The sequence below is a fragment of the Thermoactinomyces sp. CICC 10521 genome, assembly GCF_016055135.1.
Lineage (GTDB): Bacteria > Bacillota > Bacilli > Thermoactinomycetales > Thermoactinomycetaceae > Thermoactinomyces_A > Thermoactinomyces_A daqus.
In genome coordinates, this window is the sequence record NZ_JAECVZ010000016.1 from 1 (window position 1) to 57,671 (window position 57,671).

The following is a 57,671-nucleotide window of genomic DNA, read 5'->3' on the forward strand; positions in this document are numbered from 1 at the left end:
GATGAATTCGTCCTGAACATAGAAACCTTCCTTCGGAATGTTTTTTTATACCTTTTCAACAAAAAAGGCTGTTGACCTTCTTTGTCAACAACCTCAGCATCCCCTTAAGGAGGATGCCGGAAGAAAGTTTCTTCCATGTTTGGTCTTCTTACATGCCAGATTTATATATTCTCAAAACAGCATTGCGGGCATCTCCTGTTTCAGCTCGAAATCTCCCGAATACTCTTGCCAGTCTCCATCAATTCGTGTAATTTAATCACAGCAGTCCCACTCCCTGACTAACCCCATTTCAAAAAATTCAGACGAGCGATGATTTGAAGGGAATCGGGCTTATCTATTGACCACTGCTTCTTCCAATGTAAATGCAACAACTCGCACAATGATTCGCTTGACATAAAGATAGCGAACCAAGGCTTATTGTCCATTTCATGAGAGGGGACGGAGCAATGGAAAAATCAAGCAAACAGATAGACGAATGCCCAGGTTGCGGGCTCAAGCTGCCCAATCAACATTTTGAACTGACCCACAGTTACAATGCAACAAGTGAATGCTATCAAAAATACACTGAACTTACCTATTATACACTTAGCAAGCAAGACATCAATTTCATTCATCAACATGCTGTCGATGCATACGCTGCTCAGCATTCCGGAAATGAAATGAAAAATATCACCACTGCTTTTGCGTTAATTGGATTGTATTATGCCATTGAACATGGTTACAGCGGAAAACTAGTACAGCTTTGCAACCTCCGGATAAATCATCCTTTTCGCTAACTGTTTGTGATGTTTTGAAAGAAAAACCGGGAGAAATTCGAGATGTAATGCTTCGAAAATGGATGCATGATGTCTGGGAAAGTTGGAAATATCAACAGAATTGGGTAAAAGACATCTGCCGTACTCTCTTGAAATAAAGGTTTCTGTTCATAAAAACTGTTTTTTAAAGCATTGATGGATTGCGATCAGACTTTCATTTGAAGTATAGCGAAAACAGTCATAAATTGCAGGAGGCAGAAATGATATCGAGCTATTGCGAGCGCTTGCGAAATACTTGCCGTTGAAACCGGTCTTGAGTCTTCCCAAGCAAAGCAAGCTACGCTTCGTCGTATTCCAACCGCCCATCATGCCAAGAATAAAGAGGAACATACAATCATTTATATAAATCCAAAAATCAATATTGAAGGGAAAACAAAATAAAATTCAATACTTATCAAGATTGATTTTGAAATATAAAATAGACTATGCATTTTCATAGAGAGATCTGGAGCTTCACCTAAATAAATCCAAAAGGGGGCATGTATTTTGTCGCAGGAAAATCCGGCAATAACGGAAATGGATTCGGAACAAAAAAAGAAGAAAGTTCCCGCCGACTCCTCACAACCTTTGTGGAAGACGCTTGTGATCTTCTTAATCCCGTTAGTATTCAGTAATGTTTTACAATCTTTGGGCGGCACGGTCAGTTCGGTTCTCATCGGCCAAAAAATCGGGGAGGATGCTTTGGCAGCGGCCAGCGCAGTATTTCCGCTCACTTTTTTTCTCATCTCTTTTGTGATCGGATTGGGGAGTGCAAGCTCGGTTCTCATCGGTCAGGCCTTCGGCAGCAAAAATATCGAGAGGATGAAGGCAACAGTAGGAACCTCTCTTTCGTTCAGCTTCTTGCTGGGGATCTTATCTTTGACAATCGGGCTTGTTTTTTCAGACCAATTGCTGAACCTGATCGGTATTCCCGAAGAGATCAAATCAGATTCGGAAAAATATATGCAGATGCTGTTTGCAGGATTGCCCATGCTGTTTCTCTATGTGATTTACACCACCTTGTTGCGCGGTACGGGCGATTCCAAAACGCCTTTCTACTTTCTCGTCATCAGCACAGGGGTGACGATTTTGCTCACCCCCTTATTCCTGTTCGGGTGGGGTGTGCCGGAGATGGGATTGGAAGGAGCAGCTCTAGCGCAAATCTTGGCCAGTTTCATTACATTCATCATTTTGATCCTCTACCTGCTTAAAACCCGCCATCCACTCGCACTGGATAAAACCACGCTGAAGAAGCTGAAACTTGATCCGCAGATTTTACGCCTGATGATCAAGATCGGTTTGCCGACGAGTATCCAGATGATTGTCATTTCGTTATCAGAGATCGCCATTGTCACTTTTGTGAACCATTTCGGTGCACAAGCAACAGCCGCTTACGGCGCTATTAATCAGGTGATCAACTATGTGCAGATCCCGGCCATGAGCCTGGCAATTGCCATCGGTATTTTCGGGGCCCAGATGATCGGTGCCAATCAACAAGATCGCCTGGGAGAATTGGTGAAAACGACTGTCCGTCTCAACTATTTGATCGGGATTGTTTTGTCGGGATTGATCTATATATTCAGCCGGCAGATTTTTTCTTTGTTTTTAACCGACCCGTCTACCATCACTGTAGCGCAAAAGTCATTGTACCTCACTTTATGGGCCTTTATCCTCCTCGGGCATGTGATCATTTTGTCCGGTTTGATGCGTTCGAGCGGAACGGTTTTCTGGCCCACATCGCTGATTATTTTATCTGTCATTCTTGCGGAAATCCCTGCAGCCTACATTTTTTCGCGGACAGTGGGATTGTATGGGGTCTGGCTCGCCTATCCCGTTTCATTCACCGTTGCTCTGATCGGACAATATGTGTACTATCACAGGTTCTGGAAACGCAAAACACACCAGCGTTTCTTTGACAGACCTGAGGAATCGGGAACGTAACCCGACAGCAGCCCGTCCAACCGGATGGGCTGCTTTTTTCATGGTAAGATCGCCGGATTTTTTAAAATAATCAGGACAATTTCTTTCTTTTATCGTTTATAATGATGTTGTAAGCGTTTTATGCAACCGCTTGCACAAAATCTCTACTGCATCTGAGGTGTTTACACATGCGTTTTACCCGTTTCCTCACCTGTTCCCTGCTCTTGCTGTTGATTTTGCCTCTTTCTTTTTCACCTCCGGTTGCCAAGGCTGCGTCCAACGACAACAATGTCGAATGGGACGGATTGTTTCATGACCAGGGCCCTCTTTTCGACCTTGCGCCCGAGCCCACCTCCACCCAGAGTGTCACGCTGAAGCTGCGTACCTTCAAAGGCGATATCACCAGCGCCAATATCAAATATTGGGATACAGCGGACAATGCATTTCACTGGATCCCGATGGTCTGGGATTCCAATGATCCGACCGGAACTTTCGATTACTGGAGAGGAACGATCCCTGCCAGCTCTTCCATCAAGTATTACCGTTTTCAGATCAATGATGGTTCCAGCACTGTATGGTACAATGCCTACGGCCCTTCTTCCAGCGAACCCAGTTCCGGTGACTTTTTCATTATCCCCGACTTCAAGACACCGGATTGGCTGAAAAACGGGGTTATGTACCAGATCTTCCCCGATCGTTTCTACAATGGAAATCCTTCCAATGATGTGCAAACCGGTGAATACACCTACAATGGCACCCCCACCGAAAAAAAGGCTTGGGGAAACAGTGTTTACGCAGATCCCGGCTATAATAACAGCCTGGTCTTCTTCGGCGGGGACCTCGAGGGAATCGACCAAAAACTGGGATATATCAAGAATACAGTGGGAGCGAATATCCTTTATCTCAATCCCATCTTCAAGGCTCCGACCAACCACAAATACGACACGCAAGATTATATGACGGTCGATCCGGCATTCGGCACCAATTCCACTTTGCAAACGCTGGCCAGCCACATCCACAGCTCGGCAAACGGGCCAAAAGGCTATTTGATTCTTGATGGCGTTTTCAATCATACGGGAGACAGCCATCCCTGGTTTGACAAATACAACAACTTCAGCACGCAAGGCGCATACGAGTCCAAATCAAGTCCGTGGTTTAATTATTACACATTTACCGCCTGGCCCAATTCCTACGCTTCTTTCCTGGGTTTCAGCAGTTTGCCCAAGTTGAATTACGGCCAAAGCGGTTCGGCGGTTCGGGGGATCATCTACAACAACACCGATTCAATCGCCAAAAGTTATCTGAACTCTCCTTACTCCATTGACGGCTGGCGTTTGGATGCCGCTCAATATGTGGATGCCAACGGAAATAACGGAAGCGATGCAACCAATCACCAGATTTGGAGCGAATTCCGCAATGCCGTGAAAGGAGTAAACAGAAACGCAGCCATCATTGGAGAATATTGGGGAAACGCCAATCCCTGGACAGCGCAGGGAAACCAATGGGATGCAGCCACCAATTTTGATGGTTTCACTCAACCCGTTTCCGAATGGATCACCGGAAAAGATTATCAAAATAATCCCGCTTCGCTCAGCACTTCGCAGTTTGACAGTTGGTTAAGAGGAACGCGGGCTAACTATCCGACAAATGTCCAGCAATCGATGATGAATTTCCTTTCCAACCATGATATTCCCCGTTTTGGCACGCGGGCAGAAGGCGACATATGGAAAACCTACCTGGCCCTGTTCTTCCAAATGACATATGTCGGCACTCCGACGATTTATTATGGCGATGAATACGGGATGCAAGGCGGGGCCGACCCGGACAACCGGCGTACCTTTGACTGGTCCCAGGGCACGTCCTCCAACAGCGCCGTCGCCCTTACGCGGAAGCTCATTTCCATCCGCAATGAGTATCCTGCGCTCCGTACCGGTTCCTTTATGACCTTGCTGACAGATGATCCAAATAAAATTTACGCATATGGCCGTTTTGATGCCAAGAACCGAATTGCAGTCGTCCTCAATAACGATACCGTCAGCCACACGGTTACAGTCCCCGTCTGGCAGCTCAGCATGACCAACGGCAGCACGGTCACGGACAAAATCAGCGGCAAAACTTATACAGTGCAAAATGGTACCGTCACCATCACGATAAATGGACACTACGGCGCGATTTTAGCCCAGTGAGCGTGGTTTGCAGAAATGGGAGAGCACCGATTTCCGAAACAAAAGGATCGGTGCTCTTTTTTGATCAGGGGCAACATTAACATTTCATATACATAATATTCAATCCCATTTACCATGATAAACAAACTTGGCAACGAGAAAGATGTGCGAAACCTTTCCGGCCGGTTTTTTCAATCACTTTTTCTATAGATATTGTGCTGATCACAACTAACAACCACCCATACCATAGTTTCAATTTCTTAATATATTACAAAATCCAAAGAAAGGATTATAGCGATGAGAATACTACTCGCTACGTTCTGGGCGGTTCCGCATTTGGGTGGAGTATGGAACTATATGACTCAACTTAAAAACAAGCTTGATTCTCTGGGCCATCAGGTAGATTTACTCGGATATGGGCATGACAATAACTATATTCACATGGTTACCCAAGACCGCAAACTGGCAAAAGAGATGCTTCTGCCTTTGGTTTATTCCAAACTCAACCAACAAAATTCGCTCATTCACAGTCAAAATGAAGTTGTGAGATACACCGAACTTCAACGTTACTGTTATCAGATCGCCGCCTTTCACTTTGGTTTGCAAAACTATGATGTCATCCATACGCAAGATGTGATTTCAACCGGATGCATCAACGGGGCGAAACCAAAAGAAGTCCCTCTTGTAGCCACTCTGCATGGTTCTGTCGCTCATGAGATGAGGTACCAGTTAAAGACCATTCATAAATCTCCCACTTCCCACCTGGCCCGAGAGTACTTTGACAAACTCGAATATATCGGAGCGACGTCCGCCGAATACACGATTGTGTCAAACAATTGGTTAAAACGAATTCTGACCAATGAATTTCTGGTTCCAGAAGGACAGGTAAAAGTGTTTCCCTATGGATACAACACAGAGGATTTCATCAGGCGAATCGGGGAGCCATGCTCGCTTCAGACTCCGGCCAACAAAAAAGTGATTCTTTATACGGGCCGGCTGGTCGAACTGAAAGGAATTCACCATCTGATTTCCGCTCTGGGCCAATTGAAACAGCTGCGGGATGATTGGGTTTGCTGGATTGTCGGGGACGGTGAAAAGAAGGCGGAGTTGCAGGTACAAAGCATGACATCGGGATTGGACAAAGACATTCTCTTTCTCGGGAAACGGGATGACGTCCCCAGTTTGTTGGCTCGTGCAGATCTCTTCGTGTTCCCCTCTCTCTTTGATAACCAGCCGTTGTCCGTGATTGAAGCACAACTCGCCGGAAAGCCCGTGATTGTAACGGATGCAGGCGGATTGCCCGAAATGGTTGAGCATGGAGTTACGAGGATCATAGTTCCGGCGGGAGATACAAATGCTTTGTGCGCGCAAATGAATTTATTGCTGGAAGACGAAGCATACCGAAAGCGACTCGGAACAAACGCAAGAAACTGAGGATTGATTCATTGGGATCAGGATAAAGCGGTTAACAGAGTCTTGACAGTTTACAACAGCGCCATTTCCAATAAGCGTAAACGATGGTGATTCCTGAATTTCAGGAAAATTAGATTTTGGCTTAAGGGGTTGGGAGAATGAAATTGAAAGATTTATATGGGAAGTATGACGCAATTTTTAGTTTGGGCGATCTTTGCCTGGCGGCCCTGCAGCTCAGAAAAAACAATTTACGGCCGTATTCGGGCGTGTTGGATTGGATGGCTTCCCCTTCTTTATCTGATCAACCGCCTTTTGCGGAATCGCTTTATCGGTTTTATGGAGTTGCCCAATTTGAGAATTATCGGGTATTCCACGGGAGTGGATTCGAAAGAACCGCATATCTGCATATCAGATGATGCCTATAACATCGTTTCTTCTCATGATTTTAAAGCAGACAGAAATACGCTCACCCAATTAAACACCTATCCCGAAGTGAAAGAGAAATTGAACCGGCGGATTCAACGATTTTTGGAGAAGACCGCTACCTGTAAGCGAATTCTCTTTGTAAGGACTGAAGGTACATTGCAACAAGCTCAAGAACTTCAAACTGTTTTGTCGGGAATGGTCACCCATGATTTTCGCATTCTCCTGATCAATCATACTGATGTAAACGGCATTGTCGAGAAAAACTGGTCACTGGAAAAAGTTTGTGCATTGGAATTACCCAATAAGGAGATATGGGAAGGAAATGACCATCACTGGCGAACGATTTTATCCGGAATTCAACTTGTCTGAAAAGGAAAGGGGGGGGAAACCAATGTTTCAGGATGCAGTTATTTTGGTGGCAGGCGGGACCGGTTCATGCGGAACTGAACTGGTACGCAAACTGTTGGAACTGAAGCCAAGAAAATCATCGTTTTTTCCAGAAATGAAACGAGCCATGTACAAATGAAAAGAATGATGGAAGATCCCCGACTCAGCTTTTGCATCGGCGACATCCGGGATCGGGAAGCATTGATCAAATCCTGCAAAGGGGTCGATTATGTATTTCATCTGGCAGCACTGAAGCATGTCCCCGTTTGTGAAGAGCAACCGCTCGAGGCCCTGAAAACCAATGTCATCGGTACTCAAAACGTGATTGAGGCAGCGATCATAAACAAAGTGAAAAAGGTAATCAATATTTCGACCGACAAAGCTGCAAATCCGGTCAACTTTTACGGGATGACGAAGGCCATCGCGGAAAAACTGACCGTTTACGCCAATAAAATTTGTTTGCAAACCAAATCCATCAATGTAAGAAGTGGCAATATCCTGGGAACCAACGGGAGTGTCCTTCAGTTATTTAAAGATTAAAATTACTGATAAAAGAATGACCCGATTCTTTTTGCCTCCAAAAGATACCCCTGCTCAAAGCAGCCATCGACGGAAGAGGGGGAGAGATTTTTATTATGAACTCACCCGCATGCAGGATTCTCGACTTGGCCGAAGTCTTGATCGAAGCATCCGGAAAAAAGAATGTCCGGATTGTTGAAATCGGCGCCAGAGCAGGAGAAAAGCTCCATGAAGTTCTGATTTCCGATTATGAAAAAGAGCATACCGTAATCGATCATGAAAACTATATCATCGTTCTTCCGACAATTGATCTTCCGGGGCTGAAGCAGTTTTATTCCCATGCCAAGCCGGCAAAGATGGAAAATTTCAGTTCTACCGATTTTTTGATGACCAAAGAAGAAATTAAGCAAATGCTGGTAGAGAGCGGATTTCTCAAGTGAAGAAGGTGAATGGACGAAAACACTTGTGGCTGCCCGGTCATTTAAATCCGAGCAGCTTTTTTAATTTGGTCAAAAAAGCATGTTACAAAGGGGAAAAACCGTTTTTCATCCGTCTCGGGGTGGTTATTGAGGTGTTAAACCGGTCGATATCCCCAGTCTGTTCCAGGCATTAATCGTGTTGATGGCCATGATCAGAGCGACAAATTCTTTTTCATCAAAATATTTTCGTACTTCTTGATATAGATCATCCGGAACCCCTTGTTCAGAGATCAGAGTAACTGCCTCGGTCAGGGCCAAGGCTGCGCGTTCTTTTTCTGTATAACAGGGGGATTCACGCCAGGCATTCAACATATAAATCCTTTGTTCAGATTCTCCCATTTTTCGAGCGTCTTGCGTGTGCATATTCAAACAGAAAGCGCAGCCATTGATTTGCGAGGCACGGATTTTGATTAGTTCGTAAAGTTTGGGGTCCAATCCACTTTGCTTGACGAATTTCTCCAGTCCATACATGGCAGTGTAAGCTTCAGGACTTACCTCCTGGGCCTTTATTCGCATGGTCATTCTCCTTTCAAAGGATATCGGGGATAGATATTATCTATAATTATATTGAAAAAAATGACATGTTACTGGCCGATTTGAACCACTCCATCGTTTTCTTCTTACTTCTTTCGGGATCTCCGCTTCCAACATGACCAAATTGATCCGGCAGGGGGCTGAATTCAAGCAGGAAGGAATCCCATTTTCCCGACACAAAATACACTCGCTGGTGATATTTCTGCACTGGAAAATGGGTTTTGATCCTTCGATTGCAACAACGACATCCCAAAAAGAGATGGATTTCGCACTTTTGCCAGCTCAAAACCGCCTTTTGCTCCCGGGATGGAACGGATGATCTCCTCTTTGGCCAGCTTCGTGAAGATTTTGGATCAATAGGATTCAGATACACCTTGATATTTGGCTGATTCCTTGATCCCTTGATCCCGACCGGTTGGTTCGCTGGTGGATTCACAAGACGAACCAAACCATGCAAGGCATATTCTACCCCAACACTGCAATGCATCTCGGGACAACTCCAGTTGCTATTATAGATAACATCTATCTATAATATATCCTTTCATGCCATGACAAACAACATTAATTTGCAATAAAACCTAACTGGCCCTCCCGTTTTGCAATTCCCACTTAAACTGTTGTTCCACCAGCTTTCGGTAAAGCGGATGATCTCTGAGCAGCTGTTCGTGGTTGCCCATCCCTGTCACCCTTCCTTTTTCCAGAACCAAAATCTGGTCGGCATCAACCACAGTGGATAAACGGTGCGCGATGACGAGCGTGGTCCGCCCCTTCATCAGATTTTGCAGTGCTTCCTGAACCACTTTCTCCGAAGTGGAATCCAAAGCCGATGTCGCTTCGTCCAGCATCAGGATTTTGGGATCATGCAGAATCGCCCGGGCAATGGCAATCCGCTGTCGCTGCCCTCCGGATAACATGATCCCCCGTTCGCCTACTTCTGTATCAAACCCGTTGGGCAACTGCCTGATGAACTCATCCGCATAAGCAAGTTCGGCCGCTCTCTCCAGCTCTTCATCCGAAACTTCGCGATCCATCCCATAACAGATATTTTCCCGTATCGTTCCTGCCAAAAGCGGACTTTCCTGGGATACATAACTGATCTCACTGCGCCATTGCCGGAGCCCGAATTCGGAAAGCGGCGTATCGCCGAGGCGGATTGCTCCTTCTGTCGGCTGATAGAACCGCTCCAACAGCGCAAAGAGCGTTGTTTTCCCACTTCCGCTCGGACCGACAATCGCCGTGATCTTGCCGGGATGAATGGTAAAACTCACACCGTGAATAACCGTTTCATGGTCTGGATAAGCAAATTTGACCTGATCAAAATGGATCGGCTGGGACAGATCAATCTTTTTGTTCCCGGAGTTCACTTCTTCCTGCTCATGATCCAAAATTTGCATCAACCGTTCGGTGGCCCCCATCGCTTTTTGCACACTGGTAACAAAGCGGGTCATCATGGTGAGCGGCATGATGATTTGGAACAAATACAGAATAAAGGCGACCAGGTCTCCCGCACTCAAAGCACCAGATGCAACGCGATATCCCCCATAACCGATGATCACGACGAGCATGAACATCATCACAAAGGACATCATCGGCTGCAGGACCGCCGTCCATTTTGCCTCTTTCAGGCTGACTTGAAACAGATGATCAATTTTTTGTTCTCCGTTTTTCTTTTCCACCTGCTCAGCCACATACGCTTTAACCAGGCGAATTTCCGAAACAACCTGTGTGAGCAGGCTGGTGAAACTGGCCATCTCCCCTTGCAAACTCTTGGAAATCGAATACATTTTCCTCCCGATCGGCCGCATAATGAAAAAAATGATCGGGACAGAAGTAAGCATGACCAGCGTCATTGACCAATCCAGATAGAGCAAAACCACTAATGAGCCGATCAGAGAGATGACTCCGGTAAAAATCGAAACCAACTCCACACTGATTAAATTTTTGATCACGGCTGTGTCGTTATTGATGCGGCTCACTGTTTCCCCGGACTGATGATGATCAAAATAGGAAACAGGAAGTACCAAAGTTTTATTCCACAGGCGTTTACGCAGATTGGCGACCACTTTTTCCCCGAGGAAAGCCAGAAAATAGGTGGAAAAACCGGCTGAAGCCGCCTGAATGATAAAAGATCCGAGCAGAAGCAGGATCGTTTTCAGATCCAATGATTTGACTGTCATCACATCAATGATATTTTTGGTGAACCATGGCACGACCAGGCTGGCAATGGTTGAAACCAGACTCAATCCCAAGATAAGAACGACTAAAAATTTGGGTAATGCGCGTAGATCGACCAAATCGATAAACTGCTTTAATGTTACTTTCACAGCGGGTCTTGTTTGTTCCATCCATAAACCTCCAAACTAGATTTCATAACCGCAAGGAATCGTGACGATCATTTTTGTTCCCTCACCGAGTCTGCTCTCGACCTCGATTTTTCCGCCGTGCATATCGATGATTTTTTTCACAATGGCCAGACCGAGACCGCTGCCCCCGACGGAACGATTCCGGGATTTGTCAGCTTTATAAAACCGATCAAATATATGCGCCTGGTCTTCCTCGGCAATGCCGATTCCCGTGTCAGCGAGGATCACCTCGGCAAATTTTCCTTTTTGCCGCAATTGAATCTTGATACAACCACCTTCCGGAGTAAATTTAATACTGTTGCTGATCAGATTCACCCACAGTTGATTCATCAAATCTTCATCCGCCACGATGCGGAGCTCATCAAGGGATATATCCATCTCCATTGACTTTTCTTCCCATTGCGGTTCCAATGAGAGAATGACCTGCCTCAGTTGCTTGTCCAAACGATATGGTTTGGGATCAAACGGATGATTTGCTGACTCCAGCGAGGTCAGTTTGAGCAAGTTCTCGCTTAATTTGGATAACCGGGTGCTTTCCTTTTCAATAATTTTGAGATAACGCCAGCGTGCTTCCGGACTGAGCTGATCGTTTTGCAGGGCATTGGCAAAGCCGCGGATTGAAGTGAGCGGGGATTGAATTTCGTGCGAGACATTGGAAATGAACTCTTGCCTCATCTGTTCCATCCGGTTGAGTTCCTCTGCCATATGGTTAATGCTGTCAAAGATCTTCCCAAACGGATGATTTTGTTCCGTCAGTTTTTGTGCATTCAGTTTGACTCGGAAGTTGCCTTTGGCGATCTGCCGCAAAGCGTCGGTCATCGTGTTTAATACGTCAGATCGCTTCGAATTTTTAGTCCTGCCAATCAAAAATACGGTCAATCCGAAAATCAAAAAGGCAAGCGTTTCACTCAGAATGTATCGGATGAAGTCACCGGGCTGCGGGATAAAACCAAAGAGACCGAAAGTGATTGCATAAGCGACGGATGAACATAAGAGGATCAGCATCCATACTTTCGCGATATTAGAGACGATTCGCCACCTGCTCATGAATCATCCTCCAACCGATAGCCCAATCCCCGAACCGTCCGGATTCTGAACAAAGATTCTTCTTCGGGAAACCGTTCCCGCAGCCGCTTGATATGAACATCAACGGTTCGCTCATCGCCCATGAAATCGTATCCCCAGATTTCTTCGATCAGCTGATCTCTGGAAAACGTTTTTCCCGGATAACTGGCCAGCTTAAAAAGGAGTTCGAATTCTTTCAAGGGAAGAACCATACTGCGGCCATCCATAACCACTTCATAAGTTTTGCGATTAAGAAGCATTTTCCCAACCTGGACGGTTTGTGAGATATTAATTTGATACCGTCTGAGGAGCGCCTTTACTCTTACCACCAATTCAAGCGGTTCAAACGGCTTTACCAGATAATCATCCGTTCCCAACTCAAACCCTTTTACCTTTTGCGATGTTTCCCCTTTAGCGGTAAGCATCAGCAAAGGAATATCATAATGCTCTCTCAGTTCCCTGCACAATTCCCATCCATCCATGTTTGGCATCATGACATCCAGAATCACCAAGTCTACTTTTACGGATTCCAGCAGTTTGAGCGCTTCGCACCCGTCCGCTGCTTCATAAAGGGAAAAACCCTCATTACTTAAAAAAAGTTTAATCAGTTCCCGAATGTGAGGATCATCATCCACGATTAAAATTTTGATCATCCTTAATCCATCACCTTCTTGGTTTTGCTGGACACTAAGAGGATATATCAAGTTTATGAACTCAATATGAATGGACTTGAGGAGAAGTTTTCTGATATTGCTTTGATTCGATTTGTGAAGCAAACAAATTTGCGGTTATTTTCATGTTTGGCAAATTGACTTAATCAAGGCGAGAACCCTTGCTTGCTCAAATAGATTTGGTCGTTTGAGAATACTTTTTTCAGCCTGTCATATACGATGCGATATGCTGAAGGATCATACCATTCTTCCAAACCCAATTCTTTGTACACTGAAAAAATCCCCAATTTCCCGGTTCGCTTCCCTCCGCTGCCGTCTCCCATGAAATAATCATCCACACAGACACGATCGACCAATCGCAACTTTTCCGGAAACTCCTCGCTGCTGGGCAACACCGGAGCAATTGTCGCCTGGGTCGGTACGCCTGCATCGGATAAAAGACGCAGCGTCTTTAACCTGGCGCTGATCGGCGGGGCATCGGGCGTAAAATGTTTACGCATATCTTCCCTGTCTGTTTCAATGGTCATGCTGATTCGGACTCTGTCTTTTAAAAGAAGAAATAAATCAATATCTCTGCGTACCAAAGGGCTCCTGGTCTGCACAAACAAAAAATCCGGTTTATTTTCCACCATTACTTCCAACAAGGATCTCGTTACTCTCTCCTTGTACTCGATCGGCTGATAAGGGTCTGTGCTGGATGACATAAAAATGGTCACTTTTCCTTGTTTCTTGGCCCTCTTAAGCTCTTTGTGCAGTAAGTCTGCAGCATTTTTCTTGATGTCCACCCAGCTTCCCCATTCCTCTTTACGGAACAACGAAACAGGCATTTGACGCACATAACAGTAGGAACAGCCAAATGCACAACCAGTATACGGATTGAGAGAATAACTATAATCCGAAAGAAACCCTGTTCCTTTATTCAAAAGCCTTTTTGGGTATTTGTAAAAAAAATCACTCTTCATACCGAATCCTCCATATAACGGAAACAGCGTTTATTTGTATACACTCACACTCATGCGTTCCCGCGGATTGATGATCACCTCTACACAGTATAACCCGGATCACGGCCGAAAGGGTCCGATCTTTACTTCTGAAGCTATATCAGGACAGCTTCGATGCGACCTTATTCTTCGCCCTTTCGGACTTCACTCCCCATTGCGCTTCGGGCCAATTCCTCATTCACAAAAAGCATGATTCCTTTTTTGGTATGTAGACAGCCTGATTTATCACCTTCAAGAATAGGTTCCGATAATGTAAGATTATCGGAACTTATTTTATGTAAGGTGCTGCACAGGACAGAAGGGAAAATTCATCCGCCGTCTTCGAAATCAGAAAATACACTCTTAAAGCAAACCAAATGATCTGAACTGGAGAACATTGCGCTCAATCGAAAACAAATATCACGATCCAATAAAAAAACCGCCCGAGCAGGCGGTATTGTTATCCAAAAGCCTCAATGTAGCGAAAAAGCATCTGAAAGGAACCACCGCTACAGAGTATTCCCCTGTCCGCTTCAACCAATAAGAGCTTTGACGGAATCGGGACAATTCTCACGGTCGGGCTGTTGAACAGTCCATTCCTCATCCAAATTAAAAATACTCCATGTCAGGCATTTAAAAGATAACGGATGAATAACCCGCAGATTACTCCGACCACAACAGAAGGAAGAAACATTTTAAACATCTTCATTGCCACGAAAGTAATAAAACAGGCGACCAGAACCGGAAGAGAAATGACGATCCGCCCATCCGTCGGCACGAAGATTTGTTTGATGATCAGCGCCGAAATAATTCCGACAGGAACATAATGAAAATATAAACGCAAAGCAGGGCTCATCTTTCGCCCGGCCATCAATTCGAGCCCGATGATGCGCGAAAGATAAGTGGAAGCCGCCAGCAAACCGATTAAAAGCCAGTTTCTAATCATGCCGGAACCTCCTCTTTACATAAAGACCGACAAGTGGTGATAAAACACCTGTCAGGATGAGTGTAAAATTGTTACCGGGAAAAAAATATTCAAGCACAACGGCAATGACAGCCGCGGAGAGTGCCGTTGCAATGACCGGATTTTCCTTGAGACCGGGGATGAGAAGAGCCGTAAAGGTGACCGGAAATGCCAGATCCAATCCCCATTGCTGCGGATCCATCCGGTTTCCGATCAAAGCCCCGCTGAGCGAAGAAATGATCCAAGCCAAATACAAAGTGCCTGTCACAATCGCATAATACAACGGGTCAGGTCCGTATCTTTTAAACCTGGCGCTCCCTAAAACAAACGGTTCATCTGTAACTCCAAATGATAATAACCATCTCCACTTCCCGGCAGGCGCAATTCCCTGGGCCAAGGCGGCACCATAGAGCAAATTGCGCAGATTTAACAAAACGGTGGTAAAAAGAATATTGGTCAGATTTGCATCCGCCGCCAACATTGCCACGGTAACCATTTGGACAGACCCGGAAAAAACCAGCAGGGACATTCCCACGGTCTCCGCCAAACCGAATTTGGCTTGTGAAGCGAGTACACCATAAGATAAACCGTAGGCGGCAATGGCGATTGCTAATGGCAAAGCTTCAATCAAACCGGATCTTACGCTCTTTTTTTCATCCACTTTGCACACATCCCTTTCTCTTTTTTAAGGATGTAAACGAAAAACCAAAAGTATATTATAATTAACTTATAGTTTATTATAATATATAAAAGGATAAAATACCTTGTTTTTTAATCAAAGGAGGAAAAAATGGACATCGAAAGTCCGTGGGAAGAAGGATCCGTGGGAAAGCGCATCGGCGCAAATCTGCGGCAATTACGAATCAACAGGGGGATCAGCCTGGAAGCTTTGGCCAAGCAAATCAATGTCAGCAAATTAACATTGATCAAAATCGAACGCGGCGAAGGGAACCCTACCCTGTCCGTCATCTGGAAAATCGCAAACGGCCTGAATATCCCGATTACCGCGCTGTTGTCGATTGAAGCGGATGTCTCCATCGCCCGCAAAAAGGACGGACTGAAGCTGAGCAGCTCAAACGAGGTGTTTGTCGCTGAACCATTGTTTTCTTCTTATGGCTCGTTTGAACTTTATCGGGGTTACTTGCAGCCGGGAGGGGAATATCTGTCGGAAGCACACCGGCCAGGGGTGATGGAATTTGTAACCGTTATGTCCGGCCGGTTAACGGTCGAAGTGGACCGGGAAACTTACTGCTTGGATGAGTACGATTCCATTCGTTTTAAAGGAGATCGTCCCCATAAATATATCAATCCATCCTCTGCGTTGACGATCCTTCACTTTGTCATTTCCTATACTCATCCCTAGAGGAACGAAGAGGCTTTCGCTCTTTGCCAACAGCCTCCATCCCTTCATTCGGGAGATCTGAAACGGTTTTTCCCTCGTCTATTTCTTGGCGGACAGAGGGAAACCATCATCTCCCTTCCTTTTTGCTCATCAACAGGAACGGTTTATGCATTGTTTTGCGTATACGTAGTTGGTTTGTATAACAAACCAATTTGTATAAAAAATCAATTTCCTTCTCTTGAATAATCACCTATGACATTGTGATCCATCTCCCCCTCCTTGCGAAAGGATATATTTCTCATACTTACTCATTTTGCTTCTTTTCTATCTTTGCTCGTATAAAATTCGCTATAATGATTTTGTAGGTGATTCATGTGAAAACAATCGAATACTTTTTGGAATTACGTCTACAACTCAAAGATATTAAAGAATATCAATCGTTCTATATGAGCATCAGCGAACTGGCAGATTTGCTTTATTGCACCCCGCGCAATGCAAAGCGATTGTTAAAAAGCATGGGGAATGAAGGACTCATCTATTGGAAACCGGGCGGAGGACGGGGAAATCGGTCCAAACTGCAATTCAGGCGATCCTTAAACGATATTTTGCCTTTCTATGTTCAATGTTTGGTTGGACAGGGAAAATTCAAAGAGGCGATCCGCTGGATCAAAAGCGAAGGGGTTCCCCGCGAAGCCCGCGAGCAATGTTATCGGTTGTTGTTGAAGGAGTTAAGTTTTCCTCATATTCAGGTCAATGAATTAAACCAACTGAAAAAAAATCCGTCTCAATCATTCACCCCGACCATGATTGCCACCACAACCGGCAGATGGCTGCTGATCGATCGTGAACATTCACATAAGGGAAAATCGCAGAAAATGAAATTGAAATAGCTTCATAACAGATCCCCTCCTTCCGGGATGAACCGTACAGGAGGGGATCTGGTTATTTTGCCACGTCTTTTTTTCCTTTAACAAGAGGAGCGATCCGGTCGATGCGATTAGTCCAAATCCATCCATTATAGTCCGGCGGGATTCGCTTTAAATCCCCTGCCGTATCAAATCCTCGGGAGAAATCTCCGCTCCCCGCGACAAGGATCACCCGGGTTCCGGCCTGATCCATCCGGTCGAGAAAACGGGTGGGCCATCCCCACAACAACGGGGCAAACTTCTCCGGGATATGCAATTCCGTCTTTTCGCACGCTTCCGGTACCACCCCTGTCCAGCCGATCGCCAAATAGCGCAAAAGGCATCCCTTTTCCGTCGCCTTGGACATAACCCGCATATCGGGCAGCTTTTTCTTGAGCGCTGCGATCGGTTCGTCACCACCATATACCGCCAACTGCTCACGTCTTTCAACCGGCAGTTTGGCCAGGTGGTCGGCCAGCTGAATCCCCTCTGTCGGGTCATTGCTTTTCACATCGATCAAAAACATCCGGTTCGGAAATGCCTCCAACACTTCCTCGAGCGATGGCATAAGACCAACGCCTTTGCCCCGGAATGGGTAGGTTTTGCCACCGTCAGCCGTGTAGCCGTATCCGATATCCAGGGACTTCAACTCTTTCATCGTATGGTCGCGGGTCACCCCGGTTCCGTTGGTGCGACAGTCAAGGGTCCAGTCGTGAAAGATGGCAAACTGACCATCCTTCGTCGGTTGCACGTCAAATTCAACCATATCGGCTCCCTTGTTAAAAGCGGCCCGCATCGAAGCTATCGTGTTTTCCAGATAGGGATGTTCCGGCGGGTAAATGCGCTGTGCGGTACAAGTGTCATTTGTCAGTCCGGTCATGTTAAAAGTTTGGGCCAACCCCCGGTGCGCAAGAAGATGCGGCTGCCCGGCGGGCGCTTTTGCAAACAGCGAGCTGTTGTTAACATAAATGAAAATGAGAATCGCGAAGCAGATCCAAAAACTTTTTCGTTTCAGCACTTTTTTAGCAAATTTCCCTAACCTGTTAGATCCTCTCATATTCCCCTCCACTATCCGATAAGAGCGATTCAACATCGATTGTATCAGGGAATCACGTTTAAAAAAGGTTCCTTTTCCTTCGTGTTTGTCCCCGTTTTGGCAAAAATTAAAAAAGAATGTTCATCCCTGCTTAAGGAGCCGGTCTATATCGTGAAGGGATCATTTTATCTCAATATTATTTTTTGGATAAAATAGTGTATTGCTCGATATCTTTAACAATTCGATTGATGGATTGATGCCAAAAGTCCGGCCGGGAAAGCTTTATATGAAAGTGATCGTCAGCTAATTCTTCTATGGGTTTTGTTCCTGATTCTTTTAGAAAATACGTAAACTTTTGGGCAAATTGCTTTCCTTCTTTCTTTGCTGTTTCCAGAAGACCTACACTGAACAAATAACCAAAAGTATAAGGATAGTTGTAGAAAGGTACATCTGTTCTGTAAAACTGTATTGCTTTTATCCATTGAAAAGGCTGATATTGACTGAGACTGCCTCCAAAAGCTTCCTTCTGAGCTTCCATCGACAATTCCTCAATTTGACTGGCACTCAAGGGCCCAGATTTCCTTTTTTCATAGAAACGGGTTTCAAACAAATAAGCTCCCCTGACGGCCATCAGGTAATTGATACTCCTTTGCATTTTCCAATTGAGCAAGGATTTTTTCGTTTTTCGATCTTTTGACTCCCGGATCACGGTATCCACCAAAGCCAATTCAAAGAAAATGGAAGAGGTTTCGGCAATCGTCATTGGAAATTGGTCTTCCAGCAAGAATAAGGAGAGGCGGTCTTCCAGTTGACGATAATGCCAAGCGTGTCCCAGTTCATGAGCCAGAATCCGAACGCTCTCCATATTATTGTCATAGCGAAGGGAAATACGGGATTCCTTATCACTGATAAATGGAGCACAGAATCCATTTGAGGGCTTGTGCTTAAACGGTACGGCGTCCACCCACCCGTTGGCAAGGGCATATTGGGCAAAGTCACCCATATCCGGGCTCAGATCGTTTAACGCTTGAATGATCCATTCTACCCCACTGGGGAAAGGAATGGATTCCTGATGATCGTCGGGGGATAGCGTCATCAGTTGGTGCCATGAGAGTTGACTTTCTCCGGATTCGGATGCTTTCAAACCGAGATATGGAATAAGCTGAGGAAGATATCCATCAATTGCTTTCCACATTGCATCCAGCGTGGACCGGGCAATGCGATTTGATTTTAATGATTCTTCCAACAAATCTTTTTTGGCGGAACCGCAGAGTGTCAATCGAAAGCCGGCAATATGATTCAACACGGACGCAAATAACCCGGAATCCCGTTCCAAGGTTTGCGTAAGCGATTTGAACAGTCGTTCGCGCTGATATGGATCTGGATCGTTTAAGGCAATTCGATTCGCCTCACCGAAAGAGAGTTTTTTTTGATTTGCCTCGTCATGGACTGTGACTTCCAGTTTGTTCCGAAGCTGGATATACAAATCCTCCCATGCTTTCAACCCATCCACGGCAAGCTCCGCTGCAAAATCCTCCAAGACTCGGTAAGGGGAATTTCTTGTCTCGCGAAGTGCGGAAATTTCTGAAATAAAAGGGCGAATGGCAGGTTGATGAATCAGTTGTTCGAACTGATCATCGCTCATGGAGGCGAGACGGTGCCCCAAATCAGACAATAGGGTACGTATTCTGACTTTCAGAGAGGAGACACGGCTTTGTAATGAGGTAAGAATGGGATGTCCAGGGGTTTCAGCAGAAAGGCAATAATAAAATGAGTCTGCTTTTTCAATCTGTCTGACTGATTGAGATAAAAACAGAAGTTGGTCTTCATTGATCAAGTCAAAATCAGCGGATGATGTTTGAAAACGGTCGCTTAAACAAGTCAATGCAACCTCTAATTCCTTCAATTCTTTGGAAAGTGTGACTTCGATTTCTCCAGGATACAGGGAGTGGAGATCCCAGCGTGTTGGTCCGTCTGCCATCGGTTTCAATATGCAAATCCCTCCTTAAGTCTTGACTTTAAAGGCTACCTGTTTTAATATTCAGACATCCTCCCTTCAAATCTTATTTTTATATGAATTCATCACATTCATCAATCTTTCAGCTGCATGATCGCCAAAACATAACTCCAAATTTGCTTTTGATTCAGCAGCTGCTTCAGATGAATAAGCAAACATTTTTTCCTCATATATTTCGATTGCTTTTGAAACATTGTTTTGATTATCCATAATCGCTAACGCTAAATGATAAGCATCAAACATCGCCAGATTGACGCCTTCACCGGCAAACGGAGACATTAAGTGTGCAGCATCTCCAATCAGCGTGATCCTTGGATGGCGTTGCCATTTAAATCCGACTGGTAACATATAAATTCGCCGGGGAATTATTGTATCTTCTGCATAACGAATATAATTTTTCAATTGTTCATCCCAGTCGCCAAATAAGTCCAAAATGGCCTCTTTTGCTTTTTTCGGTTTGTTAAAAGGAATACCGCAACGGTCCAACCAATCCCGATTCACTTTCAGGCCAACATACACCTTAATCGTACCATTTCCGTTTAACTGACCAATAATGCCTTTTCCTTCATCAAGAGCAAATACTGTACCACGTTTATGAAATGACGCCAAATCAGGATGGTTCACAGCTGCGTTTACCACATTCATTTCCAACATCGTAAGACCTGAATAAGAAATATCCTCAGAAGCCAGTATTGGCCGCACCCGGGAAAATGCACCGTCTGCACCGATCACCAAATCTGCAATCTCAATCTGTCCGTTTTCAAAATGCAATTCGGTTTTGCCATTTTCCAATGGGATGCATTTATCAAGTTTATATCCATATTGAATGCACTCTTTATCTAACGCATTTAATAGTAATGCACATAATTCCCCCCGATCTATTTCCGGCCTGGCCCCATATTCTTCATCTGCATCCTCATCCAAATAAATCTTTCCTGTTTTATCAAACAAACGAAAGTCTTCACCCTCAAAACGGGCTTTGCTCAGAAATTGTTCATATACACCTGCTTCTTTTAAAGCTAACTGCCCAGTATCTTCGTGAATATCCAAAGATCCACCTCTCTCCATATTTTTATCATCGGGTTCACGTTCATAAATCGTCGCTTTTATTCCGTTACGCTGTAAAATCAGGGCTAACATCAAGCCGCCCGGACCGCCACCGATGATCGCAATTGACTTTTCTTGCAATGTCATGATCCAAAACTCCTTTCCAAAAAAATTAGTTAACCTTATAAAATAATAAGAGCACCTAATTTGTTTTGTCAATGAATAAATTCCTATTATTCAGGATACTGGATAAACAGATGGGTATAAACTTTCTGGTCAATGTTTTTTAAAATCCCCTGATAAATTCTCCGCTGAAACGATTTTTCCCCATACCATTCCTAACTTCAGGTCAAATCTTTTAACTGCAAAACTTGATAAAGTGATCCCAATCATTGTCACTCATATAAAAACCATCTGCTCTTTTCTCATATTTAATGCCCTTTTCATCCATACATTTTACCATTCGGCGAAAGATCACCATGATTTTTTCGTGGTTCTGTCGATGAACAGCCAACCATAACAAGCATTAAGAGAGATAAAGTGGAGATGGACATGAAAAGGTTTCTCATCCTAATTCCTCCCTTCAAGGATATCTTATACTAATACAAACAATAAAACTAATCAAAATTTTATTATACATAATAATTATCTGAACGAGAAGTGAATGATTCTTTTTTCGGTACGGTGACCCCTGTTTTTATATTCGGATCACCCCGACATCGAATATAATATATAAACGCTGATAGAGAAAGGAGCGGTCCCATGCTGGCGACTTTAAAAACCGTTCTGGTTGGAAAGACAAAAACCTTTCTTTTTCCTCCTGAGGGAAAACCGTGGCACAGCGCAATTAACAAAACAGAAACAGAAGGTGCCGTCTGGCTTGGAAGGACCAAACTTGAGGGGGATGATCAAGCGGATTTGAAGCATCATGGCGGACCGGAAAAGGCAGTACTGGGTTATGCTGACTCCCATTATCCCCTTTGGCGGCAGGAATTGAACCTCAGCGATTTTACCTACGGCGCATTTGGCGAAAATTTTGTCATCACTGATCAAACGGAAGAAACCGTATGCATCGGAGATATCTATCAAATCGGAAAGGCCATCTTGCAGATTTCCCAACCGCGTATTCCATGTTGGAAACCTGCCCGCCTTTGGGGGATCGATGACCTGACCAAGCGGATGGAAACAACCGGGCGGACCGGCTGGTATTTTCGCGTTCTGCAGGAAGGGGAGGTTCAAGCCGGGGAACAAGTGAGATTGCTTGATCGCCCCCACTCCGAATGGACAGTCTCCAAATGCAATGATCTTCTCCACCATAAGAAAGGTGATCAGAAAGCGTTCCTGGAGCTGGCTGCTTGTCCCGCATTGGCTGAAAGTTGGAGGAACATGTTAACCAAGCTGGCCGCGCGCATGTGACTTCTGCCTTTACCGGAGACGGGCCTTTTTTCACGGTCCGTTATTCATGAACCAGATGTTGGTTTATATTCATCTGAATCAAAATCAGTTCGTGATCAGGGGATAATTCAAAAATGTTCATTCCGGTATTATCCTGGCTGAGACGGCGATAGTTGCTCAGCGGCATCCCCAACATACCGGCGAGATAAATACGGTTAAACGAACTGTGAGCAACCACCAAAACCGTATCATCCGGATGCTTTTGCGCAAGTTCGGCAAAAAAGGACCTGCCCCGCTCCAATACCTCACAGGCTGTTTCCCCGGTACGACCTGCCCTGAATACTGCCGGGTTCAGGCACCACATTTCCCAGGATTCAGGGTCGGTCTTTGTAAACTCCGGCCGCGTTTTCCCTTCCCACTCTCCGAAATCCACCTCAACGATTCGCTCATCGCTCCGAACCGGAAGATCATGGTGCCGGGCGATGATTTCGGCAGTCGCACGCGCGCGTTTTAAAGTGGAGGCATAAGCGGCCGTAAAAGGAACCCCTTGCAAATACTCACTCACCCATTCGGCTTGTCTTTTTCCTGTCGCGGATAAATTGAGATCCGTCCGCCCGCAGTACCGGTTACCGTCATGATTCCATTCTGTCTCTCCATGCCTCAGCAAATAGACTCTGGTCAATCCGTTCCCTCCCACCGAAACATCCTTTTGATCGATAAAAGCATGGTAAGTAACGTATTTGAAGCAACATGGCTCGCGCCGCGGCAGTATAATTTGCAGCAACCTCTTCCCCCGATAAATTCTCGATATCCCGCAGGCATAACGTTCAATAAACGCGACTCCTTCCAGCTTAGCAGCAAAAGACACGGAAGCAGAAAGGGGGTCAATCCGAAAAGGAAACATATCCGCTGTTTACCTTGCCCCCGGCATCCAACAGCCTCCCGGATGCCGATGATTATAAAGGTGACCGTGCCAAACGTCAATCTTTTGGCCGGTCACCCTTTTTACGACCAAGGTTGCGACAGTCATCGCATTTCCTTCTCCGGGATGGATCGCACCACGAGGTATTCGGGCAGCTTAGGGGATACTGCTCCAATCCGTGATATGACGCACTACCGTTTGGATCTGTGCTTGTATTTGACAACCGGCCACTTCTCCTTCCGCAGCGCGTTCATCAACTCCGGCCCTGCATGCAAGTTGTCCTCTACCAGATCCCATGGAGTCAGCGCCATCCACTGGTTCAGCGACACATCAGCAAAACGGTCACTTTTGAACATCTCCAAAAACCACAGGCTTTGATCACCGGTGTTCTGGATGTAGTGCCCGAATGCAAACGGTACGTATCCGACATCACCAGCCCGGTAATCGAAAGTGCGGGCCGTGCCATTGGCCGCGAATACCGTCATGCGTGCTGTTCCTGCGATGTAATACTGCCATTCGTCGTTATTCGGATGCCAATGCATTTCCCGCATTCCTCCCGGCTTGACTTCCACCAGAGCAGCCGCGATCCGGAGTGAAATGAGGAAGTTGGTGGAATCAGCTATGCGCACGGTTCCTCCCGGCGTTACGATTGGCTTCTGCGCGAGCAGCCGGTGTGTGAAGCTTATCGGAACTGTCCCATATGGACTTGATACCTTCTCCCTTTCCAATGGGCCGGGCACTTTTGACTGGAATATGTAACGCTGCTTCTTCGGAATATGGGCAAATGCCCTTTTCGGCACACCGAAATTTGCCGCCAGCACGTCCTTCGGTGTGTGCGCAAACCAATCGGAGATGGTGAACGTATCGAGGTCTGAGAAGTTGCCGTCATCAAAGACGAGCAGAAACTCGCATCCTTCCTCCAGCCCTTGAATCGAGTGTGGAATTCCGGGGGGGGAAAGTACCACAAATCACCCATACCGACATCGGCTATGAAATTCCGACCGTTCTGATCAACCGCAGTGATCCGCGCACGACCCCAAAGCACGAAAGCCCACTCCGCTTGTTTATGCCAATGCAACTCCCGTACCCCGCCCGGCGTCAGATACATGTTCACCCCTGCGAGCGTCGTTGCGACCGGCAACTCTCTGGCTGTTATTTGCCGGGACCAGCCGCCATGATCCAACACCATATTGGTGTCGGAAAAAGAAAACTTCAAGTTAGGGATCGTCCCGGCATCCGTGGACGGTGGAACGAGCATGTCAGGATTCTCAAGGTCGCGCATCACATCTCGCGAGCCTAAATCAACCCCACCGGCGCCATCTTTTCGGATAGGCTGTGGAGCATAAATATATGGGTAATTCTCAGGTTGTCTCACCATGAAAACTCCCCCCTTTATTTATTTAATAATTCTTATAAATTAATCTATTATGTAAATTCGCAAATATGTGGAACAGGGGTTTGATTGGATACGCATTCGGCCAAAAAGTTCAGGGGGGATCATAATCTAGCAAAACACTTTCGCTGCATGGAAATAATACGGGCCCAGACTGGCTCCATTTGGGCTTTCATCACATATGTTGGTACAAAAAATGAGGAGCAAGGAGGATCTCCATATTTTTTCATATTAAGGAACTACAGTATGAAGCGAAGCCGGAACGTCCCGATCCGGTCTACGCCAAAAAATTACAGGAAATTCTGGGCGGACAATTTGGTGAGATTACTGTCGCCATGCAATATTTGTTTCAGGGATGGAACTGTCGCTGCAAAACCAAATCGAAATACCGGGACCTGCTCTTGGATACAGGAACAGAAGAACTGGCGCATGTGGAAATGATCGCCACGATGATTGCGCGCTTGTTGGATAAAGCTCCGGTCAAAGAACAGGAAGAAGCCGCCAAAAATCCGGTGATCGAAGCAGCTATGGGGGGAATGAACCCGCAACATGTCATCGTCTCCGGTTTGGGCGCCTCCCCCACCGACAGCGTCGGTTATCCGTGAAACGCCCGCTACACCATCGCCAGCGGGAATCTGCTCGCCGATTTCCGGGCCAATCTCAACGCGGAATCTCAAGGCCGGTGTTTTATTCTTCAAAATAAAAAATCAAAACGAAATTCAGGATTTGTCGGGATCTCTTTTGCTTTGGTGAATATATCGTTTCCAGTCTCCGCTTTTTACATATAATTCCTCCGAGACTCCCCGATTCCAAAGATAAACCCAGGCGATCGCTTTTTCTCCGTTTTGCAAATTCACTTCCCTTAATCGCCGTAAATAGAGACTGCCTTCTTCATCATCCTCCTGATAATCCTCCAGCCAATCCAAATCTTTCAATACATCCCAATAGTACTCTTCTTTAATCACCATCAATTCCCCCTGAATCGTATCCTCTCCCTCAATCACGCACGGATAACTTAATTCCGTATTTACACTGTACATCTTTCCTTTCATCGCAGCCGGTATTTCGCTTGCCGTTTTATTTTGCAGAATCCGTTTATAATTTTCCAAGCCGGAACGTAATGTTCCGTAAACAAAAACAGGGATCTTTGTCATCTCATCTTTGCTCTTCATCTCATCATCTCCTTCATCACCATTACTCTACCAGACCGGCAAAAAAGAAAAAACCGGCTCCCCGATCCGAGGGTTGACGCCGGTTAAGATTCCAAACCAAGTGAGACTGAACCTATATTTTTTTTGCCTCTGTTACCTTTGCCCCATTTTCTCCGCTATAGTTTTGCTTGTATTCAACCAAGCCGATTTCGCATCCTTCCCCAATGATGACATTATTTCCCCGCACCACATCGGCCTTGATATTTTCGAGATCGAGATCATCCCCTTCAATCACTTCCGCTTTCAGGGTGTCATCAGCCAAAAGGAACAGCGACTTGATCAAGCGGTTAAAACGGGAACCGCCTTTCCTCACGCTGATCTTTTCTCCACCGATCTCCTTCGCACGGCAGGTCCCGTACAGCTTCACATCAATTGTGCCGGCGTTTAATAATCTGCCGATCGTAAAAATTCCGGAGGCCTCAAAAACTTCAGCTTCACAATCTTTCTCCACATCGATCGACCCTTTCAGCTTCAATTCCTCCACACTCAGGCAACCGTTCACTTTGGCAGCACCGGATATTTTCAAGGTTTTGCATTTCAGGTCATCGCTGCTGGATGTACCCTGGATATGAATTTCCTCAGAGTCCAACCTTCCCGAGAATTCTGCTGTTCCATTAATCGTTACTTTCTTTGCCTTTACATTCCCATCCACTTTCAGTGCACCGTTAACTTTTAAATGGCTGCACTCCAAATCTCCTGCAATCTTGCCCGTCCCACTGATTTTCACGTGATCAAACGTTCCTCCGGAAGCACTCCCGCTCCCGGAGATCACCAGGTCTCTCATCTTATCCCGTTCCACTCTGCATCCCCCGTTCTATTCCATCCTTAATCTCAATTCTTCCAAGAGATCAGCCAAACTCAAGCGCAGCAGAACATTCACTTCGGGATCAAAAAAGATCTCCGTTGCCCCCGCCAAAATAAACGCCGAAACCCCCATTTTGCGAATAAAAACGAGTTCTCCGTTTTTCCCTTTCAAGCCGCCGGCATGCAGAACCAAAGTTTTAAGCAGCAATTTCCCTTCTTCCAAGCTTATTTGCCCGCTTTGCAACGCCTTTTCCAGCACAAACAACTGAAAGATTTGATCAAAAGTGAAAACATTCTTCTCCCCGTTCTGCTCCGTAAAAATCCGGACAACCAACTCCGAAACAATGTTTCGTTTCAAACATTCTTCTTTTGACAGCGTAACTTGTTTAAGATCAGGCATAAAATGGCGGGCGATTTCATCCAGCGAAAGGTCATCCTTCATGCTTTTGATTTTGTTGATCCGCCCCAGGATCTTTTCACGTGGAAAAAATGTTTCCTGTCCGGTATAAGTAGATTTGCGGATAAACCAATCTTCCGGAATCAGATTTTTTCGTTTCCAACGGTATAGCTGGCCGTACGAAATCCCGGTCATCTCGAGCAGTTCCTTTTTGGAAATCAACTCTTGCTCCATCGCGAACACCCCCTCCGCTTTTATTGTAACATAACACTGTTACGTTGGAGAAGAGGTTTTTCATCTTTAAAAAACCTGATGCGGACGACGATAACCCTCTCGACAGGGGCTGCTCCACGATCCAGGCCCTTCATGAATCTGAAAAAAGTGAATCAGGAACAAAGCGTGACCGCCCTCGCAAGTGCAACCATTTTTTGCTATTCTGGAAGAAACCACGCTTGATTTACTAATCCGGACGGGGCTTTCCTTGGCGCCCGATTCTGATGGGGGATGCGAATGGACAAAATCATTTTCCTGGTAAATCCAAACGCCGGAAACAAAGAACTGATCACAAATGTCGATGCAGTATCCCGGCGCTTTCAAGAGATCGCCGATAAAATCGAGATTTGTCATACTTCCAGGCCGGGGGACAGTGCGAGAATTATCGGTGAACAGGGGGCATGTGCGGATCTCGTAATTGCTGTTGGCGGGGACGGAACCGTTCATGAATGCGTCAATGCGCTGGCAAAGTTAAGGAATCCGCCTTTATTCGCCATGCTGCCCGGCGGCACTTGCAACGACTTCGCCAGAACACTGGGCATCTCCCAGGACTACCGGGAAGCGGTTGAACAGATCATCCATTTAAAAGAGCGGAAAGTCGATATCGGAAAACACGGAGACCGCTATTTTCTCAACTTTTGGGGAATCGGACTCATCACGCAGGTCTCCGAAGAGATCCGTGGTGATTTAAAAGAGAAGTTTGGGCGCCTTTCCTACTATCTCAGCGCCGTGCAAACACTGAATCATCAGGAAGCGTTTGAACTGGATATCGAAGCGGATACTGCCGCTTTTAAAGGAAAAGCAACGATGGTGCTGGTTGGAAACGGCTCTTTTATCGGAGGGGTAAATGCTTACTTCCCGCAGAGCAGCGTCACCGACGGCTGGCTCGATGTCCTGATTTTCAAGGAGGTTTCCTTCAGTTCTTTCTGGTCGATGCTCACATCTTACCTGACTTCGGAAGAGCCGGAAGGAAAAGATCTGGTTTATTTTCACGCCAAAAAAGTCCGTGTAAAAACGACTCCCCCATTGAAAGTGGACTGTGACGGCGAAAAAAACAGTTATACCCCTGTAACCCTCTCCATCTTGCCCGGCCATCTGCGGATGGTGGTCGGGGATGACAAGGCCCTGAATGAGCGAAAAGGGTACCAGGATCCGTAAACCGTTAAAAAGACACGTCACTTTTGCTTTGCAACCGGCCACCATTTATTGATCATAATCGGGATAATGGTTCCACCCAACCCAAGCCCGAACGCGATCGCTCCCGAGATCAAAAAGGTTTGCGACGCCGATTGAATCGCGGCAATGTAATTGCTTTCCACCAGTTGTCTCATGGTGTGATAGGCGATCCCCCCGGGCACAAGAGGAATAATCCCGGAAACATTAAAGGCGAGAACCGGCATCCGGTAAATCCGGGCGAGACATTGGCTGATCGCTGTTACCGCAAACGAGGCCACTACCGTGGCAAAAACCTGGGCCAAATGGTTCCGGCTCGATAATCCCATATAAAGCACCCAACCGATCGCCCCGATCAGCCCGCCGGGAACCAACGCTTTTTTAGGAGCATTGAAAAGGATGCCAAAGCCTGCTGAAGCCATGAAACTGACTAAGAACGCAACGATCATTCAACATATCCCTTCCTTTTTTACGCTTACCAGACGGCAATCACCACTGCAATGCCGGTTCCGATCGCAAACGCGGTTAAAAAAGCTTCAGCTCCCCTCAGCATTCCCGAAGACAAATGGCCTTTCATGAGATCACTGACGGCATCGGTGATCAGCACACCCGGAACAAAGGGCATGACCGAGCCGATGATAATGCGGTCAACCTCTTTTCCCAATCCGAACAAAACCGCCAGTTTCGCAACCACCCCAATGAGGCAGGACGCCAGAAGTTCGGAGAAAAATCGAACAGAAACAAATCGCTTTGAAAACAAAAAAAGAAAATAACCGAGTCCCCCATCGATAAAAGCCGGCAAAAAATCCTTCCAGCTCCCCTGAAACATCAGGGTAAAACAACCGCTCACCAACGCGGCTGCCGTGATTCTCATACCGGGCGGGTAGGGCGACGAATCCCGTTCCATCTGTTTCAATTTCTCTTTCGCTTCTTCCAATGTACAAAATTCCCGGCTCACTTTTCGTGACAGATCGTTAACGAGGGTAACCCTGTGCAAATCGGTCGACCGTTTCGTTATCCGAACCAATTTGGTGTAATCCTCCGCTTGTCCCGGTTTCCTCATCGAAAGGATAATCACCGTTGGAGCCACAAAAACCTCAATCGATTCAATCCCGCCGCTCGATGCCAATCTTGCGATCGTATCTTCCACCCGATAGGTTTCCGCTCCGCTTTCCAGCAGCAACTTTCCCGCCAGCAAACAGATCTCCATCATTTCGCTTATGGAATGAGCGTGTTTCATTCGTAATCCCGCTTTCTCCCCTTTTGGTAGGATCGTTTTTCCGTTTATTGGAATCAAGTAAAGGCTCTTGCCTTGAAAGCAGGAGCCTTTCGCTCTTTTCCCGCATCCGGATCCGTTCCATCACCAACTGGCCTTTTTGACACCGGGAATTTGCCCTTTATAAGCCAATTCACGGAAGCAGATGCGGCAGAGCCCGAACTTGCGCAATACCGAATGCGGTCGTCCGCAACGTTTGCAACGCGTATAGGCGCGAACTTTGAATTTCGGTTGACGCTCGGACTTCACAATCATTGATTTTTTCGCCAACAGATTCCCTCCTTTTTTACGGAAATCAACGTGGTGATCCATCCGTATTTTGGAAAAGCCTTGTTTTATTATGTGATACAACCAAAAAATTAAAAGGAACCCTCTGTAAAAAGGCTCCTTTTAAAATATCCTCGCAGTTCAGCACTTCATCCCGTGCGCTGGGGATGGGCGCTTTCATCGATCACCTGCCATGAACCAGACTCAAAGCATAGCGCTTTTCCCGTTCCAGCAGCCCTTGTTTCACTTTTTCCCATTCCTGATTGGTAATTGAATACAACACGGCGTTTCGGATATATCCATTGTGTAGGATACGTTCATTGCGCAAAATGCCCTCTTTAACGGCACCCAGACGCTCGATCGCCGCTTGAGACCGCAGATTGCGCTCATCGGTCTTCAGCTGAACCCGGATCAATCCCAGTTCTTCAAAGCAAAATTGCAACAGCAAAAACTTGGCTTCGGAATTGACAAACGTTCTCTGATACTCCACTCCGTACCAAGTCGATCCCAGTTCGCAGCATCGTTGCTTTCCGTTCATGTTAAAAAGCCTGGTCGCTCCGGCCAGCTGGTTTGTATCCTTGATGATGACGACAAACGGTAAGGCCGTCTTTTCCAGGCGCAGTCGGATCGCTTCTGCCACCCAGTCTTCCATCTCTTTTTCCGTCCTTATCTCGGTCAGCGTATAGGTCCAGATCGACGGGTCGTTGATTTTGAAAAGCGGCTTTACATGCTCGAATTCCATCGGGACAAGCCGGATTCTTTTCCCTTCCAAAACAGGCGGATTTTCAAAGAGTGTGTCATTCATATTGTACGGCCCCTTCTATTCTTTCAGATAGGTGAATCGAACAATGTCCGAGGATCTCCCCGTCCCACTTCAGTTGCAACTCATCCCCGTTTTTAACTGCTCCCACGCCGGCCGGGGTTCCCGTATAGATGAGATCGCCGGGCCCGATGCCGAAATGGTCGGCGCAAAATGAAATGATTGTATCCAGGTCGAAAATCATGTCGCTGAGGCTGCCGCGCTGAACTTCTTCGCCATTTTTAATCAGGGAGAAAGAGCGGGCTTTGCACACTTCCGTCCCGGGAAATTCCCGAAACTCCGTGATGACGGCAGAGTTGGGAAATCCTTTGGCCAGAAGCCAGGGATGGCCTTTCTTTTTCAATTCGCTCTGTACATCGCGCAAGGTAAAATCGATGCCGAGGGCAAAACGATCCACCACATCCTCCGCTTTCATTCCCGTTTCGTACGGTTTGGCGATCTGAATGACAAACTCTGTTTCATAATGAATTTCCCCGCGGTCACCGGGCAAATCGATCACCTGCCCCCGGGCTTGGATAAGCGCATGAGTCGGTTTGGAAAAAATCATCGGAGATTTGGGAACCTCATTGCCCAGTTCCGCTGCATGCAAAACATAATTGCGGCCAACACAGTAAATATTGCGAATCGATTCCATTACCGGGACCTCTTTTCTTCTGTCATCTTTATTAAAAAAAGCAGGACTTCCCGCTTCATCTATTTTGATCAAGCGGGAAGAGTTTTCACTCAGTGTTGCTTAAAGCGCTTTGACCATTCCGCCGTCAACGAGCAGAGCCTGACCGGTAATATAGGTATTGGCGAAGGAACCGAGGAAAGCTACGGCCCTGCCGAATTCTTCAGGCAGTCCATACCGGCCGAGCGGGATTTGTCCGCTCATTTCCGCTTTCACTTCGTCAACGGATTTCCCGCTTGCTTCGGCTTTGGCCTGATCCAATTCGGCTACGCGGTCTGTGGCGATCCGTCCGGGAGCAACTGTATTGACCAAAATTTGATCCTTGGCCAGTTCCACCGACAAACTCTTCGTCAGGGCATTTACCCCGGCACGGATCGTATTGGACAAAATCAGCCCCTGGATCGGCTGTTTGATGGAGGTCGAAGTGATCGTAACAATCCTTCCGCCTCCCTTGGCCCGCATATAAGGCAAGCTGGTCCGAATGAGCCGGATCGCGCTGAGCAAATTGAGTTCAAATGCCCCCATCCATGCCTCATCGGCAAAGTCGTCAAACGTCCCTCCCGGAGGACCACCGGCATTGGTCACAAGCACATCCAGACCGTTTCCGGCCTCCGCTGCCGTCTTCACCGCCCGCTCGATATCTTCTTCCCGCGTCACATCCATTTGTACTACAGTCACTTTTTGCCCTGTCGCCAATTCAATTTCCCCCGCCGCCCGCTTCAGTTCTTCCAGGTTGCGGCTCGCGATGGTCACCTTGGCACCTTCCCGCGCAAACTCAAGTGCACTTGCCTTCCCCAGTCCTTTGCTTGCTGCTGTAACCAGAACTGATTTTCCCTTTAATCCCAAATCCATTGCTTCATTCCTCCTTCTCTTTCTAATCATAGAATGAAAAGTTATCTTCCTGCCACTCACTTATTCCCCCGTGCAGGCTTCATGGAGCAAGTCGGCGAGATGGACTGCTTTCATCCGGTTTTCCAAACCGGCCCTCCTGATCCCCAGACGCATCTGCAGCAAACAACCCGGATTGGAAGTGACCAAAATCTCCGCATCGGTTTCTCTGACCGCCTCCATTTTCCGGTCGAGCACCTTCATGGAAGTCTCATATTGGATCAAATTGTAAATACCGGCTGAACCGCAACATTCCCCGGCTCCGCATAGTTCAACCACTTCGGCCCCCGGAAGGGAGTGAAGTAACTTTCGGGGAGCGGAAATAACATTTTGTACATTTCTGAGATGGCAGGAGTCCTGATAGGTAATACGACAGGAAATCTTCTTCTTAAAGGGGAGCGGCCCGCATTCCTCCAACAGCGTACTGAGATCCCGGCACTTTGCGGCAAAGGCCTGCGCTCTTTTCGCCCATTCCGGCTCATCCGACAGCAAGTGGTGATACTCGGCCAGCATTGCTCCGCATCCTCCCGCATTGGTAACCACCCAATCGGCACCGGACCTTTCAAACGCTTCGATGTTGCGTTTGGCCAGCTTCTTGGCCTGACTGATTTTACCTGCATGAGCATGAAGCGCCCCGCAACAGGTTTGCCCTTTGGGCAGAATGGTTTCGCATCCGACTGCGGCTAACAATTCGATACTCTTTCGGTTCGTCTCAAAAAAGAGCGAGTCCATGATACAACCCGTAAAAAAAGCAACACGGGCTTTTTTCCCCTTGCGTGGAGCGAGCCTCTCTTTCCTTCCAAAAAAAGAGAGAGGAAAGGGGGCCGCAGGCAACGCCGCAGCAAACTCCCCCAAATGGTATGGCAAGAACCGGCTGAACCCCAAGACTTCAACCAATCTGGCAAACCCCGTCTTTTGGTAAAACCACAGTATCCCGCTCAGTGCTTTTAAACGGCCGGGATATGGAAACAACCACTGAAAAATGAGTTTCTCCAACCAGCGGAACAGCGGCGTTTCCGCTTTTTTCTCCTGTTTGGCCCCGTGAATCGCCTGTTTGGCGCCTTCCAAAATTACGCCGTACTTCACTTCCGCCGGACAGGCCACTTCGCAGGCACGACAGCCCAGACACAGGTCAATCGGCCCGGCCAGATGCTGCAACACATCGATTTTCCCCTCCGCCGCCGCTTTTACCAAGGCGATCCTGCCGCGGGGTGAGGCTGATTCTTTTTCCAACACCTTGTATGTCGGGCAAACCGGAAGGCAATACCCGCACTTGACACACTTGAATGTCTCATCATGAGGAAGGAGCTTTTGCCATTCATTCACTCGGTCAACACCACCCGCGTTTGACCCGGCTGCGGAAAGATTTTAAACGGATTCAAAATATTGTTCGGATCCCATGCCTGTTTGATGCGGCGCATCATATCCAGACCGGCGGGACCGAGCTCCATCTCCATAAAGGCAGGCTTCATGGTTCCGATGCCGTGCTCTCCCGACAAGGTTCCGCCCAATTCCACCGCGGCTTTGAAAATCTCTGCAACAGCTTCTTCAACCCGCTTCATCTCATCCCGATCCCTGTTGTCGGCAATAATATTGGGATGCAAATTTCCATCTCCCGCATGCCCGAACACGACCAGATGGAGCTGGTACTTTTCCCTGATTTGCCTGAGCCGCTCCAGCATCTCCGGAATTTTGCTGCGCGGCACCGTCGCATCCTCGGAGATTTTCGTCGGTTTTACCTGACTGATTGCCGGAGATACCAGCTTTCTCGCTTTCCAAAGTTCCGCCCGTTCCGCTTCATCCGCGGCCAGCCGCACCTCCCTGGCTGCATATTGCCGGCAAATTTGCGCTGCTTTTCGGATTTCCTCGTCAACCGCCGCCGGGTGCCCGTCCACTTCCAGCAGAAGAATTGCTGCTGCATCAAGCGGCAACCCCGACGGTTGATAGTTTTCCACGGCCCGGATCGAGGCTTGATCCATCATCTCCAGCTTTGCCGGAAGGATGCCGTTTTTCAGGATACCGCTGATGGCCCGCCCGGAATCGACAATCTCATCAAAAATGGCCATCAGCGCTTTACGGGCCGGAGGTTTGGGAATAAGGCGGAGAACCGCTTTGGTAATGATGCCGAGCGTTCCTTCCGAACCGACGATCAAGGAGGTGAGATCATATCCGGTTACATTTTTGACCGTCATCCCTCCGGTGCGGATGATCTCTCCCTGCGGGGTAACCACTTCCAGCCCGATAACATAATGCTTGGTCACCCCGTATTTGAGCCCGTGGGGGCCCCCGGAATTTTCGGCCAGGTTCCCACCGATTGTCGAAACGTTGGAACTGCTGGGGTCGGGCGGGTAGAAGAGCCCTGCTTTCTCCGCTTCCCTTTGCAGTTCTGCCGTCGTAATCCCCGGCTCGACGAAGGCGATTAAATTGTCCCGGTCAATCCTGAGCAATTTATTCATCCGCGTCATCGCCAGGACGATCCCGCCGGCCACGGGAAGAGGGCCGCCGCTGAGGGAAGTCCCTCCTCCCCTCGGCGTCACGGGAATTTGTTCCCGGTTGGCCAGCTTCATAATTTCCGCGATTTCCGTCGCGCTTTGTGGAAAGACGACAACATCCGGAAGATAGGTTCCAAAAGACGCATCAAACGCATAGGTGTAACGCTCATCGAGCGAAAGCAAAACTCGCTCCTCATCCGTGATGCGAATCAGCTCCTTTACAATACTTGGATCCAACCCCATCTCCTCTCCCCTCCTTCCTGCTTCCACCAAACGAAGAACCTGCCGCTTCACCCAGGCCAAAATCCTTCCACACTTGTCATATAATCAGATGTCTATTTAGTAATTTTCTATTAATAAAGCGATAATCCTATCTGTTTTTAATATTTTTTGTCCTCCGCTCAATTAAAATAGAAGTAATTTCCCCATTCGTTACGAATATATATTTGAACAGCATTAAAAGGAGGAAGTTGCATGAACAGGCTGATAAAGCTGATTTTACTCTCCGTTTTTGTAACCGGAACCATTTTCATGACCTCCATTGCCGGCGCTCATGCTGCAACAGGGGCACAAATGAAAGCCTTGTCGGAAAGCCCGAAACAGGTTGTCGCCAAAACGGTTAAGCTGGCTTCTCACGGAAAAACCATCAACAGTGAAAGATTTGGCATCGGTTCAAAAGGAACTTGCATTCAAAAGGTTTGGGGACAGCCTGATCAAGGCTCAGATGAAGCATATCTTTACTACAATGATCGAAAAATATCTTTTCAACTCGAAAACAACCGGGTCACCTGGATTACTTCTTTTGATCAAAGACTGGAGAACATCACGGTCACCGACGTAGAAGAAACAGCCGGAAAACCTGAGCAGGTCGTTTACGGGGAGGACGGGATTTACTTTCAATACAAAGAAGGAAAATATCAACTTGAATTCGTATTTTATTATGATGAAAACAATAAACCCGGAACATTCAAAGAAATTTACGTTCATAAAAAATAAATGATGTTGGCCAAACCGCCCCATTGGAAAACCGGGCGGTTTTTGTCTACGAGAGCCATACTCCGCTTCCGATTTCGATTGCCGTTAACGGAAAAGCCCATTCCCGCAAAATCGGGAACAGGCTTTTGTTTTACGTCCAAATGCGACGGCGAATGTCGAGAAAAGAATAAATGACGCTGCTTGCCAATCGCTCCGGTTCAACATCGAGGGCAATCACTTTCTTATGATTCCATCGTGTGAGCGCCTTTTTCCGTTCGGACATGAGTTCCTCCACGGCAATTTGCCGGTAGACATCCAGTTCATGATTCGGTTCTTTTTGCAAAATCTCGGTCCACTTCGGTTCCTGCATCGAAACAGTCAAAACGAGGTGGCGTTTTTTCGCCAGGGTTACCATGCGGTACAACGAATCGGCAAAAGCAACGTTTGCCGCATCGGTAAACAACGTGACCAAGGTCTGCTTTTTCAGGAAAGGGGCGGCCGCCTCCCATGCAGCCAAGTAATCCGACTCGACATCATCCGGCGCTAAATCATAGACGCCTTCAATGATTTTATTGAGATAGGCCATCCCTTTTCCCGGCGGAATCATCCGCAACATCCGGTTTGAAAAAGCGATCACACTCACTTGCTCCCCCCGGTCCAGGGCAATCGCCGCGTAGCCCAAAGCAGCTTCCAAAGCGCGATCCAAACGGGATTCCCCGTCATTCTGCACCCCCATCAGCCGTCCGCAGTCGATAAAAATCGCAACCTGTTGCCCTGTTTCCGGCTGATAGACATTACTGACCAGTTTGCCGCGCCGGGCCGTGCCCATCCAGTTGATTTGGCGCGGATCATCATCCGGACGGTATTCCCGGATATGGGAAAACTCCTGTCCCCGGCCAAAAACCCGCGCAATCGGCTGCCCTTCAGAGGCGGGCATGCTCCGGTAGAATCCCTGTTTTACCCGGCGAACCGGTTCCAAACGGGGATAAACATCGACGGCCAGCCGCGCCGGAATCCGCTCTTCATAATGAAACAACTTCCATTTGCTTTCCATGCGCACATGCAAATCGTGAAAGAAATGCTTTCCCCGGCGATGTGGCCGGGCCGTATAAACAATCGCCTGTTCTGTCTCTCTTTTCCACTCGATTTGAAATGTCCGCTGATTGACCGAAAACCCATGGGGGAAATCATCCCGCACCCACATCGTTCCGACCGCGGGAGCTGAAGCATGGAGCGACAGGCGGATCTGATTCTCTTCTCCGAGTTCAAACAGAGCCTTTGCTTCCCGTTTCCCCCCGAACTTCGGCATTTTCCTTAATTGGAGCAATTCGATCGCCACCAGCCCGAGCAGGATTCCGTTTGAAAGGAGGAAAAACAGACCGCCAAGCCCCCACCAAGCACCAAATCCGGTGATCAAAACACTGAAAAAAACCAGCCGCAGAAAGCGGGGGGCCGGGATGACCGCTCTACCTTGGAACCATTGAAGCTTCCATAATTTCTGCCAAAACATCATCCGCTTTCCATCCCTCCAGTTCCCCCTCAGGATATAAAAGGATGCGATGCCTGAGCGCCGGTTTGATCAATCTCTTTACGTCGTCCGGTGTCACAAAGGTCCGTCCGCTCATCGCAGCTTCCGCCTTGCTGAGGGACAGAATGGCTAGGCCCGCACGCGGACTGGCCCCCAGCATCACTTTGGGATGTCGGCGGGTGGCGCGCAACATTTGCAACAAATATTGAACGACCGAAGGATCAACAGATATTTGCTCCAAGTCATTACGTATCGCCAATATCTCTTCCATCCCGACGATCGGTTTCAAGGTTATTTCTTCTCTTCCCCCGATCCGGTGGCCGGCGAGCAACTGCTCCTCCTCCTTTTCCTCCGGATAATCGACAACCAGCTTGACGGCAAAGCGATCCAACTGCGCCTCGGGCAAGGAATACGTACCTTCATATTCAATCGGATTTTGTGTTGCGGCGACAAAAAAGAGTGGAGATAAGGTGTAAGTCTCCCCGTCAATTGTGATTTGTTTTTCTTCCATCGCTTCCAACAGGGCCGATTGCGTTTTCGGCGGTGTACGGTTAATTTCATCAGCAATCAGGATATCGGCAAAAATCGGGCCCTTCCGAAACGTAAACTTTCCCGATTGCATATCATACACTTTGGTTCCGGTCACATCGGAGGGCATCAGATCCGAAGTAAACTGCAGACGGGAACAGGAACAGTCGACGATTCGGGCCAGCGTCCGGACGAGCAACGTTTTTCCGAGTCCCGGAACTCCTTCCAAGAGGACATGTCCCCCGACCAAAAAGCTGGCCCACAGAAAACGGATATTCTCTTCCTGTCCGAGCACAACCTGATTGATGGCTTGCATCGCCTGTTCGCTCACCTTTTGGATGCGGTCAACGTTGATGACGTAACTCCCCACTGCTCAATCTCCTTTCTCAATTTCCGTAATGTCCGACTCCACTCCACAAAAATGTAGGAGGTCAGTTTTCGGTCTGCATCGGCTGCATCCTGAATCAGGCGGGCAATGTTTTCATAGTTTCGGCGAAATTCCGATCCCATCGCGACTTCCAGCTGATGCAGCAACTCCGCTTCCGATTCATGCCCCCGCATCCGCAGTTTTTGCAATATCGCCAAATGCAACTGCTCCTTCATAAAAAGCAGTGCTTCCATTCTCAGATTGGAACGGCGATACAATCTGGACATTGCATCAATATATTCCATCGAATCGCGTTTTTCGACCACTTGTTCCATTCGCGGAGAAGCAAATCGTTTTCCGCGGGCAAACAGCCATAAAAGTGTCAGCAAAACGATCTGCACCAGCACAAATCCGCCGTTGATCCCCAATGCGGCCAAAAAAGTGACTGCCGACGGCTCCGGGATCCCTTCATCCTGAATCGGAGGCAGCTCGTCCGTTTCCGTGGAGGGTGCTTCACCTTGTCCCAGCAAGGAGTGACTCGTTTCATCAAACCAAACCGCCTTCTGAAAGGGATTGGATACCATCCACAGCAACAGGGCAATGTGATCGGCCTTATCAATATTTTTATTTGCGATTATCGAGGGGTCCGGGACATAAACAATCCGCCCCTGACCTGACTGTTTATACCCAACCAACAGATGGTTTTGATCATCCTTCAGAACCGGAATAATTCCTTGTCTGGGAGCAATGCACGTGGCACTTTTCCAGCTCAGAAATTGAACTTCGTCCAGCCATTCCTGATGAAATTGCGGTTTTACCCTGACATACTCCTCACCGAATCGGCAGGATTGCCCCGAGAACCGGAAAGCTTTGCTCCAATCCGAATCAGGAGCAGACCATAACACCACCTGGTTTCCCCGGCTCACCCAGTTCAGCAATGCGCGGAGGCGCTCCGGATTCGGTTTATTTGTTTGCGGATTGACAAACATCAACGTATTTCCGGAACCGGAGGGCAGGTTATTTTCGGTTTCCAGCGGTTTCGCCGGAACACCCCGTTCAGACAAAAACTCCGACAATGCTTTTACCCCTGTCGGTTCCGGGTTTTGCGAAGACCAAGGAACTTTTTCCGCGACATTCGACCACTCAAGCCAGATCAGACCGGCGAGGAAGCAGGCAATGATGGCCAAGACGATTCCAATCCCGATTTTATTCTTCCGCATCTTTGTTCCCACTCTCTGCAAACTTCATCGCACCTTCTAAATAGCGCTCATATTCAGCCGGTTCAATCCGCATGTGTCCATACCAGATTTCATCAAACCGCTGGCTCAGCCGGCAAAAAAGAGACGCTTTTTCCGGCCACGTTTGACTGATCTGATCCCGTTGTTCCCCATTGGTCTGACCGGGGAGTTCTTCCAATTTCCGCCGTTTATATGTATAAAACAACACATAATGATATAACGCGCGAACAGCGAAACGGTAATCGCCCAGACCGGCATAACGCTCTGCTTTTTCAAGCCAAGGGATCTCCTGTTCCGGAGTTTCTTCATGGACCGGTCCTTTTTTCACCCGCTTCATCCAATAGCGGAGCAAAATCCATCCAATACCGAGAACCAGACAACAGAGGAAGAGAATGAAAATTCCCAGCATCGTGTCTTCCAGCAAAGACGAATTCATCCAGCCGGGAAGGTGAAATTGCGGCAAAGTCGTGGTTTGCCTGCCGTATTCGGGCTTTGCCAAAATCTCTTCCAATTGCCGGTGGGCCTTCTCAAAATCTGCAGCGATAAACACTCACCCCCATCAAAGGTGATGCAAAATGTCATGCCCTTCTTTCTTGATTCGTTCATTCACAAAAACCAATGCCAGATAAATCGGGATCACCGGATAAAGGAAGGGCGCGATGAGCAATTGATATCCGTACACAACGGTCAAAAGCAGCCAGTCTGGCGATGACACAACGGCCACTCCGTACAGTTCCGCGGGCACGAGATAAGGAATGGAGAGGATGAAGGAAAGAATAAATATATGCAAGGCGATCATCCCCGCTGAGCCTTTTGTCAAAGACCAACTCCGCTTCAGGGACCCCAGGACCGTCCCTCCCTCTTCATGGATCACCGGGATGACAAAAGAAAATTTGGCAAAGAAATAAAGCCCCGGCACGCAAATGGCCAGGAAAGAAACAAAAGAAGCGGCTAAGACCGAAAAATCCGCATCCGCGCCGGATTGTGTCAAAACAGCAATCGGAACACCGATGATCCCGATGATCACCAAAAAAAGGGCAAAATAGAACAAACATAAAATCAGCTGGGCAAGCCACACTTTTCGACCGTTTCGCCAGGCGGCGCGAAACAAAAATCGGAGGCCAGCTTCCCCGCTTTGAACTGACTGATATATTGCATTTTGCAAAAATGGGTAAAGAAAAAGGAGAAAAACCAATATTTCGGCAACTTCAACGCCGATCATTTCCATTGCCGATACTGCGCTTGGAGAAACCATCTGTTTCACATCCATCCAGTTAAACCACAGGGCAAACGGCAGATTCCCCAAAAATGACAACAACCAGTACGGTTTCAGATGACGGCGCAGTATGCGGAATGCGCCATCCAACAGCTCCCGCTTCCCATATGGAGCATGGTATGAACGTTCCTTCACTGCCTCACCTCCCAACGAAAACATTATAACTGAATTCATTGCCTAAAGGTTGTGTCATACTGGAAAATTCTTTAACAGGATTGACAAAATACGCATGCTTATTTACAATTACTTTATCGCTTAAAAGCGTATAAGCTTAAAAGCAATAAAGAAAACCGTATATTTTCTCATCTGCAAGAAAAAAGTAGCCGTCAGTACGTACAGCAAACAGAGACCGGGTGGGTTGGTGCAAACCCGGGTGCCCTGCCGGTGAATTACAACTTGCCGTCAAAGATGAGGCAACCATAAAAGTGGGCAAATCAGGCGATTTGTCAAATAGGGTGGTACCGCGGAGCTTTCGTCCCTATGGTGACGGAGCTTTTTTTATTTTGTAAAGGAGTGAATGCCATGAGTTTTGTCTCACTGCAAACGAAGAAAATCCCGCCTCACCTGAAACGTTATATCGCCCGGCAAAAATATGAACGCTATACTCCGATCGATCAGGCCGTTTGGCGATATGTAATGAGGCAAAACGTTCATTTCTTCAAGGAGCGGGCTCATGCCGCATACCAGGACGGATTGGCGAAAACAGGCATTTTAATCGAACGGATTCCGCGCATTGAAGAAATGGATCAATGCCTGTCCCCGTTTGGCTGGGGCGCTGTCCCGATTGACGGCTTGATTCCCGGGGTGGCCTTTTTTGAATTTCAGGCGAACGGCTTATTGCCCATCGCCACCGACATTCGCACATTGGGGCATATCGCCTATACGCCTGCTCCGGACATTATTCATGAGGCAGCCGGACATGCACCCATTCTCAGCGATGAGACCTATGCCCGTTATGTGAAAACATTTGGGAAAATCGGTGCCAAAGCGTTGGCCAGCAGGGAAGAAAACGAGGTTTTTCAGGCAACGAGACGGTTAACCCAGGTAATGGAAAATCCTGAATCCACTCCCGATGATATCAGGAAAGCCGAACAGGAACTGCAGGAAAAACGGGCCGCCGCCACAACCGTATCAGAAGCAACGCTCATTTCCCGCTTGTACTGGTGGACAGTGGAATACGGTTTGATCGGTGATTGCGACAATCCCAAAATTTACGGCGCAGGCCTTCTCTCGTCGATCGGCGAAGGGCAGCATTGCCTTTCCGATCAGGTCAGAAAACTTCCGTTTGATTTGGAAACATGCATCGCGACGGACTATGATGTCACCAGACCGCAGCCGCAGCTGTTCGTCTGCCGGGATTTTGAGCAACTGATTGATGCGGTGGAAACATTCTCGGCGCGCATGGCTTTTCGCACAGGCGGAACGGAAGGACTGCAAAAAGCGATCGCTTCCGGCGATGTGGCAACGGTGGAGTACAACACCGGTTTACAAGTGAGCGGCGTGTTTACACACATGATCCGGGACGACAGAGGAGAAGCGGTTTACATGAAAACGACAGGACCGACCGCTCTCGCCTTTCATGGGAACGAATTACCCCGTCAGGGTACGAAACGCCATGCTTCCGGATTCGGTGCGCCGATCGGAAGAGTAGTGAAGCAAAATGGAAGCGGGGAGCCGGGAAGTACCATCGACTGGCACTGGGAAAGCGGTCTCCGGGTAACCGGCAGAGTATCAGACAGGATCGAAGAACATTCCCATCCGCTTTTGCTCACCCTGACCGACTGCACAGTCACTTACAGAGGCGAGACGCTTTTTCATCCCGATTGGGGCGAATACGATCTCGTAATTGGCCGGGAGATTGTGTCCGTGTTTGCCGGAGCTGCTGATCCTGGAAAATACTATGCCGATGAAGCAGAGCCGAAGCTGGATGAGGAACCGGTTCCTTCCTATTCTACCCTGGATCACTTATACCAGGCGGTGCGTGAAATCCGCGAAGGCAAAACATCGGTTGAGGCGTTGCCCTCAATTGCCCGCACCCTGGATGATATCTGCCCCGGCGATTGGCTCCTCCGCCTCGAAATCCTTGAAATTTGCAGGGATAAAGGAATTTACCGCCTTCTCGCCGACCGGATCCAACATGAACTGGAACAGTTGGGGCAGGATGACCCATCTCTCCATTCCCTGATCACCAACGGAATGCGTTTGTTAAACCGGGGAAACAGTTAAGAAAATCGTGCGGAGAAAAGAAAAGACCAGATCGCGGCAAAATGATTGCCTTCCGATCTGGTCTTTTCAATTTAACGGGGCAAAATGGCTTCAAAGGCAGCGCGATCCAACCGCTTCATCAGAGCAATCGCAAATGCTTTAGCCGCTTCGATATCCTCTTTGTCCACAACTGCTGCATGAGAGTGGATATAGCGGGCGCAGATGCCGATCGCTGCCGAGGGAATCCCGATGCCCGTCTGATGCGCCCTGCCCGCGTCTGTACCACCTTGGGAGACGAAAAACTGGTATGGAATATTTTCCGATTCCGCCGTATCGAGCAAAAAGTCCCTCATCCCGGGAAGCGTGATCATGGAACGGTCGTAAAGCCGAATAACCACTCCTTTTCCAATCTTGCCAAAGCCGTCATTCACGCCCGGAATATCGCCGGCCGGTCCGGAATCGACTGCAAAGAAGATATCGGGGTCAATCAACGTGGCTGCTGTTCCTGCGCCGCGCAAACCGACTTCTTCCTGCACTGTGGCCCCGGCATAGATCACGTTCGGATGATGATTATGTTTCAAGCCGTCCAGCAGCTCCAGGACAAGGCCACAGCCGAACCGGTTATCCCAGGCCTTGCTCAGCAAGCGTTTCCCGCCTTCCATTTCCACGAACGGGAAATGGGGAACGGCAACATCCCCGGGGCGAATCCCCCATTCTCTCACTTCTTCTTCGCTTTCCGCTCCGATATCGATAAACATTTGCCCGATTTCCACCGGCTTCCGTCTTCGCTCCTCGCTCAAAAGATGAGGCGGAATGGAGCCGATGATCCCCGGAATGCGCTTGCCGGAGCGGTTGATCACGTCAACGCGCTGGGCCAACATCACCTGGGACCACCAACCGCCGAGGGGTTGAAACTTCAGAAATCCTTCGCTGGTGATTTTGGTCACCATGAAGGCAACCTCATCCATATGACTGGCGACCATTACCTTGGGGCCGTTTGGATCACCTTTTTTCACCCCGAAAAGGCCGCCCAGCCGGTCCTGGATGATCTCTCCCGTATATTCGGATATGTATGAACGCATAATTTTTCTCACTTCATGCTCAAACCCCGGCGCACCGGGAGTCTGCGTTAACTTTTCAAAACGTTCCCATTGAATCGTTGCCATCCTTTACTCCTCCAACTCTATCGTTGATTCTGCCATCTCTTTCTTCCAACTTTTTCTTCCATTCCTGATAACGGCGATGAACGGTCGCACGGGACACATCATAGCCAAATCCTTTTAGTGTGGCAGCAATCTCTTCAAACGTCAGTTTCTTTTCTTTCAGGGCCACAATTTGCTCCATCGGCACTTCTTTTTTCTCTCTTCCTCCCATCCCCTGGTTTTTCAGATTTTTGGCCGGATTAAATCCTTTTTCCCGAATGGCCCGCCGCATGCCCCAGCTGATTTTCTGGTTCATCATTTTGCGCTGCAATTCTTCAACTTTGGCGATGATCGAGAGAACGGTCGATTCGCCGGCATCGAGTTCCAGTTCCCCTCCCTGTTGTTTGCAGAAGATGCGTACATTGTGACGGGACAACTGGTGAATGATCGCCAGCTTGGCTTCTCCGCGGCCGAGCCTTGTATCATCCTGAACCAGAAGCGCCTGAATTTTCTCTTTTTTGACCGCCTCCAGCATTTCATACAGCCCCCGGCGATCAAGGTCAAATCCGCTGTGCTGTTCCGCGATGGTCTGAACAGTCTCCATGTTTAATTCCCGCGCCCATTCCGATAACTCCTCGATTTGCCTTTCCAGGCTTGTTTCCTGTTCCTCTTTTTTGGTGCTGACCCTCGCATAGATCAAAGCTTTCATAAAGTAAAAACCATCATCCTCTCAAGTTCTTGCACAAAAACAGAGATTTGGGTAAAGTGTCTTAGAAGGAGTGATTCGAAATGATCGATCAACAACTGATCCAGCGCATTAATGAGCTGGCCCGCAAGAAAAAAGCAGAAGGACTGACAAACCAGGAAAAGCAGGAACAAGCCAGATTATATCAAGTCTACCTGAAAGCGATCCGCGGACAGGTCAAACAGCAGTTATCGCAAATCCGTTTCGTGGATAAGCAATGAAGCACATCATATCCATTATATAGCACGCATGATCATCATACAAATCCACCTCGTTTTTGACGGTGGATTGGCAAAAGGAGTGGAAATATTGAAACATCGGCTCGGGCCCCTGTGTTTATCGGCTGCCGCTGCCATTTGGGGAGGGATGTATGTGGTCAGCAAGGTGGTTTTGGCCTGCATTCCCTCGTGGATTTTACTGGAATGGCGATTTGTGATCGCCCTGTTCATCCTCGGGCTATGGGCTCTCCGCAAACGGGAATGGCGGGTAAAACCCGGGGATCTTTGGCTGTTTGCGCTGATCGGGCTCGTCGGCTATACAGGTTCAATCGGACTGCAGTTCATCGGCACTCACCTGTCAGGTGCGGCGATGGGATCATTGATCACCTCCGCTTCCCCTGCCCTCATCTCCCTGTTCGCATGGTGGATCTTGAAAGAAAAATTGAACTTATCCAAAACAAGTGCCCTTCTCCTCGCGACGATCGGGGTGCTGATCGTCAGCGACCTGACCGGGCTCACCGCTTCATCCCCTTCCTTTGCAGGAAATCTCGCTCTGATCGGCGCAGCGCTGACCTGGGCGCTTTACACCGTTTTATCCCGACTCAAAACCGTCACCTACACCTCTTTGACCGTTACCTTCTGGGCAAACACATTCGGGGTGATATTTACCGCACCGTTCTTCGTCTGGGAATACCGGAACCATCCGTTTACCGTTCCCCACAGTCTCTGGATCTGGATCGGCATTCTCTACATCGGCATCATCTCGACTGCTCTCGCCTTTTATCTCTGGAACAAAGGATTTGAATATGTGGATGCTGCCACCGGCTCGCTCTTTTTCTTCATCCAACCGATTGTCGGCAGTTTGCTGGGGGCATTCACCCTAGGGGAAAAACTCTCATGGAACTTCTATCTGGGGGCACTGCTCATCGCTGGCGGCATTTATCTGTCTGCACTGAAAAAATCGGATAAGCGTCACAGCCTGTCAAAAATGATGTAAAAAATTGTAGCAACTTCTCTTTTATTTTTGTTTTTTCAAAGGTTTCAATACAGTAAGATATAAAAAACATATTTCTACTAAAAACAATCCAGCGAAGGTGATACAGATGGATCTCACCCGGCCCTATCGCGTGGAAAAGGGGCAATACTATATCAGCACTGACCGGAAACGGTTGGATCTTTCCGTTATACAGCAATTTCTCAATCATCAATCCTACTGGGCGCAAAACCGCACACTGGAACAGATCAAACGTACCATAAACCACTCTCTCTGTTTTGGGCTCTATACAACAGACGGCAATCAGGCAGGATTCGCCCGTGTGGTCACCGACTATACAACTTTTGGCTACCTGGCGGATGTTTTTATTCTCCCGGAACACCGCAAACAGGGTCTGTCAAAATGGCTGCTTGAAACCATCCTCAATTGCCCCTGTTTGGCAGATATTCATCAATTTACGTTATATACAAGAGATGCGCACGGCCTGTACGCCCAATTCGGCTTTAAACGCCTGGAAGACCCGGAACGTTTCGACAAATTCATGGAATTGTTTCTTGCTCACAAGAAATTTCCGCAAACCAAAAAATCGAGGACCCTATGACGTCCTCGATTGCATTCCTGCCTTTCTCTTATTCCCCCAGCTCCTGCACCAGACGTTGGAATGTATGAAATGCCGGTTTCGGCGTGTAATCATCCCGCATAATGCCAAATTGATGAAAGAGATCATCCTTGGAACTGTCCGCATCCCGCAGGCCGAAGAGCTTATAATGAGTAATATTGAGTTCATGGCGCAATTGATAAACGGTGCGGATGATCAGCTCAAGCACTTCAGCCTGCCTTTCGTAAGTTCGGTCATGGCCGGTAAAGGGATTTTTGCCGGTGGGCCATCCGTTTTCAGCGATGTGGATCGGGATGGTGTCGGGAATTCCGGCTGTTCTGAGATTCACTTCGCGCAAACGACGCAGCAAGCGCTCTACTGAACCGGGAATCTCATCTGCGGAGAGTGGCTCTTCAAATACATCGACATAAAAATTATGGGCGACATAATCCAATGAATCTGTAAATGTCTCCCCTCCGATCCTGGCCAACTTCTCCCAGAAATCAGCAGCCGTTTTTGGGCCGTTGTCCGGTACGGAGCCAAAACCAATCTTCACTCCCACATTGGCTTTTTGTGTTTCTTCCTTTGCCGCAATAACCCCCTGCACCAACATTTGCACAATATTCGGATTTGCTCCGTCCATGAAGGTCAAATTGGGTTCATTGGTAATTTGCAGCGAAGCGATCTCGGAACCGTACTGTCTGATGATTTTCCGGATCAGCCCGAGCCAGCGCTCCATCTCTATGTCCGGAGCCAAAGAACCTACCGTCAAGTCTCCGATCAATCCCGACCGTACATATTTATCCACAATGGATAAAAGTTTCTCATCCGTGTCAGCCGGTCCTGTATAAACGAGATACATTCTGGGCAACAGTGATTTTGCCTTTCCCCGAAGACGTTTTAACGCAAGTTGAATCTGCTCATAGTCGTCCTCAGGCCCGACAGCCAAGCCGGCGGGCGTGCCGGCCACACCAAGCGGATAAATTCCGAACTTCAACCCTGGTAAATGCATTGAAAATCTCTCCTTCTCACTTGAAATTTGCCCCACATGGAACAACCTGCTCTGTTGTGGTAAACTAAGAAATCATTCCTTATTTCTCATCTGCACAAACAGTAAACATAAATTAACCTTTAACCCTTGATCAGTGCGATAAATCCCATAAAAAAATAAATAATTATTTACCATCTGATCAACTCAATCATAAATTATCGTTGACTGATTGTCAACAGAGTCAGAGGAAAGGAAGTTGAGCGGTGCCTGCCAAAACCGAACAACTCGCAGCTAATATTATTCAGCTTCTTCCTTTGCTTCAGGACAAGCTGTTCAAACCTGCATTGCAGAATGCATCAAATCTTAAAAAACAGTCCGATTTAACCCATCTGCAATTTCACATTTTGGAGGAACTGTTCCCGATTGAAGACGGAATTTCGATGACCCGATTGGCCAAAAACATCAATATTTCCAAACAGCAATTAACCCCGTTGGTCAATAAGCTCGAGGAAAAGGAATATCTCATCAAAAGGCAGGATGTCAGCGACAGGCGATATGTCAAGCTCATGTTGACTGAAAAAGGAAAAAACCTGGTGAAAACGCGGTGGGAAGATATACATTCTTTGCTGATCAACCGGATCAATCAACTTGGTGAAGATGAAAGGATTGATCTGGACTACGCAATCCACAAGCTTCTTCGCATCCTTCAAAAAATGGAGTAATCCGGCATGATCAAGAAAATTACCCCACCTGGTGCTGGCGGGGTAAACAATCATTTATCAAACGGAAAGCAATCAGCGGGGATTCCTGTCAATTATTTTCATCAAGGATCTCCACATATCCGTTGGTTCCATCCACACGGACATACTGACCATCCTTCAGAATCCGGGTCGCATTTTCCACACTGACAACGGCGGGAATGCCGTATTCCCGGGCCACGACGGAACCGTGGGTCATCATGCCCCCGACTTCCGTCACAAGTGCCTTGGCCGAATGGAACAAGGGCGTCCAACCGGGATCTGTGTAGGGAGCGACCAAGATGTCTCCTTTGTTCAGTTTTCCTTCTTCCAATCTGCGAACAACCTTGACATAGCCTTCCGCAACACCCGCGGAAGCAGGAATGCCGACCAAAGCCCCAGGCGGTGCCTGCTCGTTGCGGATGACCGCTGAAAATGTTTCCCCTTCACTGGTGATGACGAACGGAGGAGTCAGTTTTCGGTAAATCTCTTCCGATGCCTTGCGGGAACGGATCCGTTCATGAACTTCATCCTTTTTCAGGCGGTCTTCCAGCAAGGCGATCAATTCGTCCAGCCGCAAATAATAAACGTCCTCTTTCTGCTCAAACACCCCTTTTTTCACAAGGGTTTGGGCTTCTTCCAAAATGGTTTCCCGATAAAGAGAGAAATAACGAATCATGATATATTTGGGCAGTTCACGGATGCCCACTGTATTTCGGTAAAGAGAGATGAGCCGGGACATTTTTTTCGCTTTCCTGTTGCCGCAGCGCTCCTTCACCCGTTTAAGCAAGTCCTGAATCGCTTCATGGGCTTCCCGTTCTCCGTTTTTAAATTTTTCCCGGTGCTCTCCGGGGGCATTGCTTCTCATATGGCTGAGAATGGACGGGACGAGCATGGTGGGCGCTTCCCTGTAACGAACCCGTGTAATGTCGATTTCTCCGGGAGCCCTCATGCCGAATCTTTCCATGAACCGCTCCAATTCCGCCCGGAATGCGTCACCGCCTTCCACCCGGCTCAACCCCTCGTAAAACGTGCGGTCTTCTGCCTGTTCCAGGTACCGGACGACTTCGGGATAAGGTCTGGCCGCATCTGCCAAATCCCCGATCGCCAGCCCCATTTCGCTGGTGATGTTTCCGGGTGGAGACTTTTGAATGGAGGGGCTCAATTCTTCTCCCAGCCATTTTTTCAGTTTTCTATTGATGACCGGCAAGGCAATGAATCCGGCATAGGTGTAGGCCAAGGGATCGACGATCGTCTCAAAAACGGCTTGATCGCGGATCAACCGAATCCGTTCCGATCCGGTGCGTTGGGACAATGCCTGTCTGAACCGGGCCAAATCCTGTTCATATGTGGCAAAGGCCTTTTTCAGCGCGAGTTGCGGATCTTCCCAATACCAAATCTGGATCAACCGGGGAATGATCTTCCGGTACAGGCCCAACATCAATTTCAATGTACCGAATGCTTTTCGCATCCCGCCCCGCTTTGGTGCCAGCTTTTGAAAATCTTCGCTTTGGATCACTTTTTTCAGCGCCACCAGGTTATCATCGGCAACCGTGCTTTTGAGAATCTTTCGTTGAACCGGCTTCAGGAACAGGAAACCGGAACAATTCCAGTAAAGACGCCCGCCCACCTCAGGAAACTGAGAGGTGACATCATCAAGGGAAATGAGCGATTGAAAAACCGAGATCCCGAGCGGCTTCATATAATCGGTCATCATTTGCGAATGGCCAACCGAAAGATAGACGCAATATTCGCCATTCTTTGACGGAGGGACCGGATAGAGGGAAGTAATCGGGCGGCTTTGGAGAATATAGAGTTCATCGCCCTTCAAACACCACTCGATATCCTGCTCGGAACCGTAATGATTTTCGATTCTTCGTCCCAGTTCCGCCAACTCCAAGATTTTGTGGTCCGGGAGCACTTGTTCCTGGCGAAGTTCAGGCGGCAGTTCACGGATTTCCGTTCCGCCCTCCTGAACCGGAAAAACCCCTTTTTCTTTTTTGGCAATCTGTTTTTGGATAATCTCATAGTCCCGGACTTTGTACAAATCTGCCGTCACAATGCCGGAAACGAGCGCCTCTCCCAAACCAAATCCGGCATCGATGGAAACGGTGCGCCGATGTCCGGTGACTGGGTCTGCCGTAAACATAATGCCGGATGCTTCCGGAAAAACCATCTGCTGAACGACGACGGACAGGAAGACGGAGCGATGGTCAAATCCGTTATTGGCCCGGTAAGTGATGGCCCGATCGGTAAACAGGGACGCCCAGCATTTTTTGACAGCGTCGAGGAGTGCTTCTTCCCCTTTTACATTCAGATATGTTTCCTGCTGCCCGGCAAATGAGGCAGTTGGGAGGTCCTCGGCGGTCGCACTGGAGCGGACGGCATAAGCGTGCTCTTTGCCCAGCGCCTCCCAAGCTCCGACGATTGCCGATTGTATTTCCTCCGTTAACGGAAGCTCAAGCAGGTGGTTGCGGATTCTCTCCCCCCACATGCGGATCTCATCAAGCTGTTCCGGTTTTAAGCGATTTAACGCGTCCAGCCATTCATCCAACTCCCCGCTTTTGGCGATAAACTGGCGATAGGCCTCTGTTGTGACGCAAAATCCGGGCGGAACAGGAAAACCCGCTTTGGCCATTTCCCCCAGATTCGCACCCTTTCCGCCGACCATCGGCAAACAGTGGCGATCGATCTCATCAAAGCGAAGAACATAGCTCATCACTATTCACGTCCCCAATCTGTATGGTTATATTCACCCAAATCACTCAGCCTGGCTGTTCAAGCCTTTTCGCTGGTTCGGTAAACGCCGTATTTGAGGATATCGAGCATCTGTTTGTAATCATTAAACAACTCTTCCCATTGATCGAGGCCCTTCCCGGGCTGTTCCAAAGCCTGTTTCACCAGTTGCTGGGCAATGGCATTCAAGCTTAAAAAGATCAGGTAAATCGCTTTTTCCACATCCAGATCCTCGCGGAATTTCGAGCAATCGACTCCCTCCATCAGAAACGGCATGGCAATCTTTTGGAAATAAGCGATGCTTTGCTCCGCCTCGCGCGGGAACTTTGCCAAAATCTCGTTGTAAGCCGAAAGCAAAAAAGAGTAAAGAAGCGGTTGTTGCAAAAAATAACGATACTTGATTTCTCCCAGATACAGGATCCGGTCGAAAATGTCATCCGGCCAGTCCGCTGATGCCGGAACCACCTCCTTCATTTGACTGATATACTGCTGCACACAATGGTCAAAGGTAGCCAGGAAAAGATGTTTCTTGCTGCCAAAGTAGTGAAACAGCAGTCCTTTGGAAATGTCGGCTTCCTGGATGATCCGATTGGTTGATGCATTTTCATAACCGCGTTCCGCAAATTCGCGAATCGCCGCCTGAAGAATTTTTTCTCTTTTCTCTGCAGGAATCTGCTGGTAAAGATCATTCAATTTCGTATATCCCCTCCATTGACCACTTGGTCAACACGATTGATAAATCCATTTTAATTCCCATCGACCACTTGGTCAATAGGATAATTTGAGTGTTGCAGGAAAATCGGACACCGACATCGTAGTAATGAAATGGAACGAAATAAATGGAGGGATTGACATGGCCAAAGTGTTGATTCTGTCCGGCGATGCGGTCGAAGCGCTGGAGATCTTTTACCCCTATTACAGGCTGCTTGAGGAAGGACATGAAGTCACGATTGCCGCTCCGACCAAAAAGAAATTGCAAACGGTGGTCCATGATTTTGAACCGGGGATGGATACATTCACGGAAAAATTAGCATACGGTCTGGATGCGCATGCCTCCTTCTCCGAAATTAACCCGGCTGAGTATGACGGTCTTGTCATCCCTGGCGGAAGAGCGCCTGAATATATCCGGCTCGAAAAGGAAGTACCGGCCATCGTGCAACATTTTTTTGAAACAAATAAACCTGTTGCGGCTATTTGCCATGCTGCGCTCGTATTCAGCGTCGTTCCGGATAGCGTGCGCGGACGCCAGTTGACCGCCTATACCACTTGCCGTCCTGAAGTTGAAAGTGCAGGCGGACAATATATAAAGGAACCATTACATGTTGAAGGAAATTTGGTCTCCGCCCATGCATGGCCTGGTCTTCCCGGATTCATGAGGGAATTTCTGAAGAAGTTGCCATAGACATCCTTGCGGAAAAACCTGATTTTAACCTCGATCAGAGGTTGTGATCAGGTTTTTCGCATTTATTTCATTGTTTTGTGATCATTTTCCCGGATCGCTTCGTCTAATACGCTGTTTTCCGACCGGCAGAAACGGGGTTGGCGGATGAGTTGCGGGCAATCCATTTGTTGGATGAAAGACGGCACCGATCGGCTGACTTGTTTTTTTCATTTCGGATAAATTCATCCTGTTGTTGTATTTCTTATAAGAGAAAAATCTTTGTTTGTGAAGCAAACCTTTTTATAAATAAATATTTAATCTCCCGAATTAGTGGCAAACCGAAGGAAAGTTTGAAATAATAGAAGGAAGAATAACTTACTTTAAGGAGAGTGCTAGCATGAGCTTACATAAGGAATGGATTCAATTTCAAGATGGTGATCAAACGTACCGACTATACACCGCCAGGCCGGCACTGGCTGAAGGCCCGCTCCCGGCGATCATCGTCATTCAGGAAATATGGGGGACTGATGAACACATCCTGGACGTGACTGAGCGTTTTGCTAAAGCAGGTTATTTGGCCGTTTCCCCCGATTTGTTTGCCGAAAATGGACAACGTCCGCCTTCGATGACAAATGAGCGCATCACAAAGGTGAAACAGTTTCTGAATACAATTCCGCCAACGGCCTGGCACAGTCCGGAAAAGCGTGAAGCGGAGTTGAAAAAACTGCCCGAAGCGGTACGCAGCGAAATTGACGAGACGTTTCAAAATGTGTTTGGCAGCCTGGAAAAATTCCCGAAATTCATTGCTCAATTAAAAGCGACGGTTCGGTTCCTTTCTTCCGGGGAATACCGTCTCGTCAAAAAAATCGGATCCGTCGGCTTCTGCATGGGGGGTGCCCTTTCCGCTCTTTTGGCAACGGAAGTTCCGGATTTGGGCGGGGCAGTCATTTTTTACGGCCGCTTTCCGGATGAAGAAAGGATTGCCAAAATTGAATGTCCGGTCATCGGCTTTTTCGGCGAACTGGATGAGAGCATTAATGCCGGTCTGCCACAGTTTGTGGAAAACATGAAAAAAGCGCGGAAATCATTTAACTATAAAGTTTATCCGGGGGCACAACACGCTTTTTTCAATGATACACGCCCCTCTTACCACGCGGATGCCGCCCGCGATGCCTTTGCAAAAACCCTCTCGTTTTTCAATGACGTGCTCGGTCAATAAATTATTCATCCGGCCTGAGATCATTACCAATCCCAGGCTGGATGCCTTCCCACTCCTTAATCCCGTTCCCGGCTCAGATACTCGCTCGGATAAGGCTCTCCTTCGGGGTGGTGGTTTTTAAATTGGCTCAACCTCCCGTTTTTATGCTCCCCCTTTTGCACCTTTGCCGTTTGCGGATGGTTATTCTCTCCTCTTTTGCCCTGTTTGTTTTCACTCATCGCTAAATCCTCCTTTACTCAGTAATCGACCTCATTTGCTTTCACTGCCGATTCATTTTCATACCACGGATTGATATGCACCAATACTTCCTGCACGTCATCAAAACGCTCCATCACGTTCTTTTTGATGGCACGGGAGATATCGTGCCCTTCCTGAACCGTCATCTCTCCCGGAACGCCGACACGCACATCCACGAGAATATAATGCCCGTGTTCCCGGGCCCGGATCCGGTCAATGCGCTTCACTCCCGGCACGGCGGATATGATCGCGGCAAATTGATCCAATTTTTCCTGGGCCACATTGCGCTCCATCAGGATATCGACCGCTTCCCTCCCCATATGGATGGCCACTTTGAGGATCAACAGAGAAACCACAATACTGGCGAGCGGGTCCCCGTATTCCAGATAGGGAATGCGGGCTTGGCGTCCCAAAAGAGCAAGGCCGATCCCGATCGCCGCAGCCAGAGAGGAATAGACATCTGACAGATGATCATAGGCGGTGGCGATTAATCCTTTGCTGTTTACTTTCCTGCCGATCCGGATGGTGTAAATATATAAGACCAGTTTAAACAGCAATGAAAAAACGGCCGCAATCAACGAGATGGCATGAGCTTTTGGCGGAGGCAGGAACAACGCTTCGATCGACTGATAAATCATCCAGATGGCAGCCAGAAAAAGAATCACCGCCACGATCCCCGAAGCAATCACCTCCGCCTTTCCATGTCCGTAAGGATGTTCACGATCGGCCGGCATGGTTGACACGCGCATGGAACCCAGCGTGGCAGCGGAAGCGACCACATCCGAAGCATTGTGAGCTCCGTCGGCGACTAGCGAGGGACTGCGATACAACCAACCGACCATAAATTTAACCAACGTGAGAAGAATATTGCTGACCAGGCTGACCCATGCGACAGCCATGGGAGATCTCATTCGCTTGTTCACATCATTCACCCATTTATACTCTTTACTTCTTCGCAAAAATTAAACAAAAAATCCCGGTCTCCGGTCGGGGACAATGTTTTCCGACTCCCGACGGAAAGAAAAAAGAGCGGCTCCGTGTCCGCTCTCCCGTTTATTGAAAAAATACTTGGTTGAAGCTTCTCTGTGTAAAGTTGTAAATCCGCCCGCCTTTCCGGTCAAGGAGCTGATTGGATGCGCCCTTCAATCTCCGCATGGAAAGGTTGCGGCAATTGTTTGATATATTGAATCAGAGCATCCAAATCAGTTGGTCCGATCACGACATTTTTCCCGCCGGTGAAAACCGTAAATCTGTCTCCCCCGCTTGCCAGAAAATTGTTGGTCGTGACGGTGTAGGTCTGGTTCAAATCGATCGGTGTACCGTCCGCTCCCGTCATGGAAACGATCCGGTCATCAGCCGGGCGGCTGGGATCCCAACGGTATTTCAAACCGGATATCTGCAACATATGGACGCGGTCGGGATCCTGGAATTGTTGATTGAGCAGTTGCTTGATCTGTTCTCCGGTCAATTCCATTTTCTCCAATTGGTTTCCGAAAGGCTGTGTTGTGTACAAATCGCCCCATGTCACATCCCCGGCAGGCAAATCTGCACGAATCCCCCCCGGGTTCATAAAGGCAAAGTCGGTATTCATGGCCGCACGTTGCGCATCGGCAATCAAGTTGCCCAGCGCCGACTCCCCTGCCTCATTTTGCGTCCGTGTGATGGCGGCAGCTGTCTTCCCGATCACCTGGTTGATCAGCGGACCCACTTTTTTCTCCGCCTCCGCTACCATTTTGGCTACCTGAGGATCGGGTTTGATTCTCTCCTGGTACGTAGTAACGATTTCCCCATGTTTGCTTGTCACATCTTTACTGCGGCGATCAATCGTCAAATCCACATCAGAAAAAGCAGTCCCATAACTGTAAGCTTGTACAATTAATTTTCCGGCAACGGTTCCGTTCAGATAAGTGTGGGTATGACCGGCAAAGATCACATCCACTTCCGGATCGATTTTCCGGGCAATATCTGCAATCGGCCCTTCAATCTTTCCTGTATCCCGGTTTTGATTTCCGCCTTCATGAGCCAGGACGATGATGGTATGAACTCCTTTTTGCTTCAAAACTTTTACCCAGCGATTGACAGCGGTCGCTTCATCGATAAATTCCACATCTTTGACGTGATCCGAAATGACGATCGAGGGAGTCGTCCTGGACACCACCCCGATAAAACCAATCGGTATTCCTTTGACACGTTTGATGGTGTATGGAGGAAGAATGGGTTGATGTGTCTGTTTATCCAAAACATTTGCACAGGTGTAAGGAAAGGAAGCCCCTTCAAAATCCCCGGTTTTCTCATGGTATCCCCCGTAGATCAGCCGCATCATTTCCGGGATGCCCTCGTCGAATTCGTGATTTCCGACGGTTCCTGCATCAAACCCCAAAGCGTTCAGGATCCGGATTGTCGGCTCATCCTGCAAAAGAGCGGATACAGGTGCGCTGGCTCCCACCATATCACCGGCTTGAACCAGCAGTGTATTCGGGTTTTCCTGCTCCCGCTTTTTCAGGTAAGCAGCCAGAACTGCGGCCGTGCCGACGGGTTTGCCGTCCACCATGTTCGTCTTATCCAACTGCCCGTGGAAATCATTGATGCCGAGCAATTGAACATGCAAGGAATGAGGCTCTTTCGCCGGGAATCGAAAAGCGGTCATAAGTGAAATTGAGCCAATGGCCAAAACCATCGACAGCAAAATCCGCCATGTTTTCATTCGCAGCATATTTCTCCCTCCCCTGAATTCATAAAAAATAAGAATAGTTTCATACATTCATTAATATTTTAAATTAATAAGAAAAGTAAAGCAAAATCGCAAATGTGCTAATACATCTTTACTTTGCCGCAGATCGAAAGGTTCAAAAATAAATTGACAGTGCATGAAGAATGTGCTAAAATCCAAAAACAGTCAAACAGGAGAAAGGTGGTATTAATCTCAATCATGGGCCATCTGTTTGTATTCTAGGTTCTCTTCAGGCAAAGAGAAGAAGGTGAATGCAGACACTGCTTGCATAAAAGCAACCGGGGATTGGAAAGCGGTCTTCAAACCCTTTCCGATGCTCTCTTTGAATGTGCCCATGTATTGAAATCTTTTGTCCAGTCAGATTCCTCCCTTTCTCGTCCGGAACGGAATTTGCCTGATTAGCCGTGGGTGCAACTGCATTCACGGCTTTTTGCATGAAGAGGCGAAACGAAAAGGAACTGTCATGATTCAAGGATCAAGGGGGAATATCGATGCCCGTTCAATCGACGCAAAACAGTCCCAATCGGTCAGATTTATTGAAAAACCGGTTTGTTCAGGTCATCCTGTTGTCCGGGTTGCTTTTGCAAATTGGCATATGGGTTCGGAATTTCGCGGTATTGCTGTTTGTGATGGACAAAACCCACGGAGATGCGTTTGCCATCTCGATGATCTCTGTGGCCGAATTTGCCCCGATCTTTATCTTTTCATTTATCGGCGGCACTTTCGCCGACCGCTGGCGCCCCAAAAGGACCATGATCTGGTGCGATTTTTTAAGTGCGGCATCCATTTTTGCCGTGTTGCTGACACTCGTGTTTGG

General features: G+C 47.8%; 52 protein-coding genes and 5 pseudogenes (1 of these 57 running past the window's edge). 20 read left to right on the forward strand and 37 right to left on the reverse strand.

Annotated features, from left to right (window positions below):
- Positions 1 to 446: 446 nt before the first annotated feature.
- The 6 genes and pseudogenes from I8U17_RS11640 to I8U17_RS11665 all read left to right on the forward strand — a co-directional run bounded on the left by I8U17_RS11640 (position 447) and on the right by I8U17_RS11665 (position 8,064).
- A pseudogene (locus tag I8U17_RS11640) lies at positions 447 to 913 on the forward strand (DUF5946 family protein).
- A 418-nt stretch (positions 914 to 1,331) separates the two neighbouring features.
- Positions 1,332 to 2,735, forward strand: coding sequence for an MATE family efflux transporter (locus tag I8U17_RS11645; protein WP_198059465.1), 1,404 nt, complete (start codon positions 1,332 to 1,334; stop codon positions 2,733 to 2,735).
- A 167-nt stretch (positions 2,736 to 2,902) separates the two neighbouring features.
- Positions 2,903 to 4,900, forward strand: coding sequence for a glycoside hydrolase family 13 protein (locus I8U17_RS11650; protein WP_198056399.1), 1,998 nt, complete (start codon positions 2,903 to 2,905; stop codon positions 4,898 to 4,900).
- A 276-nt stretch (positions 4,901 to 5,176) separates the two neighbouring features.
- Positions 5,177 to 6,313 carry a glycosyltransferase family 4 protein gene (locus I8U17_RS11655; RefSeq protein ID WP_198056398.1) on the forward strand — a complete coding sequence of 379 codons (1,137 nt, stop codon included), beginning with the start codon at positions 5,177 to 5,179 and terminating at the stop codon, positions 6,311 to 6,313.
- Positions 6,314 to 6,450: 137 nt separating this feature from the next.
- Positions 6,451 to 7,087 (forward strand): annotated as a pseudogene (locus tag I8U17_RS11660) (DUF1796 family putative cysteine peptidase).
- Between the two features lie 22 nt (positions 7,088 to 7,109).
- Positions 7,110 to 8,064 (forward strand): annotated as a pseudogene (locus tag I8U17_RS11665) (polysaccharide biosynthesis protein).
- A gap of 123 nt (positions 8,065 to 8,187) precedes the next feature.
- On the opposite strand, the gene I8U17_RS11670 reads toward I8U17_RS11665, so the two are convergent.
- From I8U17_RS11670 to I8U17_RS11705, 7 genes are all read right to left on the reverse strand, one after another.
- On the reverse strand, positions 8,188 to 8,625 hold the full coding sequence (locus tag I8U17_RS11670; RefSeq protein WP_198056397.1) for a carboxymuconolactone decarboxylase family protein: 438 nt from the start codon (positions 8,623 to 8,625) through the stop codon (positions 8,188 to 8,190).
- 590 nt (positions 8,626 to 9,215) lie between these two features.
- A complete protein-coding gene (locus I8U17_RS11680) occupies positions 9,216 to 10,982 on the reverse strand; it encodes an ABC transporter ATP-binding protein (protein ID WP_198059445.1) in 1,767 nt (588 codons plus the stop codon).
- A gap of 15 nt (positions 10,983 to 10,997) precedes the next feature.
- Positions 10,998 to 12,047, reverse strand: a complete 1,050-nt coding sequence (locus tag I8U17_RS11685; RefSeq protein ID WP_081944018.1) for a sensor histidine kinase — start codon at positions 12,045 to 12,047, stop codon at positions 10,998 to 11,000.
- The gene (locus I8U17_RS11690) at positions 12,044 to 12,718 is read right to left on the reverse strand and encodes a response regulator transcription factor (RefSeq protein ID WP_033102268.1); all 675 of its coding nucleotides are present in this window, start codon (positions 12,716 to 12,718) and stop codon (positions 12,044 to 12,046) included. Before I8U17_RS11690 ends, I8U17_RS11685 begins: the two co-directional genes overlap by 4 nt.
- A gap of 164 nt (positions 12,719 to 12,882) precedes the next feature.
- Positions 12,883 to 13,698, reverse strand: coding sequence for an SPL family radical SAM protein (locus I8U17_RS11695; protein ID WP_033102269.1), 816 nt, complete (start codon positions 13,696 to 13,698; stop codon positions 12,883 to 12,885).
- A gap of 643 nt (positions 13,699 to 14,341) precedes the next feature.
- On the reverse strand, positions 14,342 to 14,662 hold the full coding sequence (locus I8U17_RS11700) for an AzlD domain-containing protein (RefSeq protein WP_198059446.1): 321 nt from the start codon (positions 14,660 to 14,662) through the stop codon (positions 14,342 to 14,344).
- Entirely contained in the window at positions 14,655 to 15,341 is a 687-nt protein-coding gene (locus I8U17_RS11705; RefSeq protein ID WP_198059447.1) for an AzlC family ABC transporter permease, read from the reverse strand. Before I8U17_RS11705 ends, I8U17_RS11700 begins: the two co-directional genes overlap by 8 nt.
- Positions 15,342 to 15,470: 129 nt before the next feature.
- Here I8U17_RS11705 and I8U17_RS11710 point away from each other — a divergent pair, with 129 nt between their 5' ends.
- A complete protein-coding gene (locus I8U17_RS11710) occupies positions 15,471 to 16,043 on the forward strand; it encodes a helix-turn-helix domain-containing protein (RefSeq protein WP_181735456.1) in 573 nt (190 codons plus the stop codon).
- Between the two features lie 353 nt (positions 16,044 to 16,396).
- Positions 16,397 to 16,912, forward strand: coding sequence for an SgrR family transcriptional regulator (locus tag I8U17_RS11715; protein ID WP_198059448.1), 516 nt, complete (start codon positions 16,397 to 16,399; stop codon positions 16,910 to 16,912).
- A gap of 52 nt (positions 16,913 to 16,964) precedes the next feature.
- Here the strand turns inward: I8U17_RS11715 and I8U17_RS11720 are convergent, their stop codons facing one another.
- The 3 genes from I8U17_RS11720 to I8U17_RS11730 all read right to left on the reverse strand — a co-directional run bounded on the left by I8U17_RS11720 (position 16,965) and on the right by I8U17_RS11730 (position 21,174).
- The gene (locus tag I8U17_RS11720; protein WP_198059449.1) at positions 16,965 to 17,984 is read right to left on the reverse strand and encodes a glycerophosphodiester phosphodiesterase family protein; all 1,020 of its coding nucleotides are present in this window, start codon (positions 17,982 to 17,984) and stop codon (positions 16,965 to 16,967) included.
- 175 nt (positions 17,985 to 18,159) lie between these two features.
- Positions 18,160 to 19,944, reverse strand: a complete 1,785-nt coding sequence (locus I8U17_RS11725; protein WP_232331066.1) for a M3 family metallopeptidase — start codon at positions 19,942 to 19,944, stop codon at positions 18,160 to 18,162.
- Between the two features lie 75 nt (positions 19,945 to 20,019).
- Positions 20,020 to 21,174 carry an FAD-dependent oxidoreductase gene (locus I8U17_RS11730; RefSeq protein WP_198059451.1) on the reverse strand — a complete coding sequence of 385 codons (1,155 nt, stop codon included), beginning with the start codon at positions 21,172 to 21,174 and terminating at the stop codon, positions 20,020 to 20,022.
- 615 nt (positions 21,175 to 21,789) lie between these two features.
- On the opposite strand from I8U17_RS11730, the gene I8U17_RS11735 reads away from it, so the two are divergent.
- Entirely contained in the window at positions 21,790 to 22,443 is a 654-nt protein-coding gene (locus I8U17_RS11735) for an MOSC domain-containing protein (RefSeq protein WP_198059452.1), read from the forward strand.
- A 40-nt stretch (positions 22,444 to 22,483) separates the two neighbouring features.
- Here the strand turns inward: I8U17_RS11735 and I8U17_RS11740 are convergent, their stop codons facing one another.
- Together I8U17_RS11740 and I8U17_RS11745 are read right to left on the reverse strand one after the other, a co-directional pair.
- Positions 22,484 to 23,104, reverse strand: coding sequence for a histidine phosphatase family protein (locus I8U17_RS11740; protein ID WP_033102312.1), 621 nt, complete (start codon positions 23,102 to 23,104; stop codon positions 22,484 to 22,486).
- A 431-nt stretch (positions 23,105 to 23,535) separates the two neighbouring features.
- A pseudogene (locus tag I8U17_RS11745) lies at positions 23,536 to 24,722 on the reverse strand (oxalate decarboxylase family bicupin).
- A 233-nt stretch (positions 24,723 to 24,955) separates the two neighbouring features.
- On the opposite strand from I8U17_RS11745, the pseudogene I8U17_RS11750 reads away from it, so the two are divergent.
- Positions 24,956 to 25,420, forward strand: a pseudogene (locus tag I8U17_RS11750) (manganese catalase family protein); the annotation flags it as partial.
- A 36-nt stretch (positions 25,421 to 25,456) separates the two neighbouring features.
- Here I8U17_RS11750 and I8U17_RS11755 read toward each other — a convergent pair.
- The 3 genes from I8U17_RS11755 to I8U17_RS11765 form a co-directional block, all read right to left on the reverse strand.
- The gene (locus tag I8U17_RS11755; RefSeq protein ID WP_198059453.1) at positions 25,457 to 25,909 is read right to left on the reverse strand and encodes a gamma-glutamylcyclotransferase family protein; all 453 of its coding nucleotides are present in this window, start codon (positions 25,907 to 25,909) and stop codon (positions 25,457 to 25,459) included.
- A gap of 112 nt (positions 25,910 to 26,021) precedes the next feature.
- A complete protein-coding gene (locus I8U17_RS11760; protein ID WP_052154440.1) occupies positions 26,022 to 26,747 on the reverse strand; it encodes a polymer-forming cytoskeletal protein in 726 nt (241 codons plus the stop codon).
- 15 nt (positions 26,748 to 26,762) lie between these two features.
- Positions 26,763 to 27,383 carry a YhbD family protein gene (locus I8U17_RS11765; RefSeq protein WP_033102275.1) on the reverse strand — a complete coding sequence of 207 codons (621 nt, stop codon included), beginning with the start codon at positions 27,381 to 27,383 and terminating at the stop codon, positions 26,763 to 26,765.
- A gap of 276 nt (positions 27,384 to 27,659) precedes the next feature.
- On the opposite strand from I8U17_RS11765, the gene I8U17_RS11770 reads away from it, so the two are divergent.
- The gene (locus I8U17_RS11770; RefSeq protein ID WP_198059454.1) at positions 27,660 to 28,580 is read left to right on the forward strand and encodes a diacylglycerol/lipid kinase family protein; all 921 of its coding nucleotides are present in this window, start codon (positions 27,660 to 27,662) and stop codon (positions 28,578 to 28,580) included.
- 17 nt (positions 28,581 to 28,597) lie between these two features.
- Here the strand turns inward: I8U17_RS11770 and I8U17_RS11775 are convergent, their stop codons facing one another.
- The 8 genes from I8U17_RS11775 to I8U17_RS11810 all read right to left on the reverse strand — a co-directional run bounded on the left by I8U17_RS11775 (position 28,598) and on the right by I8U17_RS11810 (position 35,251).
- The gene (locus I8U17_RS11775) at positions 28,598 to 29,044 is read right to left on the reverse strand and encodes a threonine/serine exporter family protein (protein WP_033102276.1); all 447 of its coding nucleotides are present in this window, start codon (positions 29,042 to 29,044) and stop codon (positions 28,598 to 28,600) included.
- Between the two features lie 26 nt (positions 29,045 to 29,070).
- Positions 29,071 to 29,835, reverse strand: coding sequence for a threonine/serine exporter family protein (locus tag I8U17_RS11780; protein WP_198056385.1), 765 nt, complete (start codon positions 29,833 to 29,835; stop codon positions 29,071 to 29,073).
- A gap of 120 nt (positions 29,836 to 29,955) precedes the next feature.
- On the reverse strand, positions 29,956 to 30,141 hold the full coding sequence (locus I8U17_RS11785) for a type Z 30S ribosomal protein S14 (protein WP_033102278.1): 186 nt from the start codon (positions 30,139 to 30,141) through the stop codon (positions 29,956 to 29,958).
- Between the two features lie 181 nt (positions 30,142 to 30,322).
- The gene (locus I8U17_RS11790; protein ID WP_081944020.1) at positions 30,323 to 30,943 is read right to left on the reverse strand and encodes a GNAT family N-acetyltransferase; all 621 of its coding nucleotides are present in this window, start codon (positions 30,941 to 30,943) and stop codon (positions 30,323 to 30,325) included.
- Positions 30,936 to 31,592, reverse strand: coding sequence for a fumarylacetoacetate hydrolase family protein (locus I8U17_RS11795; protein WP_033102279.1), 657 nt, complete (start codon positions 31,590 to 31,592; stop codon positions 30,936 to 30,938). The genes I8U17_RS11790 and I8U17_RS11795 overlap by 8 nt, the downstream gene beginning before the upstream one ends.
- Before the next feature lie 99 nt (positions 31,593 to 31,691).
- Positions 31,692 to 32,480, reverse strand: a complete 789-nt coding sequence (locus tag I8U17_RS11800; RefSeq protein WP_033102280.1) for an SDR family oxidoreductase — start codon at positions 32,478 to 32,480, stop codon at positions 31,692 to 31,694.
- Positions 32,481 to 32,540: 60 nt separating this feature from the next.
- Positions 32,541 to 33,842: a (Fe-S)-binding protein gene (locus I8U17_RS11805; protein WP_198056383.1), complete on the reverse strand. Its 1,302-nt coding sequence runs from the start codon at positions 33,840 to 33,842 to the stop codon at positions 32,541 to 32,543.
- A complete protein-coding gene (locus I8U17_RS11810) occupies positions 33,839 to 35,251 on the reverse strand; it encodes an FAD-binding oxidoreductase (RefSeq protein ID WP_198059455.1) in 1,413 nt (470 codons plus the stop codon). Before I8U17_RS11810 ends, I8U17_RS11805 begins: the two co-directional genes overlap by 4 nt.
- A gap of 231 nt (positions 35,252 to 35,482) precedes the next feature.
- Here I8U17_RS11810 and I8U17_RS11815 point away from each other — a divergent pair, with 231 nt between their 5' ends.
- Positions 35,483 to 36,004, forward strand: coding sequence for a DUF4309 domain-containing protein (locus I8U17_RS11815; RefSeq protein ID WP_033102283.1), 522 nt, complete (start codon positions 35,483 to 35,485; stop codon positions 36,002 to 36,004).
- 130 nt (positions 36,005 to 36,134) lie between these two features.
- Here I8U17_RS11815 and I8U17_RS11820 read toward each other — a convergent pair whose 3' ends face one another.
- The 5 genes from I8U17_RS11820 to I8U17_RS11840 are packed head-to-tail and all read right to left on the reverse strand — an operon-like array spanning position 36,135 to position 41,055.
- Positions 36,135 to 37,496 (reverse strand): DUF58 domain-containing protein, encoded by a 1,362-nt coding sequence (locus tag I8U17_RS11820; RefSeq protein WP_198059456.1) that lies wholly within the window; start codon positions 37,494 to 37,496, stop codon positions 36,135 to 36,137.
- The gene (locus I8U17_RS11825; RefSeq protein ID WP_309485183.1) at positions 37,450 to 38,409 is read right to left on the reverse strand and encodes an AAA family ATPase; all 960 of its coding nucleotides are present in this window, start codon (positions 38,407 to 38,409) and stop codon (positions 37,450 to 37,452) included. Before I8U17_RS11825 ends, I8U17_RS11820 begins: the two co-directional genes overlap by 47 nt.
- The gene (locus tag I8U17_RS11830) at positions 38,367 to 39,626 is read right to left on the reverse strand and encodes a DUF4350 domain-containing protein (protein ID WP_033102285.1); all 1,260 of its coding nucleotides are present in this window, start codon (positions 39,624 to 39,626) and stop codon (positions 38,367 to 38,369) included. The genes I8U17_RS11825 and I8U17_RS11830 overlap by 43 nt, the downstream gene beginning before the upstream one ends.
- Complete coding sequence (locus I8U17_RS18795) at positions 39,613 to 40,194, reverse strand: DUF4129 domain-containing protein (protein ID WP_198056379.1); 582 nt, start codon at positions 40,192 to 40,194, stop codon at positions 39,613 to 39,615. The genes I8U17_RS11830 and I8U17_RS18795 overlap by 14 nt, the downstream gene beginning before the upstream one ends.
- A 9-nt stretch (positions 40,195 to 40,203) precedes the next feature.
- Positions 40,204 to 41,055 (reverse strand): hypothetical protein, encoded by an 852-nt coding sequence (locus tag I8U17_RS11840; RefSeq protein WP_033102287.1) that lies wholly within the window; start codon positions 41,053 to 41,055, stop codon positions 40,204 to 40,206.
- A 387-nt stretch (positions 41,056 to 41,442) separates the two neighbouring features.
- On the opposite strand from I8U17_RS11840, the gene I8U17_RS11845 reads away from it, so the two are divergent.
- Entirely contained in the window at positions 41,443 to 43,146 is a 1,704-nt protein-coding gene (locus I8U17_RS11845) for an aromatic amino acid hydroxylase (protein ID WP_033102288.1), read from the forward strand.
- 71 nt (positions 43,147 to 43,217) lie between these two features.
- Here I8U17_RS11845 and I8U17_RS11850 read toward each other — a convergent pair whose 3' ends face one another.
- Together I8U17_RS11850 and I8U17_RS11855 are read right to left on the reverse strand one after the other, a co-directional pair.
- A complete protein-coding gene (locus I8U17_RS11850; protein ID WP_033102289.1) occupies positions 43,218 to 44,291 on the reverse strand; it encodes a M42 family metallopeptidase in 1,074 nt (357 codons plus the stop codon).
- Positions 44,263 to 44,976 (reverse strand): YneB family resolvase-like protein, encoded by a 714-nt coding sequence (locus I8U17_RS11855; protein ID WP_052154443.1) that lies wholly within the window; start codon positions 44,974 to 44,976, stop codon positions 44,263 to 44,265. Before I8U17_RS11855 ends, I8U17_RS11850 begins: the two co-directional genes overlap by 29 nt.
- A gap of 80 nt (positions 44,977 to 45,056) precedes the next feature.
- Here I8U17_RS11855 and I8U17_RS11860 point away from each other — a divergent pair, with 80 nt between their 5' ends.
- From I8U17_RS11860 to I8U17_RS11870, 3 genes are all read left to right on the forward strand, one after another.
- Positions 45,057 to 45,233 carry a DUF896 domain-containing protein gene (locus tag I8U17_RS11860; RefSeq protein WP_081944021.1) on the forward strand — a complete coding sequence of 59 codons (177 nt, stop codon included), beginning with the start codon at positions 45,057 to 45,059 and terminating at the stop codon, positions 45,231 to 45,233.
- A gap of 88 nt (positions 45,234 to 45,321) precedes the next feature.
- On the forward strand, positions 45,322 to 46,227 hold the full coding sequence (locus I8U17_RS11865) for a DMT family transporter (protein ID WP_232331061.1): 906 nt from the start codon (positions 45,322 to 45,324) through the stop codon (positions 46,225 to 46,227).
- A 106-nt stretch (positions 46,228 to 46,333) separates the two neighbouring features.
- Positions 46,334 to 46,825 carry a GNAT family N-acetyltransferase gene (locus I8U17_RS11870; protein WP_198056375.1) on the forward strand — a complete coding sequence of 164 codons (492 nt, stop codon included), beginning with the start codon at positions 46,334 to 46,336 and terminating at the stop codon, positions 46,823 to 46,825.
- 28 nt (positions 46,826 to 46,853) lie between these two features.
- Here I8U17_RS11870 and I8U17_RS11875 read toward each other — a convergent pair whose 3' ends face one another.
- Positions 46,854 to 47,834 carry a glycoside hydrolase family protein gene (locus I8U17_RS11875; RefSeq protein WP_033102291.1) on the reverse strand — a complete coding sequence of 327 codons (981 nt, stop codon included), beginning with the start codon at positions 47,832 to 47,834 and terminating at the stop codon, positions 46,854 to 46,856.
- 242 nt (positions 47,835 to 48,076) lie between these two features.
- On the opposite strand from I8U17_RS11875, the gene I8U17_RS11880 reads away from it, so the two are divergent.
- On the forward strand, positions 48,077 to 48,535 hold the full coding sequence (locus I8U17_RS11880) for a MarR family winged helix-turn-helix transcriptional regulator (protein WP_033102292.1): 459 nt from the start codon (positions 48,077 to 48,079) through the stop codon (positions 48,533 to 48,535).
- An 88-nt stretch (positions 48,536 to 48,623) separates the two neighbouring features.
- On the opposite strand, the gene I8U17_RS11885 is transcribed toward I8U17_RS11880, so the two are convergent.
- Both I8U17_RS11885 and I8U17_RS11890 read right to left on the reverse strand, forming a co-directional pair.
- Positions 48,624 to 51,272, reverse strand: coding sequence for a phosphoenolpyruvate synthase (locus I8U17_RS11885; RefSeq protein WP_198056373.1), 2,649 nt, complete (start codon positions 51,270 to 51,272; stop codon positions 48,624 to 48,626).
- A gap of 56 nt (positions 51,273 to 51,328) precedes the next feature.
- Positions 51,329 to 51,979, reverse strand: coding sequence for a TetR/AcrR family transcriptional regulator (locus I8U17_RS11890; RefSeq protein ID WP_033102293.1), 651 nt, complete (start codon positions 51,977 to 51,979; stop codon positions 51,329 to 51,331).
- 160 nt (positions 51,980 to 52,139) lie between these two features.
- Between I8U17_RS11890 and I8U17_RS11895 the strand changes: the two genes are divergently transcribed.
- Entirely contained in the window at positions 52,140 to 52,688 is a 549-nt protein-coding gene (locus I8U17_RS11895) for a DJ-1/PfpI family protein (protein ID WP_198059458.1), read from the forward strand.
- A gap of 81 nt (positions 52,689 to 52,769) precedes the next feature.
- Here the strand turns inward: I8U17_RS11895 and I8U17_RS18585 are convergent, their stop codons facing one another.
- Positions 52,770 to 52,898 (reverse strand): hypothetical protein, encoded by a 129-nt coding sequence (locus I8U17_RS18585; RefSeq protein WP_255517858.1) that lies wholly within the window; start codon positions 52,896 to 52,898, stop codon positions 52,770 to 52,772.
- 166 nt (positions 52,899 to 53,064) lie between these two features.
- On the opposite strand from I8U17_RS18585, the gene I8U17_RS11900 reads away from it, so the two are divergent.
- Positions 53,065 to 53,886: a dienelactone hydrolase family protein gene (locus I8U17_RS11900; protein WP_198059459.1), complete on the forward strand. Its 822-nt coding sequence runs from the start codon at positions 53,065 to 53,067 to the stop codon at positions 53,884 to 53,886.
- Positions 53,887 to 53,942: 56 nt separating this feature from the next.
- Here I8U17_RS11900 and I8U17_RS11905 read toward each other — a convergent pair whose 3' ends face one another.
- From I8U17_RS11905 to I8U17_RS11915, 3 genes are all read right to left on the reverse strand, one after another.
- Positions 53,943 to 54,104, reverse strand: a complete 162-nt coding sequence (locus tag I8U17_RS11905) for a hypothetical protein (protein WP_160173932.1) — start codon at positions 54,102 to 54,104, stop codon at positions 53,943 to 53,945.
- A gap of 18 nt (positions 54,105 to 54,122) precedes the next feature.
- Positions 54,123 to 55,046: a cation diffusion facilitator family transporter gene (locus tag I8U17_RS11910; RefSeq protein ID WP_370589255.1), complete on the reverse strand. Its 924-nt coding sequence runs from the start codon at positions 55,044 to 55,046 to the stop codon at positions 54,123 to 54,125.
- A gap of 194 nt (positions 55,047 to 55,240) precedes the next feature.
- Positions 55,241 to 56,836, reverse strand: a complete 1,596-nt coding sequence (locus tag I8U17_RS11915) for a bifunctional metallophosphatase/5'-nucleotidase (protein WP_198059460.1) — start codon at positions 56,834 to 56,836, stop codon at positions 55,241 to 55,243.
- Positions 56,837 to 57,345: 509 nt separating this feature from the next.
- On the opposite strand from I8U17_RS11915, the gene I8U17_RS11920 reads away from it, so the two are divergent.
- Positions 57,346 to 57,671, forward strand: partial view of an MFS transporter gene (locus I8U17_RS11920; protein ID WP_198056370.1) — the beginning only. 940 nt of this gene lie beyond the right edge of the window; the window shows 326 of its 1,266 coding nt (coding positions 1–326); its start codon is at positions 57,346 to 57,348; its stop codon lies off the right edge, out of view.

Bases quoted from the DNA above. Each gene is read 5' to 3' on its own strand.
- I8U17_RS11645 (WP_198059465.1), top strand. From the start codon at position 1,332: ATGGATTCGGAACAAAAAAAGAAGAAAGTTCCCGCCGACTCCTCACAA.
- I8U17_RS11650 (WP_198056399.1), top strand. From the start codon at position 2,903: ATGCGTTTTACCCGTTTCCTCACCTGTTCCCTGCTCTTGCTGTTGATT.
- I8U17_RS11655 (WP_198056398.1), top strand. From the start codon at position 5,177: ATGAGAATACTACTCGCTACGTTCTGGGCGGTTCCGCATTTGGGTGGA.
- I8U17_RS11670 (WP_198056397.1), bottom strand. From the start codon at position 8,625: ATGACCATGCGAATAAAGGCCCAGGAGGTAAGTCCTGAAGCTTACACT.
- I8U17_RS11680 (WP_198059445.1), bottom strand. From the start codon at position 10,982: ATGGAACAAACAAGACCCGCTGTGAAAGTAACATTAAAGCAGTTTATC.
- I8U17_RS11685 (WP_081944018.1), bottom strand. From the start codon at position 12,047: ATGAGCAGGTGGCGAATCGTCTCTAATATCGCGAAAGTATGGATGCTG.
- I8U17_RS11690 (WP_033102268.1), bottom strand. From the start codon at position 12,718: ATGATCAAAATTTTAATCGTGGATGATGATCCTCACATTCGGGAACTG.
- I8U17_RS11695 (WP_033102269.1), bottom strand. From the start codon at position 13,698: ATGAAGAGTGATTTTTTTTACAAATACCCAAAAAGGCTTTTGAATAAA.
- I8U17_RS11700 (WP_198059446.1), bottom strand. From the start codon at position 14,662: ATGATTAGAAACTGGCTTTTAATCGGTTTGCTGGCGGCTTCCACTTAT.
- I8U17_RS11710 (WP_181735456.1), top strand. From the start codon at position 15,471: ATGGACATCGAAAGTCCGTGGGAAGAAGGATCCGTGGGAAAGCGCATC.
- I8U17_RS11720 (WP_198059449.1), bottom strand. From the start codon at position 17,984: ATGAGAGGATCTAACAGGTTAGGGAAATTTGCTAAAAAAGTGCTGAAA.
- I8U17_RS11725 (WP_232331066.1), bottom strand. From the start codon at position 19,944: ATGGCAGACGGACCAACACGCTGGGATCTCCACTCCCTGTATCCTGGA.
- I8U17_RS11730 (WP_198059451.1), bottom strand. From the start codon at position 21,174: ATGACATTGCAAGAAAAGTCAATTGCGATCATCGGTGGCGGTCCGGGC.
- I8U17_RS11735 (WP_198059452.1), top strand. From the start codon at position 21,790: ATGCTGGCGACTTTAAAAACCGTTCTGGTTGGAAAGACAAAAACCTTT.
- I8U17_RS11755 (WP_198059453.1), bottom strand. From the start codon at position 25,909: ATGAAGAGCAAAGATGAGATGACAAAGATCCCTGTTTTTGTTTACGGA.
- I8U17_RS11765 (WP_033102275.1), bottom strand. From the start codon at position 27,383: ATGGAGCAAGAGTTGATTTCCAAAAAGGAACTGCTCGAGATGACCGGG.
- I8U17_RS11770 (WP_198059454.1), top strand. From the start codon at position 27,660: ATGGACAAAATCATTTTCCTGGTAAATCCAAACGCCGGAAACAAAGAA.
- I8U17_RS11775 (WP_033102276.1), bottom strand. From the start codon at position 29,044: ATGATCGTTGCGTTCTTAGTCAGTTTCATGGCTTCAGCAGGCTTTGGC.
- I8U17_RS11780 (WP_198056385.1), bottom strand. From the start codon at position 29,835: ATGAAACACGCTCATTCCATAAGCGAAATGATGGAGATCTGTTTGCTG.
- I8U17_RS11790 (WP_081944020.1), bottom strand. From the start codon at position 30,943: ATGAATGACACACTCTTTGAAAATCCGCCTGTTTTGGAAGGGAAAAGA.
- I8U17_RS11795 (WP_033102279.1), bottom strand. From the start codon at position 31,592: ATGGAATCGATTCGCAATATTTACTGTGTTGGCCGCAATTATGTTTTG.
- I8U17_RS11800 (WP_033102280.1), bottom strand. From the start codon at position 32,480: ATGGATTTGGGATTAAAGGGAAAATCAGTTCTGGTTACAGCAGCAAGC.
- I8U17_RS11810 (WP_198059455.1), bottom strand. From the start codon at position 35,251: ATGGGGTTGGATCCAAGTATTGTAAAGGAGCTGATTCGCATCACGGAT.
- I8U17_RS11815 (WP_033102283.1), top strand. From the start codon at position 35,483: ATGAACAGGCTGATAAAGCTGATTTTACTCTCCGTTTTTGTAACCGGA.
- I8U17_RS11820 (WP_198059456.1), bottom strand. From the start codon at position 37,496: ATGATGTTTTGGCAGAAATTATGGAAGCTTCAATGGTTCCAAGGTAGA.
- I8U17_RS11830 (WP_033102285.1), bottom strand. From the start codon at position 39,626: ATGCGGAAGAATAAAATCGGGATTGGAATCGTCTTGGCCATCATTGCC.
- I8U17_RS11845 (WP_033102288.1), top strand. From the start codon at position 41,443: ATGAGTTTTGTCTCACTGCAAACGAAGAAAATCCCGCCTCACCTGAAA.
- I8U17_RS11850 (WP_033102289.1), bottom strand. From the start codon at position 44,291: ATGGCAACGATTCAATGGGAACGTTTTGAAAAGTTAACGCAGACTCCC.
- I8U17_RS11855 (WP_052154443.1), bottom strand. From the start codon at position 44,976: ATGAAAGCTTTGATCTATGCGAGGGTCAGCACCAAAAAAGAGGAACAG.
- I8U17_RS11860 (WP_081944021.1), top strand. From the start codon at position 45,057: ATGATCGATCAACAACTGATCCAGCGCATTAATGAGCTGGCCCGCAAG.
- I8U17_RS11870 (WP_198056375.1), top strand. From the start codon at position 46,334: ATGGATCTCACCCGGCCCTATCGCGTGGAAAAGGGGCAATACTATATC.
- I8U17_RS11875 (WP_033102291.1), bottom strand. From the start codon at position 47,834: ATGCATTTACCAGGGTTGAAGTTCGGAATTTATCCGCTTGGTGTGGCC.
- I8U17_RS11895 (WP_198059458.1), top strand. From the start codon at position 52,140: ATGGCCAAAGTGTTGATTCTGTCCGGCGATGCGGTCGAAGCGCTGGAG.
- I8U17_RS18585 (WP_255517858.1), bottom strand. From the start codon at position 52,898: ATGAAAAAAACAAGTCAGCCGATCGGTGCCGTCTTTCATCCAACAAAT.
- I8U17_RS11900 (WP_198059459.1), top strand. From the start codon at position 53,065: ATGAGCTTACATAAGGAATGGATTCAATTTCAAGATGGTGATCAAACG.
- I8U17_RS11905 (WP_160173932.1), bottom strand. From the start codon at position 54,104: ATGAGTGAAAACAAACAGGGCAAAAGAGGAGAGAATAACCATCCGCAA.
- I8U17_RS11915 (WP_198059460.1), bottom strand. From the start codon at position 56,836: ATGCTGCGAATGAAAACATGGCGGATTTTGCTGTCGATGGTTTTGGCC.